The sequence below is a fragment of the Nonomuraea bangladeshensis genome (assembly GCF_039529455.1).
Lineage (GTDB): Bacteria > Actinomycetota > Actinomycetes > Streptosporangiales > Streptosporangiaceae > Nonomuraea > Nonomuraea bangladeshensis.
Genome location: NZ_BAAAMV010000006.1, coordinates 99,458 through 154,108, shown reverse-complemented (window position 1 = coordinate 154,108; position 54,651 = coordinate 99,458). Strand labels below are relative to the sequence as shown.

Genomic DNA, 54,651 nt, shown 5'->3' with positions numbered 1-54,651 from the left:
GCGGTGCTTCAGAACGTGGGCCTCCAGCGCGCGGGGCTCCGGTGCGGGAGTCCCCGATGCGCGGTGTGCCGGTTCGCGTTGTTGTTCCGGTGTGCGAGGCTCCGTGGGCCCAGGGGCCGTTCCCGGAGGAGCCGTGGCCGAGCGGGCCGCGGCCGGATGAACCAGGGGACGTGGTGGCGGCGGGGGAGGTGGGGCGCGGGGTCGGCACGTCGCCGGTCGTGGACTGCTCGGTCGTCCCGCCGCCTCGCGGACCGGCTGCGGGCTGCTCGGTCGTCGTGCCGCCCCGCGGACCGGTGGCCGGCTGCCCGGCTGTCGTGCCGCCCCGCCGGTCCCAGCCCTGGCCGTTCCAGTGGTCGTGGGAGGCCCAGCCGAACGGCCCCCGGCCGGGGTGGCCGCCGTACCCCCGGCCGGGCTCGGTGGCGGCGCCCGCCGTGGACCAGGTGGGCGGGCCCGCCGCCACCCAGCCGGGCGCGGGCTCGGGGGCGTAGCCCAGGGAAGGGGCGGTGCCGGACGTGCCCGGCGTGCCGTACGACGTGGGCGGGGCGGCCGGCGTGGCGGCCGGGTCGGGGTAGACCGGGTAGACGTGCGTGGAGTCGGGCGACGGCTGCACCGACTGCGGCACGAGCTGCGGCCGGGCCGGGCTGCCGCCGAAGTGCGTGCTCGACAGCCGGCAGTTGCGGAAGTCGCTGTAGAACATGCGCAGCCACTCGCGCCGCTGGTGCTCGCTCAGCCAGGAGAACCACGACGTGGCGTACTGGTGCTCGGCGAGCGGCCCGCCCGCCGGCGGCTCGCCGCGCAGCCAGACCATGACGATCTCCCGGTAACCCTCCGCGACGATGCCGGGGCAGGGGTCGGACAGCGCCTCGATGTACTCGTACGCCGCCTTCTCCGCGAACCCGGCCGAAAGGTCGGGAACGTGGATCGGCGCGAGACCGAGCGAGGGCCGCAGCTTCTCCCCCAGGGGCCGCTGCTCCACCCGCTTGAACGCCGCAGGCGTGCCGTCGAGCCGCATGGCGATCTGCGTGAACACCGCCCCCAGCTCGGTCAGCCCGGCCCGCATCCCCGGATGCACGCACACCGTGATCGGCCAGTCCTGGCAGGCGTAGGCGATGTCCTCGGCGGCGGCCGGCCGGGTCTGGGCCAGCACCCGCGACACGCCCATGCCCGCCGCCAGCACCGACAGCAGCGCGCACGCCAGCACCAGCGCCTGCCGCGTCACCGTGGCCGCCCAGCCGAGCAGCAGCGCCGCCGTGAGCCCGAGCAGCCAGATCGTCTGGTCGAAGAACGCGGCCCCGCTCAGCTCCTGGAACAGGTCGTACGGCTCGCCGGTGCCGGGCGCCAGCTTGTCCGCCCAGCCCCGGTCGTCGGCCAGCCACGAGAACGCCGCGTAGCAGGCCAGCCCGGCCAGCGGCGGCGTGAACGCCTTCGGCAGCACCCACCCGGCCACCCAGCCGATGACCGAGTAGAGCGCCAGCCCCGCCATGCCCATCCCCAGCCCGGGCAGGCTCAGCCGGCCCGCCTGGTCGGTGAGGACCGTCTTGACCGCCAGCACCAGCACCGTCGCCGCGAACGACCCCAGCACCACCACCACGATCGCCAGTGGCGCCTTCAACGCCCGCCAGGTGGTGAGCGACCGGCCGCGCAGCGCGCGGCGCTTGCGCAGCGCCACCCAGGCGGCGAAGGCCGCCGCCACCGGGCCGGTCAGCCGGAGCGAGCCGATGACCGCGGCCACGATGTTCTCCCAGGCGTCCACGCCCGGTATCAGGACGTTCCACGCCGCGATCAAGCCGACAGCGAGCAGCACGGCAACCGTGACGGCCGCGCTCTGCTTCAGCTCCTCCCGTGAAACGCCCGCGTGCTCACGCACCCTTTGCCCCGTTGACGTCCATCAAGCACCCCCCGTGCCCCTCGGCAAGACGGAAGAGCCAAGTCCGGGCCGGTCCCCACAGGCTGATGGACTTGGCTTCCGCGTCACCATACGTACGAGAACCATAACTGAGCGTGATGATTGACGTCCGGATTCTTGGTCAAGGAGGATCGCCTGTCGCTCCAGATCGCCCGACGAACCGGGACGAGAGGCGCGCTACGGTAGCTGCGTGTCACAGCAGAAGCCGCTCAACCTGCCGTTCGACCCCATCGACCGCGCCGCGGAGAGCTGGCGCGCCCACTTCGGGCCCTCCGCCGCCATGGCGGCCGTGACCTCCATCATGCGAGCGCACCAGATCCTGCTGTCGCAGCTCGACGGCCTGCTGAAGCCGTACGGGCTGACCTTCGCGCGTTACGAGGGGCTCGTGCTGCTGACGTTCAGCAAGACCGGCGCGCTGCCGCTGTCGAAGATCGGCGAGCGGCTGATGGTCCACCCCACCAGCGTCACGAACACGGTGGACAGGCTGGAGAAGTCCGGTTACGTCCGCCGGTTGCCCAATCCGCGCGACGGCCGCGGCGTGCTCGCCGAGATCACCGACGCCGGCCGCGACGTCGTCCGCCGCGCCACCCGCGACCTGATGGACGCCGAGTTCGGCCTGGCGATGTACGCCGAGGACGAACTCCACGGCCTGTTCGACCAGTTGCGCACGTTGCGGGTGGCGGCGGGTGACTTCGAGGGCTCGTCCATGCGGCAAGATGAAGGGCATGGCGGACTTCTCTAGGCCCGGGTCGCTCTACGGGGCGATCGATCTGGGCGCTCGCAAGCAGGCACTGGAGGCGCAGGCCCGGCGGGAGGCCGCAGGTCCTCAGGCCGCGTCGGCCTCGGTCGTCGAGGTGACCGAGGAGACGTTCACGACCGATGTCGTCGACCGCTCCATGCAGGTGCCGGTCGTCCTCGATCTCTGGTCCCCCCGCGCGCCGGCCTCCGCGCAGCTCGGGCCGGTGCTGGAGAAGGTGGTCGGCGACCTCGCCGGCCGGGCCGTGCTGGCCAGGGTCAACGTCGACGCCAGCCCGCAGATCGCGGCCGCGCTGCGCGTGCAGGCCGTGCCCACCGTGCTGGCGATCTTCCAGGGCCAGGCCGTCACGGGCTTCCAGCAGGTGCTGCCCGAGCAGGAGGTGCGCCGCTGGCTCGACGAGCTGATGGCCGCCGTCGAGCAGTTCTACCAGGCCAACCCGGCCGCCCGGCCGCCCGCGGCCGAGGGCGGCGAGGAGGCCCCGGCGGGCCCGCCCACCGACCCCGACCTCGCGGCGGCCGAGGAGGCCGTCGAGCGCGGCGACCTCGACGCCGCCGCCGAGGCCTACCAGCGGCTGCTGGCCCGCGTCCCTGGCCACGAGGACGCCAAGATGGGCCTGGCCGGCGTCACCCTCATCAAGCGCACGGAGGGCGTCGACCCCGGCGACCTCCAGCGCCGCCTGCAGGACCCCGCCGACCTCGACGCCCACCTGCTGGCCGCCGACCTCGAGATGCTGTCGGGCGCCGTCGACGAGGCGTTCAGCCGGGTCATCGCCGTGGTCAAGCGCACCTCGGGCGACGACCGCGACCGGGCGCGGCGGCACCTGCTCGGCCTGTTCGACACCTTGCCGAGCGATGACCCTTCTCTGGCGAAAGCGCGCAGAGCTTTGGCGAGCGCCCTGTTCTAGCCTGGGGGCATGCGGGTCGTCACCATCTCGGCGACATACGGCACGGCCGGCGGTGAGATAGGCCCGGCCGTGGCCGAGCGCCTGGGCCTGCCCTTCGTCGACCGCGCCATCCCGAGCGCCGTCGCCAGGCAGCTCGGCTGCACGCTGGAGGAGGCGCTGGCCCACGACGACCGCGCCGAGCGAGGGCTGGGCCGGCTGATCTTCGGGGCGATGCGGCTGCCCACCGTCGCCTTCGGCGGCGTCGACATGTACGTCCCGGGCGCGATGCCGCACGCCCCGGAGGAGTTCGTGCGCCACGCCGAGCGGGTGATGCGCGAGACCGCCCGCGAGCGGGGCGGCGTCTTCCTCGGCAGGGCCGGCGCCCTGGTCCTCGCCGGCGAGCCCGGCGCCCTGCACGTCCGGCTCGACGCCCCGCTCCCGCGCAGGGTCCGCCGGGCCGCCGTGCTCGCCGGGACGGACGAGGACGAGGCCCGGCGCGTCGTCGACGACAACGACCGCGCCCGCGCGGCCTACTGGCGGCACTTCTACCGGGCGGATCCTGCCGACCCGCGCCACTACCACCTGGTCGTCGACAGCACCACGATTCCCGTTCCCGCCTGCGTCGAGCTGATCGTCCTGGCTTCCGCGGCACTCGACTGACCGAACGCCCCCTAACATGGGAGGACTTCTTGGTCAGTCCCGAAGGAGCGATTGACGTGGCGACCGTCCCGAGTGTGTCGTACTCCATCACCGTGCGTCTCGAGGTGCCGGCCGGCGGCAAGGCCGTCAGCCAGCTCACCCACGCCGTAGAGTCGGCCGGGGGGGTGGTGACCGCACTCGACGTCACCAACGCGGGCCACGAGAAGCTCCGCATCGACGTGACCTGCGCCGCCCGCGACACCGACCACGCCCAGGCGATCGTCGACCAGCTCGAGGCCGTCGAGAGCGTCGTCATCCACAAGGTGTCCGACCGTACGTTCCTCATGCACCTCGGCGGCAAGATCGAGATGCAGTCGAAGGTGCCGCTGCGCAACCGCGACGAGCTGTCGATGGCCTACACGCCGGGCGTGGCGCGGGTGTCGATGGCGATCGCGCGCAACAAGGAGGACGCGCGCCGCCTGACCATCAAGCGCAACACCGTGGCCGTCGTCACCGACGGCTCGGCCGTGCTGGGGCTCGGCAACATCGGCCCCGAGGCGGCGCTGCCGGTCATGGAGGGCAAGGCGGCGCTGTTCAAGCGCTTCGCCGGCATCGACGCCTGGCCGATCTGCCTCGACACCCAGGACGTCGACGAGATCGTGCGCACCGTCCAGGTCATCGCGCCCGGCTTCGGCGGCATCAACCTGGAGGACATCGGCGCGCCGCGCTGCTTCGAGGTGGAGCGGCGGCTGCGCGAGCTGCTCGACATCCCGGTCTTCCACGACGACCAGCACGGCACCGCGATCTGCGTGCTGGCGGCGCTCCAGAACGCGCTGCGGGTCGTCGACAAGAGCCTGGAGAACGTCAAGATCACGATGGCGGGCGCGGGCGCGGCCGGCAACGCCGTGCTGCGGCTGCTGCTCGCCGCCGGGGCGCGCAACGTCGTCGTCTGCGACTACCTCGGAGCCGTGCACAACGGCCGCGACGACCTCGACGAGTCGCTGCGCTGGATCGCCGACCACACCAACGCCGAGGGCTACGCAGGAGACCTGCGCGGCGCGCTCAAGGACGCCGACGTCTTCGTGGGCGTGTCCGCGCCGGGCATCCTCACCGGCGACGACATCGCGACCATGGCCAAGGACGCCGTGGTGTTCGCGCTGGCCAACCCCGAGCCCGAGGTGTCGCCCGACGACGCCCGCGAGCACGCGACCGTGGTGGCCACCGGCCGCTCCGACTACCCCAACCAGATCAACAACGTGCTGGCCTTCCCCGGCGTGTTCCGCGGGCTGCTCGACGCGCAGGCGGCGGGGGTGACGCAGGAGATGCTGCTGGCGGCGGCCAACGCGCTGGCCGCCGTGGTCACGCCCGAGGAGCTGGGCCCCAACTACATCATCCCGAGCGTGTTCCACCCGGACGTGGCGGGTGCGGTGGCGGCGGCGGTCCGCGAGTCCGCCGGCGGCCGCGCCCGCGGCTTCACCGAGGCCTGACGGTTCGCCGAGGTCTGACGGTTCGCCAAGATCTGGCGCTTCGCCAAGGCACGACCGGGGTGTCCTCCGGCGCCCTCAGTGCCGGTCGGCGGACTCGGGGCGGGTGAGGGCGGGCATCAGACGGTAGGACTCCTGGAAGACCAGGTTGTGGGCGTCGCCGGCGGCGATGACGCGCAGCGTGTCGGCCTGCGCCTCGGCGTCGGCGGCGTCGAAGACGTTCATCGGCCAGTCGCCCACCGTGTTCCCGCGCAGGTGCGGGTGGTGGAAGCCGGCGCCGTAGTGGGCGACGACGGCGATGGGCTGCTCCTGGGCGGCCCGCTGCTCCGGCCAGGTCAGCGACCACATCGCGTTCAGCCCGCCCTCCTTGGAGCGGGTGAGGCCGCTGGCCACCACCTCGCCCGTCCCGAGCAGCAGGTCGGCGTCGAGCTCCGCCAGCACCCGCCGCGCCACGGGGTCGAGCAGCTCGACCGCCGTGGCGAACAGACGCTCCTTGTCCTCCCGGGAGACGGCCTGGCCGTGTACGCCGTCCCGCAGGTCGCGGAAGTGGCGGAGCAGGGCTTCGTTGATGGGAGTGCGCATGCCTGCCCCCTTCCCCGCCAGCGGCTCCAGCCACCTCCCGCCGGGCTCAGCCCAGGAGCTCGGCGATCCTGGCGCGCACCTCGGGCGTGTCGAGCCCGCGTACGGTCAGCGTGGTGCGGCGGCGGACGACGTCGTCCACGGTCGCCGCCCACTCGCGGTCGCGCGCGTAGACGGCCTGCGCCCAGATGTCCGGCCCCTCCGGGTGGATGCGCTCGCCGAGCGCCGGGTCGTCCCTGATCAGCCGGGCCAGGTCGAACGCGATCGACCCGTAGTGCGTCGCCAGGTGCCGGGCCACCAGCGGGTCCATGCGGGCGCCGCGCTCGCGGTCGGTCCACAGGCGCAGGGCCACCGCGTCGGGGCTGGCCAGGCCGGGCAGCGGCACGGCGGGCAGGATGTCGGCCAGGTCGTCGCCGAGCGGCCGGCCGGGCAGGTGGGCGAGGGTGTCGAGGACGGTGCGGCCGATGTGCCGGTAGGTCGTCCACTTGCCGCCCGCCACCGACAGCATGCCGCCCGCGCCGCGCGTCACCACGGTCTCCCGCTTGGCCGCCGTCACCTCGCCGGGCCCGCCGGGCAGCACGCGCAGCCCGGCGAAGGCGTAGGTGATGTCCTCGCGCCGGAGCTGCGCGTCGCGCACCGCGTGACCGGCCTCGTCGAGGATCTGCGCGATGTCGGCCTCGGTGGGCCGCACGTCGGCGGGATCGCCCTCGTACGCCTCGTCCGTCGTGCCGAGCAGCAGGTGGTCCTCCCACGGGATGGCGAACGACACCCGGTACTTGTCGATCGGCGTGGTCAGCGCCGCCTTCCACGGCTCGTGCCGGCGCAGCACCAGGTGGGCGCCCTTGGACAGGCGGATGCTGGGGGCCGCGCCCGGGTCCTCCATGCGCCGCAGGTGGTCCACCCACGGGCCGGTGGCGTTGAGCACGAGGCGGGCGCTCACCCCGAACTCGGCGCCCTCCAGCCGGTCGCGCAGCTCGGCGCCGGTCACCGTGCCGCCGCTCTTGCGCAGCCCGACGACCTCGGCGTGGTTGAGCACGGTCGCGCCGGCGTCCACGGCCGCCCGTACGGTCATGACCGCGACGCGGCTGTCGTTCATCTGGTGGTCGCCGTAGACGGCGGCGGCGCGCAGCCCCTCGGCGCGCAGCGCGGGCACCTTGGCGAGGGCCTGGTGCGGCGTGACGACCCGGCCCATGCCGTCGCCGAACACCGACAGCGCCGAGTACAGGAACACCCCCGCACCCAGCTTGGCCGCCCCGTGCGGGCCGCCCTTGTAGATCGGCACCAGGAACGTCAGCGGCTTGACCAGGTGAGGGGCGATGTCGGCGGCGAGCGCGCGGCGCTCCCTGTGGTTCTCGGCGACCAACCGGACGTTGCCGGTCTGCAGGTAGCGCAGGCCGCCGTGGACCAGCTTGGACGAGGCGCTGGAAGTGGCGCCGGCGAAGTCGCCCGCGTCCACCATCGCCACCCGCAGGCCGGCCTGGGCGGCCATCCAGGTCACGGACGTGCCGAGGATGCCGCCGCCGATGACCAGCAGGTCGTAGGCGGTGGTGGACAACTCCTCCCTGGTCTCCGCGCGCTCGGTCCCCGTACTGATCATCATTGCTGGAACTCCTGATCGTCGACCCAGTCGAGGGTGCGGGCCACGGCCTTCCTCCAGTTGCGGTATTCGCGCTCGCGGGCCGCCTCGTCGATCTCCGGCCGCCACTCGGCCGCCTTGTGCCAGTTGGCGCGCAGGCTGTCGAGGTCCGGCCAGTAGCCGGTGGCGAGGCCGGCCGCGTACGCCGCCCCGAGCGCCGTGGTCTCGGCCACCATCGGCCGGATCACCGGCACCGCGAGCACGTCGGCGAGGGTCTGCATGAGCAGGTTGTCGGCGGTCATGCCGCCGTCGGCGCGCAGCGTGGTGAGCCCGAGCCCGGCGTCGGCGTTCATCGCGTCGACGACCTCGCGGGTCTGCCACGCGGTGGCCTCCAGGACGGCCCGCGCGAGGTGCCCCTTCGTGACGAACCCGGTCAGCCCCGCGATCACGCCGCGCGCGTCGGAGCGCCAGTGCGGCGCGAACAGGCCGGAGAACGCCGGCACGAAGTAGCAGCCGCCGTTGTCGGGGACCGTCTTCGCCAGCGTCTCGATCTCGGCGGCGCTGGAGATCAGGCCGAGGTTGTCGCGCAGCCACTGCACCAGCGAGCCGGTGACCGCGATCGCGCCCTCCAGCGCGTACGTGGCCGGCGTGTCGCCGAGCTGGTAGCCGACCGTGGTGAGCAGGCCGTGCTTGGAGACGACCGGCCGGTCACCGGTGTTCATGAGCAGGAAGCTGCCCGAGCCGTAGGTGCTCTTGGTCTCGCCGGGGTCGAAGCAGGTCTGGCCGAACAGCGCCGCCTGCTGGTCGCCGAGCGCGGCCGCCACCGGCACGCCGCCCGCGGTGCGGCCGTAGACCTCGGCGGACGGGCGGATCTCCGGCAGCATCGCGCGCGGCACGCCGAGCGCGGCCAGCAGGTCGTCGTCCCAGGCCAGGGTGTGGATGTTCATGAGCATCGTACGGCTGGCGTTGGTGACGTCGGTGACGTGCCGGCCGGTCAGGTTCCACAGCAGCCAGCTGTCCATGGTGCCGAACAGCACCTCGCCGCGCTCGGCCCGCTCGCGCAGCCCCGGGTGCTCGTCCAGCAGCCAGCGGATCTTCGGCCCGGAGAAGTAGGTGGCGAGCGGCAGCCCCGCCCGCGCCTTGAACAGCGCCTCGTGCTCGGCCAGCGCGTGCGTCAGCGGAGCCGTGCGGGTGTCCTGCCAGACGATCGCCGGGCAGACGGGCCGGCCGGTGTCGCGCTCCCACAGCACCGTGGTCTCGCGCTGGTTGGTGATGCCGAGCGCGGCGATGTCGCCGTCCACGCCGCCGACGGCCTCGGCGAGGACGAGCTGGACCGACTCCCAGATCTCCTCCGCGTCGTGCTCGACCCAGCCGGGCCTGGGGAAGATCTGGCGGTGCTCGCGCTGGGCGACGGAGATGATATTGCCGGTCCGGTCGAAGACGATGCACCGGCTGGACGTGGTGCCCTGGTCGATGGCGGCGATGTAGGTCGGTCGAGGCACTGGCGGATCCTCGCTAGCTCGGGGTTCGACAATGTCGAACGACATGAGGAATGGTATTCGGTTCCGCGGGAGGCGTTCAACTGGTCGGGCAACTGGTCGGGGTCAGCGGGCCAGGTCGCGGGTGATCGCGCGGGCCGCGTCCCTCACGTACGAGACGAACTCCATGCGCGGCCCGCCCTCCGTCGCCAGGCGCTCCATCGCGCCCCTGATGCCGATGGCGCCGACCACGATGCCACGCGAGTCCTTGATCGGCGCGGCGTAGGCCACCTCGCCCTCGGTCAGCTCCTCCATCTCGGCGGCCCAGCCGCGGGCGCGGACCAGCTCCAGCTCCGCCCCCAGCCGCCCTGGGTCAGTGATCGTCGCGCCGGTGTACGGGGGCAGCGGCGCGGCCGGCTCGCCGTACGGGTCGTGCGCGAGCAGCACCTTGCCGAGCGCGCTGGCGTGCACCGGCAGATAGGTGCCGACCTGGAGCGTCTGCATGCTGTCGTCGGGGCGGAAGACGTGGTGGATCACCAGGACGTGGCCCTCGTGCAGCGTGCCGATCCAGGCGCTCTCCCTGCTCCGCCCGGCCAGCGCGTCGGCCCAGTTGATGGCCCTCGCGCGCAGCTCGTTGACGTCGAGGTAGCTGCTGCCGAGGTGGAGCAGCGTGGCGCCGAGGCGGTACTTGCCCGTGGCCGGGTCCTGCTCGACGAAGCCGACCCGCACCAGCGTGCGCAGGATGCCGTGCAGCGTGCCCTTCGGCAGGCCGAGGCCCCGGGCCAGCTCGGCCACCCCGAGCTGGCGGGGGCCGGAGGCCAGCAGCCGCAGGATCGCGGCCGCCCGCTCGACGGACTGGATGGTCTCTCCCACGATCGGCACTGTAGCGCAGGGTCGTTCGATATCGCCGAACGGCGATCGCCCTGCCGACGCCCGCCCCGTGCGGCTCTACAATTTGCGCAAGCGGTAAGCAATCTCGCAGCGGACGCTCAGCGGGCCTGCAGGCGCCGCCACCCTTCGCACGCACCGGGACACCCCGTCCCGGCGACCGTGCGTGCCCCGAGGGACGAGGAGACAGATGGACTCACCCGCCCGCGTCGCGGGAACCGTGCGGCCGGGCGGCCGCACCGCCCGGGTCCGCGCGGCCGTGCTCCAGGCCGCCCAGGACGAGCTGGTCGAGCACGGCTTCCACGGCCTGACCATGGACCAGGTGGCGATCCGGGCCGGCGTGGGCAAGACCACGCTCTACCGGCGCTGGGGCAGCCCAGCGGGCCTGGTCACCGATCTCATGGTCGAGCTGGCCGAGCAGTCCTCCCCGCACGCCGACACCGGCTCGATCGAGGGCGACCTGCGCGCCAACGCCCTGGCCGTGGTCGAGGCGGTCAACGACGGGCGGCTCGGGGCCACGTTCCAGGCGATGATCGCCGCCGCGACCTGCGACGAGCAGGCGGCCGCCGCGCTGCGCGCGTTCTACCTGCGGCGCATCGAGGAATGGGCGGGCGTGGTGGAGCTCGCGGTCGGGCGCGGCGAGCTGCCGCAGGGCACGGACGCCACGGAGGTGATCCGGGCGGTCTCGGCCCCGCTCTACTACCTGCTCGTCGTCACCCGCGAGCCGGTGACCGCGGAGGCCGCCGAGCGGTCCGTACGCCGCGCGCTCGCCGCCGCGAAGGCGGGCGCCTTCATTTCGTAGCCTTCATTTCGTAGGCGAGGTCGGGCACCCCTTGGGCAGGTCGGGCCGGCGGGGCCAGACGGAGCCGTACCACCAGAAGATCCCGCCCATCACGACCAGCCCGCCCGCGGTCGCCAGCTTGGCCATGAGGTCGGCGGGCGGCCCGGTGAAGGGGAGCTGCCCGGTGCGGTGACCCCAGGGGCAGTCGTTCTCCACCCGGGTGGAGTCGATGAGGGTCTCCGGCTGGTGCTCGACGACCTGGTACGCCTCGATCTCCGCGCGGCTGCCCTTGTGGACCGGCACCTGCCGCACGACGCTCTTGCGGGCCGCGATCGAGCCGCTGGCCACGCTGACCGCGTCGGACTTCAGGTCGAAGCGGACCGCCTGCCGGGTCTGGTTGCGCAGCGTCACCTTCGCCCGCCCCGAGCGGCAGCTGACGTCGTCCACGGTCATCGTGAACGCGTCCCCGGGATCGGAGGCCCCCGGCCAGGCCGACGCGGATGCCGGGCCGGAGGCCGCGGCGCCCACCGCCAGGGCGGCCAGGGCCAGACGGGTACCGATGCGCATGAGCTCCCCCAAGGTCCACACGTCGTGATCTTTGCTACCCGAAGTGTCTTTGTGAACACGAAAAGTAACATGAGCGCTCTGGGGCAGCGCGCACCCCCCTGCACCCTTCATGATGGAGGTATGGCGGAAGCGATCTACGTCGGCGGTTTGTTGGTGGCGACGCCGCTTCTCGACGACCCCAACTTCCGGCGTAGCGTGGTGCTGATCCTCGAACACGACCGCGACGGGGGCACCCTCGGCGTCGTGCTCAACCGGCCCAGCGACATCTCGGTGACCCAGGTGCTCCCGGTCTGGGACCCGCTGGTCACCGGGCCTTCGGTGCTCTTCGAGGGCGGGCCGGTGCAGACCGACAGCGCGCTGGCGCTGGCGGCGGTGCCGAGCGGGCAGGAGCCGCTCGGCTGGCGCAGGCTGCACGCGGGGACGCCCGCGGTGTCCCGGCTCGGCACGGTCGACCTCGACGCCCCGCCCGAGATCCTGCAGGGCGAGATCGCCCAGATGCGGATCTTCGCCGGTTACGCCGGCTGGTCCTCCGGCCAGCTGGAGAGCGAGATCGCCGAAGGCGCCTGGTACGTCGTGGACTCCGAGGTGGGCGACACCTTCCACGCCGACCCCGGGTCGCTGTGGCGGCACGTGCTGCGGCGCCAGCCGGGCGAGCTGGCCTTCGTCGCCACCTGCCCGGACGACCCTTCGATGAACTGACCCCTCAGACGTCCCAGCCGGGGCGCAGGGAACGCTCGGCCAGCTCGATGCTCTCCGCCATCCGGCCGGTGATCTCGGGCAGGCTCCCGTCGCTGCGCGGGCACTCGAAGCCCACCCGCATGGTTGACATCGCGAAGGCCACGATCAGGTGGGAGAGCTGGTCCTCGTCGGCCTTGACGCCGCGCCGCGCGGCCACCACCTCGGCGAGGCGGCGCTCGGTCTCCGTGCCCCGCGCCACCGACTGGCCGACCAGGCGCGGGTTCTCGTCCAGGATGCGGCGCAGCTTGAGGAAACGCTCGTGCTCCTGCGGCGTCGAGTCCTCGATGTCGGCCAGCATGGCGCGCAGGGCGTGCATGAGCGCGGTGAACGGCGGCTCGTCCGGCGGCCTGGCCGCCATCGTCTCCAGCAGGATCTCCTCGCCCTGGTCGTGGAACCACAGCACCAGATGGTCCTTGCCGGTGAAGTAGCGGAAGAACGTGCGGGGGGACACCTCGACGGCCCCCGCGATCTGCTCGACGGTGGTCGACTCGTATCCTTGTTCGAGGAACAGGTCGAGCGCCGCGTCGAGGATCGCCAGGCGCGTCTTCTCCTTCTTGCGTTCGCGGAGACCCACTGCCGTCACTCCCTCGAAACCTTGCTGTCACAGTGTGACAGAAGTCATCCGCTGCCTTTTAAAAGTCGTTTGTCAGACGTCATCGCCTGTCATAGATTACCGGAGGCTTAAGAGACTTCCGCCCTGGTGTGGGGCGTATGTGAACTAGGGGGCTTCATGGCGAACGCGAAGGCGGTGGACGCGCCGTCCTCGCCCGAGGTGGCGAAGACGGGGGCCGGGGGGAATCCGTGGCTCGTGCTGCTGGCGGTCAGCCTTGGTGTGATCATGGTGATGCTGGACGGCACCGTCGTCGGCATCGCCAACCCGGTGATCCAGGTCGACCTCAAGGCGTCGCTGTCCGACCTGCAGTGGGTGACCAGCGGCTATCTGCTGGCCCTGGCGGTGTTCCTGATCACCGCGGGCAAGCTCGGTGACCTGTTCGGGCACAAGAGGGTCTTCCTGATCGGTGTGGCCGGATTCGCCGTCACGTCGGTCGGCATCGGACTCAGCGCCGAGCTGGCCGACATCATTCCCGGCATCACGCCGGTCGGCGCGCTGATCGGCCTGCGGGTGCTCCAGGGTCTGTTCGGCGCGCTGCTCCAGCCCGCCGCGCTGGCGCTGCTGCGCAGCGCGTTCCCGGGGGAGAAGCTCAACCAGGCCATGGGCGCGTGGGGCGCGATCATCGGCCTGTCCAGCGCAGCCGGACCGATCGTCGGCGGCGTGCTGGTCGAGAAGGTGAGCTGGGAGTCGGTCTTCTTCATCAACGCGCCCGTCGGCGTCATCGCGTTGATCCTGGGCGTCATCCTGATCAAGGACAGCCGGGCCAAGACGTTCGCGCGCATCGACTGGCTGGGCGTGCTGCTGCTGTCCGGCGCGATGTTCGCGCTGGTGTGGACCATCATCAAGGCCCCCGAGTGGGGCTGGGGCGACAGCACCACGCTGGGCTTCCTCGGCGGCTTCGCGGTGCTGATCGGGGCGTTCGTCCTCTGGCAGCACCTGCTCAAGAAGCGCGGCGGCCAGCCGCTGGTGCCGCTGTCGCTGTTCGCCAACCCGTCCATCTCCATCGGCACGTTCCTGATGATGATGGTGGCCTTCGCCATGTTCGGCGCCATGTTCTTCCTGGGCTTCTTCTTCCAGGGCGTGCACGGGCTGACGCCGCTGGAGGCCGGTCTGCGCATGCTGCCGATGAGCGCCGGCATGATCTTCGCCTCGCCGCTCGCCGGCATGGCGATCGGGAAGCTGGGGCCGAAGATCACGATGGCCGGCGGCCTGCTCATCACCGCCTGCGCCATGTTCCTCATGTCCCGGCTCGGCATCGACGCCTCGTTCGTCGACACCGCGATCCCGTTCGTGCTGCTGGCCTTCGGCCTGTCGCCGGTGTTCGTGGGCGCCACCGAGATCATCGTGGGCAACGCCCCGCTCGACCTGAGCGGCGTCGCGGGCGGCCTGCAGCAGTCGGCGATGCAGGTCGGCGGCGCGCTCGGCACCGCGATCCTCGGCGCCGTCATGGCCGGTGAGATCTCCGACCGGCTGCCCGGCTACCTCGGCCCGGCGGCTCAGGCGCTGCCGCCGGAGCAGATGGCCGGGCTGGAGGCGGCCGCCGCGTTCGGCGTCGCGCCGCCCGGGCTGCCCGAGGTGGTCACGAACGCCGTCCACAACTCGTTCATGGACGGCATGCACCTCGCCTTCGTGGTGAGCACCTGCGTCGCGGTCCTGACCGCGGCCCTCACGATGTTCGTGAAGGCCGGCCGCAAGACCGAGGGCGCGCCCGTGCACGTGGGCTGACCCCCTGTTTCCTGAACGGCCCCCGCCAGGCGGCGGGGGCCGTTCTCGCTGTCCTGGGGAGGCGCGGGCCGCGGGCGGGCGGGCATAAACTCGATGGGGTGAGCACGAAGATCCTTCCGAAGCAGGAAACCACGCCACAGACGTCGCACGGCGACGGCGATCACGAGCGGTTCGCCCACTACGCGGACAAGCACAAGATCACTGAGAGCATGGTCACCGGCACGCCCATCCGCGCCCTGTGCGGGAAAATCTGGGTGCCCAGCCGCGACCCGAAGAAATACCCGGTGTGCCCGGAGTGCAAGGAGATCTACGAGGGCCTGCCGGCGGGCGGCGGCGACGACAAGGGCGGCGACAAGCAGTGAGCGCGGCCGAGCGGTAATCGCGTGCCGCACAGCTGCCCCGGCACGCGACCGCCGTCTCGTCGGCATGCGCACCAGCACACCCCGGCACCGTCAAAGGTGCGACAAATTACGATGTGCAGGTGACAGCACCAAAAGCACTCGACGCCCCCCACCAACCCCCTCGGCTCTTCGGCGCCGACTACCGCATCGCCACCTTCGGCATCCTGCTCGTCGTCACCCTCGTCGCCTTCGAGGGCATGTCGGTCGGGGTCGTCATGCCGGACGTCGCCCGCGACCTGGACGCCCTCGACCTCTACGGGCTGAGCTTCTCCGCCTTCCTGGTCTCCAGCCTGTTCGCGAACGTGGTGGCCGGGCTCTTCGCGGACCGGCGGGGGTTCGCGGTGCCGTTCGTGGTGGGGCTGGCGCTGTTCGTGACCGGCATGGCGCTGGCCGGCGCGGCGAACACGTCGGTGCTGTTCCTGTCGGCGCGGGCCGTGCAGGGGCTCGGGGCCGGAGCCTCGTTCGTGGCGCTGCTGGTGATGATCGCCCGGGTCTACCCGGTCGACATGCGGCCCAAGGCGTTCGCGGCGGTCTCGGCCGCCTGGGTCGTGCCGTCCATGGTCGGCCCCGCCATCGCCGGCTCCGTGGCCGGGCAGTGGGGCTGGCGGTACGTCTTCTACGGCATCATCCCGCTGGTCGTGCCCGCGCTGCTCATGCTGCTCCCGTCGCTGAAGCGCTCGGCCGCCGCCGAGCAGCTGCCCGACGGGCCGCGTTCGCGCCCGCTCGCCATGACGCTGGCCGCGGCCGCCGCCGCGTGCGGGGCCGGCGTGCTGCTGCACGGCGTCGACCGGCTGCACCAGGCGCCCGTCATGGGCGTCGCCGAGACCGTCGTGGGGCTCGCCTTCCTGCTGTACGGCCTCTACCGGCTGCTGCCCCCCGGCGCGTTGCGCTTCGCCCGCGGGCTGCCCACGACCGTGCTCATGCGTGGCTTCCTGTCGGCCACCTTCTTCGGGGTCAACTCCTTCATCCCGCTGGCGCTCCAGGAAGTGAAGGGGTTCGGCGTCAGGGAGGCGGGGATCGCGCTCACCACGGGGGCGCTCGGCTGGTCGGCGGGGTCGTACCTGCAGAGCCGCCAGGCCGGGGAGCCGCACCTGCGGATCAGGTTCGCGGCGTCCTGCGTCACCGTGGGCGTGCTGCTGGCGCTGCTCGCCGTCCTGCCCGGGGTGACGGGATGGGTCGCGGTGCCGGCCTGGATCGTGGCCGGGCTCGGCATGGGGGTCGGCATGGCCACCGTCAGCGTCACCACGCTCAAGCAGTCGCCGGAGAACGAGCAGGGCGCCAACTCGGCGGCGCTCAACGTCACGGACATGCTGGGCTCGGCGCTCGCCATCGGGGCCGGGGGCGCGCTGGTCAACCTGATCGGGCACGCGCCGTCCCAGATCGCCACCGGGTTCCTGGTCATCTGCCTCCTCATGGCGGTGGTCGGGGGGAGCGGGGCGGTGCTGGCCGGTCGCATGAGGTGAATTCCGTCCCTCCCGTCCCAGCGATCACGGATCGCCTGATCTCCGTCGCAAGGAGTGATAGGACAGCGGGCGAGGAGGTGTTCATGGAGGATGATCACCGGGTCTGGCCGCCTCTCCCGCCGGGGGCCAGGCACCGCCGCAGTCCTCCGACGGACGGCGACGAGCGGGAGGCCGCGCCCCCGGAGGAGCTCGTGGGCCGCCGGCGCGGGCATCCGCTGGACCTGGAGCCGGGGGAGACCGTGGAGCTCGACGAGCCCTGGAACCCGCGCATCCGGCGCACCACTCCCCGCGCCGCCCATCCGCGGTCGGGCCGGAGCCCGTACCCGGACGCGACGACCACCCGCAGGGACGCCGGTGGGGATGTCGACGATGACGTGGACGGGCAGACCGGCTGGGGCACGTCCGGGGACGACAGGGACGTCGGCTGGGGCGCCGTAGAGGACGACAATGGCAGGGACGCCGGCTGGGGCGCTTTGAAGCCCGGCGGCGGAGACGCCGGCTGGGGTGCGTCCAGGGACGACGACAGGAACGCCGGCTGGGGCGGCGTGGAGGACGATGACGGAGACGTCGGCTGGGGCGCTTTGAAGGACGGCGGCAGGGACGCCGACACGGGCAGTCTCAAGAGCGGTGGCAGTCCGTCCATCGCCACCGACGACGACCCGGACGCCGAGTTCTGGGGCGAGTCGTCGTCGGACCCTGAGCCGGTCTCCTGGCGGTCGCCGTTCCGGTTGATCCCGTCCCCCGCGTCCAGGGAGAGCTCCACGGAGGCCCTGCCGCCCTCCGCCCGCCTCTACGGCACCCCCGCCGCCCCCGGCACGCGTACGGCCCCCGCAGGGATGCCGCGCCGCCTGGCGTTCGCGCTGGCGGCGCTCCTGACCGGCGCGGCGCTCGTGGCGGTGGCGATCAACCTGGCGCCGCGCCTCGTCGCGCCTCAGCCCGGGCCGGAGGCCGGGACGGGCAGGCTGATCGACGGCCTGGCCGGGGTGGCCGCGACCCTGCCGGACGGCTGGTACGTCGCGCCCGTGCCCCCCGTGTCCGGCTTCACCTCGGTGGCCAGGGACGGAGCCGGCGGCCTGGTGATGGCCCGCCCTCTCCCCGAACCCGTCGCGGACGCCAAGGAGGCCACGGCCGAGGCCGCCGAGCTGTACTCCCGGCTGCTGCTCAAGGGCGACCGCGTCAAGGTCGTCGAGGACCGGCAGATCCCCGGCGGGCACACGCGGGCGCTGCGCGCGGAGTACCGTGACGTGGTCAACCGGCCCGCGTACCTGAGAGTGATGCTCCTCACGCGGGGCGAGCGGAGCGTGCTCCTGCTCGGCCTGCTGCAACCCGAGCAAACCCCAAGCAGACAGGCTCTCGACACGGTGCTGACGAGCCTCCGATAAGCCGCATAGCACGTGAGGACGACCTTGGCCAGAATCCACGGCTCACGGCACGTCTTGTCAGTGGGCCCGATTACTCTTGGGTCACTGTGAGAGAGCGAAGCACACGAACCCCAGAGGTGATGCGGTGAGCACCTTCGCCGCGTCCCACCTGTCTCCTTCCTATCCCGACCGGGCCGCGTGGGGCACCGCTCCCAAGCTGCGCGCCTGGCAGCAGGAGGCGTTCGACCTCTACTTCCGGCGCGAGCCGCGTGACTTCCTCACCGTGGCGACGCCGGGCGCGGGCAAGACGACCTACGCCCTGCGCATCGCCAGCGAGCTCCTGTCCCGCGGGGTGATCAGGGCCGTCACCATCGTCACCCCGACCGAGCACCTCAAGCGTCAGTGGGCCGACGCCGCGGCGCGGGTCGGCATCGGCATCGACCCCGAGTTCAAGAACAGCCAGGGCACCACCTCGCGCGACTACACCGGCGTCGCGGTGACCTACGCGCAGGTCGCGATGCACCCGGCGCTGCACAGGGCGCGCACCGAGGCGCGCAAGACGCTGGTCATCTTCGACGAGATCCACCACGCGGGCGACGCCAAGTCGTGGGGCGACGGCGTGCGCGAGGCGTTCGAGCCGGCCGCCCGACGCCTCCAGCTCACCGGCACCCCGTTCCGTTCCGACGACAACCCGATCCCCTTCGTCGCGTACGAAGAGGACGCCGAGGGCCTCAAGCGCAGCGTCGCCGACTACTCCTACGGCTACGGCCCCGCGCTCGACGACGGCGTCGTCCGCCCGGTGATCTTCCTCGCCTACAGCGGCGAGATGAAGTGGCGCACGCGGGCCGGCGACGAGCTGGCCGCCACCCTCGGCACCCCGCTCACGAAGGACCAGCTCTCCCAGGCGTGGCGGGCCGCGCTCGACCCCAAGGGCGACTGGATCCGCCAGGTCATGCAGGCCGCCGACCGGCGGCTGACCGAGGTGCGCCGGGGCGTCACCGACGCGGGCGGCCTGGTCATCGCCACCGATCACGAGACCGCCCGCGCCTACGCCAGGCACCTGCGCAACATCACCGGCGAGGGCGCCACCGTGGTCCTGTCCGACGATCCCGGCGCCTCGAAGAAGATCAAGCAGTTCGCGGCGTCGCAGGATCGGTGGCTGGTCGCCGTCCGGATGGTCTCGGAAGGCGTCGACATCCCGCGTCTGTGCGTCGGCGTCTACGCCACCTCCACCTCCACGCCGCTCTTCTTCGCGCAGGCGGTGGGGCGGTTCGTCCGCGCCCGCAAGCGCGGCGAGACGGCCTCGGTCTTCCTCCCCTCGGTGCCCATGCTCATGGGGCTGGCCAACGAGATGGAGGTCGAGCGCGACCACGTGCTCAACAAGCGGCCGCCGGAGGACGGGCTCGACGACTCGCTGCTGGAGCAGGCCAACCGCAAGCAGGACAATCCCGACGTCCTTGGCGACGAGCTGCCGTTCGAGACGATGGAGACCTCGGCCACGTTCGACCGGGTGCTCTTCGACGGCGGCGAGTTCGGCACCGGGGCCGCGATCGGCTCCGCCGAGGAGGAGGACTTCCTCGGCCTGCCCGGCCTGCTGGAGCCCGACCAGGTGGCCACCCTGCTGCGCAAGCGTCAGTCGGACCAGCAGGCGGCCAGGCGCAAGCAGGAATCGGCCGAGCCGGCCGCCCCGGCCCTGGCCCCGCACGAGCAGGTCGCCGAGCTGCGCCGCGAGCTCAACGGCCTCGTCGGCGCCTGGAACCACCGCACCGGGCAGCCGCACGGCGTCATCCACGCCGAGCTGCGCCGCGTCTGCGGCGGCCCGCCGATCGCGCAGGCGACGTCGGAGCAGATCCAGGAACGCATCGACATGATCCGCCGCTGGGCCACCCAACGCCGTTGACCTCCCGCAGGCCCTCGGTCAGCGGTAGCGGTTGTGGCCGAGGTGGCGGATCATGATGCGGCAGACCTCGGGGCGGCGTTCGCGGGTCCCGTCGGCGTGATAGACGACCTCCGTCGTGGCGACCGGCCCGTGGGGCCATTCGGCGTAGCCGCGGCGGCGGTACAACCGCTGCGCGTCGAGATTGTCCAGGTCCACGCCGAGGGCGACGCGGTCGTGGCCCTCGGCGTGCAGCCGCTCCTCGGCCGCCCACAGCAACTCGGTCCCGATGCCCTGGTTGCGGCGTGGCGCGGCCACCTCCAGGTGGGTGAGCAGCGCCACGCCGGGTAAGTGCGCGCGCAACTCGGGTTCCTCGGCGGGCGCCAGCCACACGTACACGTCGCCGACCGCCACCTCCCGCTCCCAGGCCACGAGGAGGAAGCCGTGCCCGGCGTCCTGCAGGGCCAGCCGGTCGTGGAAGTAGTGCTCCTGCCCAAGCGAGCGGACGAGGGGACTCAGGTCCGCACGGACGGCTTGGCGGATGTCGGGGGCGCCCACGGAAGCACACGTTCCCGGAGGGCGGTGCCACGAATCTTGCCGAAACCGGTCAACCCGCCACGGAACCGTACCAATGCAGTCCGCGCTCGCCGTCCTTCACCAGCCACTTGACCGCGTCCGCGGCGGCGAACTCCAGGTGCGGGAGCTCGTCGAGGTGCGCCGCCCAGCGCTCGCGGTCGACGGCCCACGCCTTCAGGTAGCCTGCGCACAGCTCCGGCTCGATGCGGCGCAGCCGGCCGAGCGCGGCGAGCAGGGAGTTCTCCATCGCGTGCCGGTTGTGCCGGGGCCCCGGGGGCAGGCGGCGTACCCGGCTCAGCACGTCCTCGACGAAGCGCTGCCGCCTGGCGAGGAAGTCCCTCCAGTACGCGGCGTCGGCCGCCGCGCCCCATTCGGCCGTCGGATCCCCGTCCAGCAGCCAGTAGACGCCTTCGGCCAGCACATCGCCGAACTCCTGGTCGCGCGCCCGCACCGGCCGGTCGAACGGGTCGTACGGCCGCTGCCTGACCTGCCCGGCCACCGCGAGGCGGCGCAGTCTCCGCTCGCCCAGCAGGTAGAACCAGTCCTCGTTGTAGACGTTGGGGAAGAAGGAGGGCGTGCGCCCCGGATCGACGGCGACGGCCAGCGCGCCCCCGCCCACGAACGACTCCTGGTGCCCGCCGGTGAGGCGATGCGCGTGGCACACCACCGAGTTGTCCGGATAGCCGCCGATGTGCATGCCGACGACGTCGTACGTGTCGAGCAGCGCCGCGGCCCGTTCGACGTCCGCCTGGCGGCCCACCTCGATGTCGTCGTCCAGGAAGACGATCCGCCGCCAGCCGAGCAGCCGGGCCAGCAGCAGCCCGGTGTTCCGCTTGGCGCTGAGGTCGGTCGTCCGCGCGAACGGGGTGTCCCGCAGCACGGCCGTGGTCTCGAAGTCGGGCAGCCGCAGCCGGTCCACGTGGTCGACGTCGGCGCTGATGTAGCGCAGGCCGTCCGGCATGGCCTGGGCCGCCTCCCTGGCCCGGCTCCAGTTGCGGCTGTGCAGCGACACCAGGTGGCAGCCGAGGTCGAGGGCGAGCCGGGTCGCGTACGTCAGCCAGCGCGGATGCCGGATCGTCGGGACGATGATCGCGTCGATGGCGCCCCGGCCGTGCGCCGGCTCCTCGCCGGCTTCGAAAATGTCGATGAGGTGCCGGTGCGAGCCGTGGTGGTGCTCGGTGCCGCCGCGCGGCCTGTCATGCCTCACGGGCGTCCGGCCACTCGTGCAGCCGGTACGACTCCTGGGTCCAGTCGGGTGTGACCACGGCCCGGCCCTCGATCCTGACGCGCATGAGGATGCTGTAGGACTGCGCGTCGCCGAAGCGGTCGCGCAGGTAGGCGGCGTTGCGGTCGCGGAAGCGCGCGTCGGTGAGCGCGCGGACCGCGCCGTAGACGCCTCTGGCGTACATGCCGTTGCAGATGGTCAAGGTGCGCTCGTGGTTGTCCGGGTTGACGCCGCGGTAGAAGAAGGCGACGTCTTCGAGCAGTCGTACACTATCGCCGTTGCGCACGGTCACGGGGTGGTGCCTGCGCGTGTCGCCCCCTTCGCCGACCTCGAAGTACGGCCCCCGCTCGCCGTCCCAGTCGGACACCTGCCGCACCGGCAGGTCGGACATGCGGGCCAGCGTGGAAGCGGTGACCTCGTTGTAGTCGACGCCGCCGAGCAGCGCGACGTGCGTGGTCAGGTCGTCGGAGCGCAGATCCTCGGTGGCGCGCAGGGTCACCTGGCTGTGCGGGTTGGCGGCCCGCAGATGCCCCCATAACTCAAACAAGGAGTCGAGGTCGGAGTATTTGTAGAGCTCGATGTAGTCGCCCTGGGTCGGGACGGCGAACGGGATCCTGGCCCGCTCCTCCTCCGGGACCTGCGAGCAGATGATCGTGATCGGCTCGCCCTCCGGGAAGTGCCAGGGGCCGGCCAGCAGGGCGTCGCCGGTCCCGCCCGCACCGCCGCCCTCCGCCGCGACCTGGTGGCGAAGGGCCGCCTGGCGCAGCCGGGTCAGCTCGGCCAGCAGCTTCTTGTGCTCGTCCAGCTCGTCGGAGGTCAGCTCGGACAGCGACGGCACGCGGGCGACGCCGCCCGCGAGCGAGCGCCGGGTCGCGAAGAAGGCGGCGTACTTCTCCAGGCGGTGCAGGGGAGGGATCTTGGCCGTGGTGGCGGACTCCCAGGAGGAGATCAGCGGGACGCTGACCCCGAACGCCTCCCGCAGCTGCGCCTGGGTGACCCGCAGGTCCGGCCAGTGGCTGTCGCGGAGCTCACGCAGACGCCGGGCCAGCGCGGTCCGCGCGGAATCGTCGCCGCTCATGCCTGCCTCATTCAACTTCAGCAATTTCTAGTGAACATACACCTCACCGCGAAATCTGCAGAGAACTCGCAGCTAGGCCCAAACACGTGAGCTACGCAGGGAAACGTCGCGCACGAAAGACAACAGTCTAGCCAGACATCTCTCACCGATGGGAAGGAATGCCCGGCTTCAGCCAGGGAATCATTCAAGCAATAAGTTCGCGGTTAATAAACTGAAGTTAACTGAATGGAGGTGAGATGGTTCAGGCCGCGAGCTGACGACTCCTCCCACACCCCACCCCGGAGCGGCCCCCTCACCCAGTTTCTCGTCTCCGTACAGGGATCACCTCATGATGTTCTCGGCTTCCTCCCTTGTCCTGACCGCTCTCCAGACCGCCGGCAGCAGAGGCGTCTCCCTGCTGCTCCTGACCATGCTGATCACCTCCGTGGTGGCCGCCATCCGCTGGACGGCCCGGCGGACCCGGGTGCTGGTGGTGATCAGCGGCACCGCCGTCCTGCTCGTGTTCCTCGTCGTGCTGGTCCTCGCCTACCTCGTCGTCAGCGGGCTGACGTAAGAGGTGTCATTCGGCCGCCTCGCACCCGCCGGGTCTGAACCATACGCATTTGGCCACAGAGCAGTGACCTTCCGTTAGAGACCCGGCAGAAGCGGCAACAACTCTCTTGGCTCGCGTTGATGCGCAGAAGGACTCCCGCCCATGTCATATGAGGCCAACCGAAAATCGACGCTCAACGTCTCTTCCGGCCTCTCGCGCAACGCCGTGATCCTTCGGCTCGAAGGCGAGCTCGACGTCAACGCGGTGCCTCTGCTGCGGGAGCACCTGGAGCTCGTCTGGGAGCTGCCGCCGCCGCCGTTTCTCATCCTCGATCTCGCCGAGGTGCAGTTCTGCGACTCGATGGGCATGAACGAGCTCGTCGGCGTCATGCAGCGCTGCGAGGCCCGGGGCACCCGGCTGCTGCTCGGCGGGGTGCAGGGCGTGATGGCGCGGGTGTTGTCGATCACGGGGCTGCGGCACGCGTTCGAGGTGTTCGCGCAGTTCGACGACGCGCTGCGGCTCGCGGTCGCGGCTCCCTGACGTCGCTCAGCCGCGCGGCGGCGGGATGCGACGGCCGTTGCGGCCGTCGACCGGGACGCGGGCGGCGTCCTTCGGCAGCGGCACCGTGACCGCCGCGGTGCGGCCCTTGACGTGCACCGGCAGGGTGTAGGCGAGCCGCCCGCCGCCGGTCGGGGCAGCGTGGCCGGTGTGCAGCCAGACCAGCAGCCGCCGGCCCTGCGAGCGCATCGCGACCTCCGCCGTGTCGCACTCGTGGCGGCGGGCCGCCCAGGTCAGCACGAGGCTCGTGCCCAGCCGGGCCGAGCGCGGGGTGGGGGCGCGCCCCGCGCAGGACGCCTCCGCCGGCGGGACGTCGTGGGCCACGACCGTGTGGTCGGGGGTCGCCTGCGGCGCGGCGAGCCGGCCCATGACGATCGTGCCGGCCTCCAGCAGCAGCAGGGTCACGATCGCGCCCGCTCGCTCCAGCGGACGGCCTCGGAACAGGAGCCAGAGGCTCAGCGGAGCGAGGAGCAGCCAGGCCGCCCCGAGTGAGAGGGCCAGCATGGGAAACCTTCGAGATAGAGGATCATGTGTCACTCTCCGTACTACTGCGGCTCCGGAGAGGGTTCATCCTCTTGATTATCACATGACCGCTGCGTTGCGAAGCGCGTACGCAACGTGAACGGCGGTTGCGGTCAGCCCGTAACGGGAGCCCCCGTCAGCGTGGCGCCCGCCCGCTCCAGCTCCGCCCTCGTGGCCTCGGTCGTCTCCGGCGACACCCCCGCCGTGAGGTCGAGCAGCACCCGCACGGTGAGCCCGTGCTTCATGGCGTCGAGTGCGGTGGCGCGCACGCAGTGGTCGGTGGCGATGCCGACGACGTCCACCTCGTCCACCCCGCGCTCGCGCAGCCAGTCGATCAGCGTGACGCCGTCGCCGCTCTCGCCCTCGAAGCCGCTGTAGGCCGCGGTGTACGCGCCCTTGCTGAAGACCTCCTCCACCGCCGAGACGTCGAACGACGGGTGGAAGTCGGCGCCCGGCGTGCCCGCCACGCAATGGGCGGGCCAGGAGGAGACGTAGTCGGGGGACTCGGCGAAGTGCTCGCCGGGGGAGACGTGGTAGTCGCGGGTGGCCACCACGTGGTCGTAGCCGTGCTCGCTCACGTGGCGGGTGATCGCCGCCGCCACGGCCGAGCCGCCGGCCACGGGGAGACTGCCACCCTCGCAGAAGTCGTTCTGCACATCGACGATGATCAGCGCGGTGCCCATAAGAGCACGATACGTCACGCGAACTCGGTCGGGATGGCCGCGTACCCCCTGCCCAGGTGCAGGGCCTCCAGGGGGAGGGTGGAGACCGCGCGCCGGTGGCGCTCGCGGGCCTCGTCCAGGGACTCCCTGCCGATCACCTTGCCGTCGCGCACCAGGTCGCGCAGCAGGGGTATGCCGCCCGCGGGAGCAGGGCCGCCGGTGGTGATGAGCTCGGTCTCGATGTGTCCGGAGTCGTCGAGCAGCCGGTACGCGTCCTTGCGCCCGCCCCGCGACGGCTTGCCCACCGAGCGCTTGGCCACGGCCTCCAGCTCGCCGCTCGCGGTCTCGCGCGCCACCAGCTTGTACACCAGCGCCGCCGTCGGCACCCCGGAGCCGGTCACCAGCGAGGTGCCGACGCCGTAACCGTCCACGGGGGCGGCGGCGAGGGCGGCGATGGCGTACTCGTCCAGGTCGGAGGTGACGAGGATGCGGGTGTCGAAGGCGCCGAGCGCGTCGAGCTGCCGGCGTACCTCCTGGGCCGCGGCGGCGAGGTCGCCGGAGTCGATGCGGACCGCGCCCAGCTCGGGCCCGGCCAGCTCGACCGCCGTGCGCACCGCCTCGGCCACGTCGTAGGTGTCCACCAGCAGGGTGGTGGCGGCGCCGAGCGAGGCGATCTGCGCCTCGAAGGCCGCCCGCTCGCTGTCGTGCAGCAGCGTGAAGGCGTGGGCGGCGGTGCCCGCGGTGGGGATGCCGTACCGGTGGCCGGCCATGAGGTTGGAGGTCGAGGCGAAGCCCGCGATGTAGGCCGCGCGGGCCGCCGCCACGGCCGCGTCCTCGTGCGTACGCCGCGAGCCCATCTCGATGAGGGGCCGCTCGCCGGCCGCGTTCGCCATGCGGGAGGCCGCCGAGGCGATCGCGCAGTCGTGGTTGAGTATCGACAGGATCAGCGTCTCCAGCAGCACGGCCTCGGCGAAGGTCCCCTCGACGACGAGGATGGGGGAGGCGGGGAAGTAGAGGTCGCCCTCCTGGTAGCCGCAGATGTTGCCGGTGAACCGGTAGTCGGCCAGGAACGCCAGGGTGGCCTCGTCGACGACCCGGTGATCGCGCAGGAAGGTGAGTTCCTCGTCACCGAAACGGAAGCGTTCGAGCTCGTCGAGGACACGCCCGGTGCCCGCGACGACTCCGTACCTGCGGCCGCCCGGCAGGTGGCGGGCGAACACCTCGAAGACCGCGCGCCGGTGCGCCGCGCCGCTGCGCAGGGCCGCCTGCAGCATCGTCAGCTCATAGTGATCTGTGAGCAACGCAGTGCTCATGGTCATTGTCACGACTCGAAGACTACGACTCAGATAGGGCAGACTTGCGGATGTGGGTACCACCGCTCCAATCGCCGTCGAGCGTCCGTCATCGGACGTCCGGCCCGATCTGCCCTGGGTAACCATCGTGTGGAACGACCCTGTCAACCTGATGTCCTACGTGACCTACGTCTTCCAGACGGTCTTCGGCTACACCAGGGAGAAGGCCGAAAAACTCATGCTGGACGTGCACCACAAGGGCAAGGCCGTGGTGTCCAGCGGCACGCGCGAAGAGATGGAGCGCGATGTGCAGATTCTCCACTCCTACGGCTTGTGGGCGACGCTCCAGCCGGATTCGGTCAAGTAGGGCGTATGACGCTCTCGACGCGCGTGAAGAGGTGCGGGTGAGTTCGGGGTTCTCGCCGGGGGAGGGCGGGCGGGTGGTCGCGCGGTTCGAGACCGCGGAGATCTCCCTGCTGCGCTCGCTGGTGTCGATGATGCTCGGCCTCGTGCCGCCGGGGGAGACCAGCGACGATCCGCTGGAGCGGGCGCTCGGCATCGGCGGGGGCGAGGCGCCGTCGGACCCGGTGCTGGCGCGGCTGTTCCCCTCGGCGTACGAGGACGAGAAGGACGCCTCCGAGTTCCGCCGCTACACCGAGGCGACGCTGCGCGAGGGCAAGCGGGCCGACGCCCAGACCGTCCACGACACCGCCGCTCCCGGCCGCTTCGAGCTGACCCCGGAGCAGGCGCAGGCGTGGCTGCGCGCGCTCAACGACGTCCGCCTCACGCTCGGCACCAAGCTGGAGGTGACCGAGGAGGTGCACGACGAGATCGCGATGATGTCCGAGGACGACCCCCGCTACCCGGCGTACGTGACCTACGACTGGCTGACCTACCTCCAGGACAGCCTGGTCCGGGCCCTCTGGTAACTTCCGGGCCATGCTGTCGATCGCGCAGGAACTCGCTGACAAGATCGTCGCCCATGCCCGGGCCGACCATCCCGACGAGGCGTGCGGGGTGATCGCCGGCCGCAATGGTGTGCCCGAGCGGTTCATCCCGATGGAGAACGCCGAGCGTTCGCCGACCTTCTACCGCTTCGACTCCAAGGAACAGTTCCGCGTCTGGCGCGAGATGGACGACCGCGACGAGACGCCCGTCGTGATCTACCACTCGCACACGGCCACCGAGGCCTACCCGTCGCGCACCGACATCGCCTACGCCTCCGAGCCCGACACCCACTACGTGCTGGTCTCGACGCGCGAGGAGGGCGAGACGGAGTTCCGCTCCTTCCGCATCCTCGATGGGGTGGTAACGGAGGAAGAGGTAGAGTTCCTCCCATGATGGTCCGGCCTGTGCAGAGCTTCCTCTTCGCGCACACTCCGGCCGTCGTCGTCTACGACTGTCGCTGAGCGTGGAACACCTGCCACACCCTGGGCGTTGACGCCCGTTGGACGACGACAGACCACTCATGAGGAGACTGACCGCGATGGCCATCGAGGTTCGCATTCCGACGATCCTTCGCAACTACACCGACGGCGCGAAGGCCGTGAACGCCGAGGGCGCGACCCTGGACGAGCTGATCACCAACCTGGAGACCAACCACCCGGGCATCAAGAACCGCCTGGTGGACGAGGCCGGCGGCCTGCGCCGCTTCGTCAACGTCTACCTCAACGACGAGGACGTGCGCTTCCTCGGCGGGCTCGGCACCCCGGTGTCCGACGGTGACACGGTGACCGTCCTCCCCGCCGTCGCCGGCGGATGACATGCGTTTCGAATCGCTGATCGACTCGGTGGGCCGCACGCCGCTCGTCGGCCTGCCGAGGTTGTCGCCGTCCGATGACGTACGGATCTGGGCCAAGCTGGAGGACCGCAACCCGACCGGCTCCATCAAGGACCGGCCCGCGCTCTGGATGGTCGAGCAGGCCGAGAAGGACGGCCTGCTCACGCCCGGCTGCACGATCCTGGAGCCCACGAGCGGCAACACCGGCATCTCGCTCGCCATGTCGGCCAAGCTCAAGGGCTACAAGCTGATCTGCGTCATGCCGGAGAACACCTCGGAGGAGCGCCGCCAGCTCCTGCGCATGTGGGGCGCGGAGATCATCTCCTCGCCCGCCGCCGGCGGCTCCAACGAGGCGGTCCGGGTCGCCAAGCAGCTCGCCGCGGACAACCCGTCGTGGGTCATGCTCTACCAGTACGGCAACCCGGCCAACTGGCGCTCCCACTACGAGACCACGGGCCCCGAGATCCTCGCCGACCTGCCCACCGTCACGCACTTCGTGGCCGGGCTCGGCACCACGGGCACGCTCATGGGCGTCGGCCGCTTCCTGCGCGAGCGGGTGCCCGACGTGCGGATCGTGGCCGCCGAGCCGCGGTACGGCGAGCTGGTCTACGGCCTGCGCAACGTGGACGAGGGCTTCATCCCCGAGCTCTACGACGAGTCGGTGCTGACCACGCGCTTCTCGGTCGGCTCGGCCGACGCGCTGCGGCGCACCCGCGAGCTGCTGGCCGCCGAGGGCATCTTCGCCGGCGTCTCGACCGGGGCCGCGCTGCACGCCGCGCTCGGCGTGGCGAAGAAGGCGGTCCAGGCCGGCGAGCGGGCCGACGTCGTCTTCGTGGTGGCCGACGGCGGCTGGAAATACCTGTCCACGGGCGCCTACGAAGGCACCCTGGACGAGGCCGAGGAACGCCTCGAAGGCCAGCTCTGGGCCTGAGCGCACGAGAAAGGGCGGCCCCGAAGGGCCGCCCTTCATCACGCGAGGGTCAGTTGAACAGCACCCGGAGCGAGAACGTCGCCTCCGAGTCGGTCATCTTGCCGCTCAGCCCCACGGCCCGCAGCACCTGCAGGTTGGCCTTGTCGTCGCCGTCCATGGACTCCAGGTAGAGGCTCTCGACCTTGTCGAGGTCCACGAAGAGCGCGTAGTTGGCCTCGTCGCCGTCCGCGACCGCGGTCTTGTACGTCTCAGAGTCGCCGAGCGTGCCCTCCTCCGACAGCGACTTGGCGTAGGCGTCGCTGGTCGCCACCGTGAAGACGCCGTCGCCGGTGACCTTGGCGATCTTCGGGGCGGGCTGGCCGCTCGCCGTCATCGCCTGCTGCACCTTCTCGAAGACGGCCTGCGCCTTGGCCGGGTCGGTGGCGATGCGCACGCCCGCCTTGAGCTGGTCGCCGCTCAGGCCCTCGGAGTCGACCGCGACCGTGAGGTTCTTGCCGAGCAGCGTGGCGAGGTCGCCGGGCAGGCTGAGGCCGTACTTGGTCTTGGCCTGCTGGAGGAGCTGCGTGATCTCGGCCGAGCCGGTCGCCGTGGCCTGCTTCTCGATCTCCGCCCACTGCTTGGTGACCACCTGGTCGAGGCCGGAGATCGACAGGGCGCCCGCGGTGGAGGCGGGCAACGTGCCGAGGTTCGCCTGCGGCAGGTCGCCCTCCGGCGTCATGCCCTTGGCCCCGCGCACGGTGCCGGCCAGCTCGACGTAGGAGCTGTCGAAGCGGAGCGCGCCGGCGAAGCGGGCGTCCTTGGCCTGCTCGACCGCCGCGCGCTGGTCGGCGGGGATCTCCTTGCCGGCCAGGTCGATGAGGCCCCCCATGTCGGTCCAGAACGACAGCACGCCCTGCTCGCCGACGGCGCCCATGTCGTCGCTGAACTCGGCGTTGTCGGCCAGGCTGCCGTCGGCGCGCGCGTACTTGTCGGCCAGCGCCTGGGTCGGGGTGAGCAGGGCGTAGTCGTCGCGGAAGGCGATGCCGTACTTGTCGCCCTCCATCAGCTTGGCGATGCCGGCCTTGGCCTGCTCCTGGTCCTTGACCTGGACGGCCACCGCGAAGTCGGGCTCGGCCTTGCCCGAGGGCACGGCGGCGAAGCCGACCCTGCTGCCCAGCCACGGGTCGACGTCCTTCGCGAAGTCGAGCTTGCCGTCCGAGTCCTTGTTCAGGGTGTCGAACAGCGCCTTGCGCGGGTCCTCGCCGGAGAAGGCGTCCTTGGTGACCGTGAACTTCCTGGCGAGCTGAAACAGCGCCAGCTTCTGGTTGGCGGCGGGGTCCAGGTCGAGGCGGGCGTAGGCGATCGCGTTGGCGGGCAGGACGTCGGCCGGCTGCGTGCCGCCGCCGCCGAGCGCGCCCACGGCCCAGACCGCGCCGCCGCCGAGCACCACCACGGCGAGGGCCGCGGCGCCCGCGACGAGCCAGCTCTTGCGGCCCTTCTTCGGGGGTTGCGCGGGCGGCTGCTGTTGCTGCTGCCAGCCCTGCTGCTGGCCGTAGAGGTCCTGCTGGGCGTAGGCGCCCTGCTGGGCGTACTGGGGCTGGGTGTACTGGCCCGGCTGGCCGTACTGGGGCTGCTGCCCGTACTGCTGCTGCCCGTACTGCTGCTGGCCGGACTGGCCCTGCTGCCCGTACTGCTGCTGACCGTGTTGGGGGCCGTACTGGCCCTGTTGGATCTGCTCCTGCTGCCAGCCGCCCTGAGGAAGCTGCTGCTGGGGCGACGGCTGGCCCTGCTGTGGCGGATAGGGCTGGCCCTGGTTCCAGTTGTATGCCTGGGTGCGGTCGGGATCCTGCCCAGCACCGTAAGGGGGGTTATTCGCAGACATCACTTCACTCACAATGTGGACTTCTGGCCACATCGGAACATAGTGCCTGCTGCTTATCAGGCGCTTGCAGAACGCTGGATCCCGCCCTTACACGCGGTCAAGCTCGCCCTTCAAGACGCTGATGTGCACCTCGCCCCCGCCGTAGTCCTCCACGTGCGCCCAGGGGACGAACGCGCATCCGGCGTACAGCACCCGCGCGAGCGCCTTCGACACCCAGGGCGAACGCCCCTCGCGCTCGCGGGTGAGCCCGAGCAGGAGCGGGGCGCGGACCTGGGAGACCACGAGCCCGTAGACCGTGTGACTCTGCTGGAGCTCGCCCTTGTGCCGGACCACCCGGATGTCGACCACGTGCCCGACCCACACCCCGTTGGCGTCCCAGACGGCCTGGCCGATGAGATGGGTAACAGTTGCCATGATCAAACTGTCTCAGTCCGATCACGTTTCCCCAGGTAGGCGCGCGGATGTGGGGATGCCGTAGAGTATGGGGCGACTAGAACATAGTTCCAGACTTCACGGGTGAGGCGGATGACGAAGTTCGACGAGGCAACGCAGGCGATCAAGATCGACGACACCACGTACGACGTGTGCCTCGACACCGGCTACTCGATCGGCGGCCCGCTCAACGGCGGCTACCTCATGGCCGTGATCCTGCGCGCGGCGGTCGACGCCTCGCCGTTCGAGCACCCCGTGAGCACCACCGCGCAGTTCCTCAAGGCGCCCGTCCCCGGGCCCGCGCAGGTGCGGGTGGAGCCGCTGAAGGCGGGCCGGACGGCCGCGTTCGCCCGTGTCACGCTCGTCCAGGACGGCACGGCCAAGATCGAGGGACTGATCACCACCGCCACGCTCAGCGGCGCGACCCCCGACTACCAGGACGACGAGGTCCACCCCATGCCGCCCGTCGAGGACTGCCTCAGGCTCCCCGACCCCAAGCCCGAGTCCGGCATGACGCTGAACGCCCAGATGGACCTGCGCTTCGACCCGCCCACGATCGGCTGGCTCAAGGGCGAGCCGACCGGCCGCCCCGAGTCGCGCGCCTACTTCCGCATGGCCGAGCCGCAGGACCCGGACCCGTACGTGCTGGCGCTCGCCGTGGACGCCCTGCCCCCCGTGGTCTTCTCGGCCGGGGCGCGCGGCTGGGCGCCGACCGTGGACCTCACCTGGCACCTGCGCGCCCTGCCCGCCCCCGGCTGGCTCACGCTCATCGGCGGCGGCCGGATGATCTCCGACGGCTGGTTCGACGAGGAGGTCGAGGTGCGTGACTCCACCGGCCGCCTGGTCGCGCAGTCCCGCCAGCTCGCCCGGGTGGGCAGGGGCTGACCGGCGGCGAAGGGTACGGATGTGACCAAGGCGACATCGCATCCTGCTCACGAGTCGCACATGTGAGCATTCTTACGCAGTGTTGATCGCCCAGGTCGCCTACCCTCTGAAGCGTGCCGGACACGAGCATCGGGATATTCGACAGCGGGGTCGGCGGCCTGACGGTCGCCCGCGCGATCATCGACCAGCTTCCCCACGAGTCCATCACCTACGTGGCCGACACGGCCCGGCAGCCGTACGGGCCGAAGAGCATCCCCGAGGTCCGCGCCTGCGCGCTGGAGGTGATGGACCACCTCGTCGAGCTCGACGTCAAAATGCTGGTGATCGCGTGCAACAGCGCCAGCGCCGCCGTGCTCCGCGACGCCCGCGAGCGCTATGACGTGCCCGTCGTCGAGGTGATCCACCCCGCCACCAGGCGCGCCGTGCGGGCGACCCGCAACGGCAGGGTCGGCGTGATCGCCACCAGGGCCACCATCGAGTCCATGGCCTATCACGACGCCTTCACCGCGGCTCCCGACGTGCAGCTCACCGGCGTGGCCGCCCCACGCCTGGTGGAGTACGTCGAACGAGGCGAGACGATGAGCGGCGAGCTCATCGAGGTCGTACGCGACTACCTGGAGCCCGTCAGGGCCGCCGGGTGCGACACTCTCATCCTCGGCTGCACCCACTATCCGCTGCTCGCCGGCGCGATCTCGTACGTCGCCGGCGAGGAGGTCACGCTGGTCTCCAGCGCCGACGAGACGGCCAAGGACGTCTACCGGATCCTGCACGACCGCGGCCTGGCGTCAGGAGGCGGGACCACCCCCCGGCACCGCTTCCTCGCCACCGGCGACCCCCGGCTCTTCGCCCGCCTCGGGCGGCGGTTCCTGGGGCCCGAGATCGACGCGGTCGAAGTCGCACCCGTGGGGGGTACCACCGTGAACGGCCGCCCGGCCCGTCCGGCGCCCGCGCCGCTGGCCGCTCTCGGCGGCGGCTGGGGGGTGCTGGACGCCCGAGCCGCGCGGCCGAGCCGCGACGCCGCCGAGCGTCGCAACGAGAAGGAGCCCACATGAAGGTGACCGTCGTCGGCTGCTCCGGAAGCTACCCGGGCCCCGACAGCCCCGCGTCCTGCTACCTGCTCGAAGCCGACGGCTTCCGGCTGCTGCTCGACCTCGGCAGCGGGGCGCTCGGCGCGCTCCAGCGCCACATCGGGCTGTACGACGTGGACGCGATCTGCCTCTCCCACCTGCACGCCGACCACTGCCTGGACCTCTGCGGCTACCACGTCGCCCGCACCTACGGGCCGCGGGCGCCCTACCCGGTGCTGCCGGTGCACGCGCCGGCCGACGCGCCCGCCCGGCTGGCGGCCGCGTACGGCATGCCGGACGAGCCCGGCCTGGAGACGGCGTTCGACTTCGTGCCGCTGGAGCCGCGCAGCTTCGAGCTCGGCCCGTTCACGGTCACCGCGGGGCTGGTCAACCACCCCGTGGAGGCGTACGGCTTCCGGGTGGCCGCGAACGGGCGCGTGGTCGCGTACTCGGGCGACACCGGCGAGTGCGAGGAGCTGGTCACGCTGGCCAAGAACGCCGACCTGCTGCTGTGCGAGGCGTCGTTCGTCGAGCGGCCCGACCTGCCGGCCGGCCTGCACATGACCGGCCGCCAGGCCGCCGAGCACGCCGCCGCGGCCGGCGTCGGCCGGCTCGTCCTCACCCACCTCGTGCCGTGGAACGACCAGGCCGAGGTGCTCGCCGAGGCCGGCCGCGGCGGCTACGGCGGCCCGATCGAGCTGGCCCGCAGCGGCGCGGTCTACGACCTCGCCTGAACCTCGCCCGCCTCGTCGAACTCCCGCATCCGCGGCAGCGGCGAGAACAGCAGCGGCACGAACGCCAGCGCCCGGCCCGTCAGCAGGATCCACAGCGCCTGACGGACGCCGAGCTGCGCGGCGATGAGCCCGCCGAGCAGCGCGCCCACCGGCATCGTGCCCCACACCAGGAAGCGCACCGAGCCGTTGACCCGGCCGAGCAGGTGCTCGGGGGTCACGGTCTGCCGGTAGGTGAGCTGGCCGATGTTGCTCATCGCCGCCGCGTACGAGATCGCGAACGAGGTGACCGCGAAGAACGACGCCCGCCAGTCCGCCTGCGTCATCGGCAGCAGCAGGCAGAACGGCGGGACGATCACGGCGGCCAGCCAGGTCACCCGCGCCGCCCCCAGCCGCCGCGACAGCCGCCCCGCGCTCAGCCCGCCCACCATGCCGCCGACGCCGCCGGCGGTGAGCAGCGCGCCGAGCAGGCCGGGCTCCAGCCTGACCACGTCGGCGAGGAACAGCACCGACAGGCCGAGCACGCCGCTCACCGACAGGTTGCTGATGGCGGACGACGCCGTGAACATCCGCATCAGCCGGTCCTGCCACAGGAAGGCCAGCCCCTCGCGGATGCCCCGGAGCAGCGGCTCGCGCCCGTCCGCCCGGCGCGGCTCGTCCGGCGTCCTGATGGTGGTCAGGAACAGCATCGAGGCGAGCGAGCCGAGCGCGGTGGCCGCGATCGTGCGCGAGGCGCCGACCAGTTCCACCAGCGCGCCCCCGATCGCGGGCCCGGACAGGAACGACGCCGCGCGCACGGTCTCCAGCTTCGCGTTGCCGTCGGCGAGCTGCGGTCCTCGTACGAGTCTCGGCAGGTACGTCTGGTCGGCCACGTCGTTGAACACCTGAGCGGTGCCCGCGAGCAGCGCGACCACGCATAACATCGGCATCGTCAGCACACCCAGCTCCGCCGCCACCGGAACGCTCCCGACCAGCACGAACCTGGCCAGGTCGGACGCCATCATCACGCGCCGCCTGCGCATCCGGTCGACCCACACCCCCGCGGGCAGGCCGATCACCAGATAGGCGGTGGTCTGCAACGCCGTGAGCAGGCCGACCTCGGCCGGCCCGGCATGCAACACGAGTACGGCCACCAGTGGAAGCGCGACCCGGGAGATGTTCGCCCCGAGTTCGCTGGCCAGATGTGAGCTGAGGAACCGGAGGAAGTCAGGGTTGCGCAACACCCCCGTTGTCATTGCGTAAGGATCCATGTGGCCGACACATTTGGTCAAGAGCGTCGTGGGGCGGAGATAGGGTGATCTGCATGTCCCGACAGGATGGCCGCAACCCTGACCAGCTCCGTCCCATCACGATCACCCGCAACTGGCTGGCGCACGCCGAAGGTTCGGTGCTGGTCGAGTTCGGTGGCACGCGGGTGCTCTGCGCGGCCTCCGTCCAGGACAGCGTGCCGCGCTGGCGGCGGGGCAGCGGCCAGGGCTGGGTCACGGCCGAATACGCGATGCTGCCGCGGGCGACCAACACCCGTAACGACCGCGAATCGGTCCGCGGCAAGATCGGCGGGCGCACCCACGAGATCTCCCGCCTGATCGGCCGCTCGCTGCGCGCCTGCGTCGACTACAAGGCGCTCGGGGAGAACTCCGTGCTGCTCGACTGCGACGTGCTGCAGGCCGACGGCGGCACCCGTACGGCCGCGATCACCGGCGCCTACGTCGCGCTGGCCGACGCCGTCGCCTGGATGCGCGAGCGCCGCATGTGCCCCGGCGACCCGCTGATCGGCTCGGTCTCCGCCGTCTCCGTCGGGGTGGTCGGCTCGGTGCCGATGCTCGACCTCTGCTACACCGAGGACGTCGCCGCCGAGACCGACATGAACGTCGTCATGACCGGCGAGGGCAGCTTCGTCGAGGTGCAGGGCACCGCCGAGGGCGCCCCGTTCGACCGCGCCCTGCTCGACCGGCTGCTCGACCTCGCCGTGGCCGGGTGCGAGGAGCTGACGCTCATCCAGCAGGAGGCCCTGCAGTCATGAGGATCGTCCTCGCCACCCGCAACCCTGGCAAGATCGCCGAGCTGCGCCGCATCCTGTCGGGCTTCGACATCGTCGGGCTGGAGGAGTTCCCCGAGATCGGCGACGTCGCCGAGACCGGCGTCACCTTCGAGGACAACGCCCTGCTCAAGGCGCACGCCGTCGCCCAGGGCTCGGGCCTGCCCGCCGTCGCCGACGACTCCGGGCTCTGCGTCGACGTGCTCAACGGCATGCCGGGCGTTTTCTCCGCCCGCTGGGCCGGGCGGCACGGCGACGACCGCGCCAACCTCGACCTGCTGCTCGCCCAGGTCTCCGACGTGCCCGACGACAAGCTGAGCGCCCACTTCGCGTGCGTCGCGGCGCTGGCGCTGCCGTCCGGCGAGCAGCGCGTGGTCGAGGGCACGCTGCCGGGGCACCTGGTGAGGACGCCGCGCGGCGAGCACGGCTTCGGCTACGACCCGATCTTCGTACCCGAGGGCGAGCAGCGCACGACCGCCGAGCTGGCCCCCGAGGAGAAGGACGCCATCAGCCACCGAGGGCGGGCCTTCCGGGCGCTCGCGCCGCTGGTGCGCGACCTGCTCGCCACCTGATCGTCTCTGCGCTGATCGGCGTCGCTGCCGGCCCTGGCGTGAAGCGCGTCTGGGGTGTGAGGGGCCTCTGACCGGGCTCCTGTGGAGTCACAGGCGGATGCGGGCGGCGATCGGCAGGTGGTCGCTGCCCGTCCTCGGCAGCGAGTGGATCTCGGTCACCGTCATCGCGCGGGCCAGGATCTGGTCGATGCGCGCCAGCGGGACGCGAGCCGGCCAGCTGAAGGCGAAATCGCTCGGCGGGGCCGTCATCAGCGAGAGGACCGGACGCAACCCGCGATCCTCGACGGTGCTGTTGAGGTCGCCCAGCAGCAGGACGCGGCCGAGCGGTTCGGCGGCCAGCACCGCGCCGAGCCGGCGGGCGCTCTCGTCCCGGCGTACGGCGTCGAACCCTTCCAGGCCGATGCGTACGGAGGGCAGGTGGGCGACGTAGACCGCGATGTCGCCGTGCGGGGTGCGGGCGACGGCGCGCAGCCCGCGGTTCCAGTCCGGGCCGACGCCGGGTGGGCGGATGTCCACCGGCGCGGCTTCCGCGAGGGGGTGGCGGGACCAGAGGCCGACGGTGCCGTGCACCGTCCGATACGGATAGTCGGCGCGCAGCGCGTCCTCCCAGGCCGGCAGGGCCGCCGGCAGGAGTTCCTCCAGGCCGATCACATCCGGCCGGGCCGCGATCAGCGTGCGCGCCGTGCCGGCCGGGTCGGCGTTCTCGTCACTGACGTTGTGCTGCACGGCAACCAGGTGAGGTGGCTGCTCCCCTCGGGGCGGCAGATGCCCGCCGAACTGGGTGAGCCAGGCGGCGAGCGGCAGCAGCGCGGCCAGCGCGCCCGCCGTGGAACGCCGCCACCAGGCCAGGCCGAGCAGCACGGGAACGGCCAGCGCCAGCCACGGCAGGAACGTCTCGACCAGGCTGCCGAGGCGCCCGACCCCGTTCGGCACCCACTGAGGGAAGGCCAGGACGGCGGCGACCAGCACGGCGATGGCGACCAGGACGACACGGAAGATCGGCACGCTGCGATCTTCGCAGGCTCCCGGCACTTCCGGCATCGCCTACGACAGCGACCGGCGCACCACCGAGCGCGACGACACCGTCGTCAGGGTGCGTCCCGCATGATGACGAATGCCTCCGAGATATCGGCGATCACATGGTCGGCGTGGTGTCTGTGATCCGGCCACGTTCCCCGGTCGATCCAGATGGTGCGGAGCCCGGCGGCCTGCCCTCCTTCGACGTCGGCGACGAGGCTGTCGCCGACCATCCATCCGCCCTCGGCGAGGCCGGCCCCGCACCGCTGAGCGGCGATCTCGAACAGGCCGCGCTCCGGCTTCCGGATGCCCTCGGCTCCGGAACGGCGTAGCCGTCGACCGCATCGGCGAGGCCGGTACGGCGGAGCTTGCCGAGCTGGTTGTCCGCCATGCCGTTGGTGACGATCCCCACCAGCCAGCCGGCGCTTCGCAGGTCGGCTATGCCTGCCAGGACGCCCGGATAGCACCGCACGAGGTGTGGCATGCGTTGCCGGTAGCCGGCCCATAGCTCCTCGACCGGCTCCGCCAGCGCGAAGTGGTCGCGCACCCTGCTGAAGAAGATGTCGCGACGCGGGTGCGTTTCCCGATCCAGGGCGATCAGCCACGCCAGTCCCTCGGGGCCCAAGCGTCGTCGCTCTGCGAACTCCCTGGCCCAACTGCGGAACGCGGTGTCGAGGTCGACGAGGGTTCGGTCGAGGTCGAAGAGAGCGAGGCGCTGCACCCCGCCGATCTTATGCACGAGCGGCTCGACGACGACTTGTGGATGACTGACGGTAGTCGTATGGTGGCGGAAAGCATACGTCTAGTTGTAGGAGGACATCACATGGGCAAGCACAAGGGCGACGAGTCCAAGCTGAAGCCGTTCCAGCCGCCCGCGCCCGGCAAGAACGAAGGCGACAGTGACGGCGGCAAGGGAGGCTCGCACGGCGGCGGTCCGAAGAAGTGACACCTGACCTCGACCTGGCCATCGACGGCATGATCGACGCGATCAGCGAGACCCGCGCCCCGATCGCTGACGCGATCATCGACGCGCTGCGTGCCGTGCCGAGGCACCGGTTCGTCCCCCAGGTAGGGGTCGCTCTGACCGAGGCCGGCCCCCGGCTCATCGACCGCGACAGCGACCCTGAAGCGTGGTGGGCGACCGTGTACGGGCTGTCCGCCATCGTGACGCAGCTCGACATGGGCGCGACGGACATCCGCGACGTGGAAGGCCGCTACACCTCCTCCAACTCCTCGCCGGGCACGGTGGTCGACCTGCTCACGCAACTCCACCCCGAGCCCGGACACCGTGTACTCGAAGTCGGCACCGGCACCGGATGGACGGCCGCGCTGCTGGCCCACCTCGTCGGCGACGCGTCCCGGGTCACGTCCGTCGAAGTGGACCCGGCCGTCGCCGAGCAGGCGGCGAAGAACCTCGCGGCGGTCGGCGTGCACCCGCGCCTGATCGTGGGCGACGGCGCGGACGGCCGGCCGGAGGGCGCACCGTACGACCGCGTGCACGTGACCTGCGCGGTCCACACCGTTCCCTACGCCTGGGTCGAGCAGTGCCGCCCCGGCGCGGTCATCGTCACCCCGTACTCGCCCGGATTCGACTCCGACCACTGCCTGCGGCTGGTCACCACACCGGACGGCAGCGCCATCGGGAGATTCCCCTGCGACACCCGGTACATGATGATGCGTTCCCAAAGCGCCACCACCCCGGGCGACCCGGACGACGGCAGCGGCCGGCGGTTCACCACCGAGCTGGATCCCCGCACGATCACCTACGCGCCGGCGGGCGCTGATCTGGTGATCTCGGCCCTGACCGGGTTGTGCATGCGCCTGGACGACGACGACCGGATGTTCCTCCTCGACCCCGGCGACCCCGGACGGTGGGGTGTCGCCATCTACGAGCCCGACGGCGAGTCATGGGTGTACGAGCTCGGCGACCGCCACCTCTGGGAGGAGGTGACCCGCGCGTACTTCCAGTGGGTGAGCCTGGGGGAGCCGGGGCTGGAGCGGTTCGGCATGTCGGTCGATCGTGAGGGGCAGCGGCTCTGGCTCGACACCCCCCAGACGCCCATCGGCCCTCGCCGGAGGCCGGCCTGCCAGGGGCTGGGGATCTCGTAACCATCGCGTAAGAACCGGGTGGTGGCCCAGGGCGTAGCGTCGGCAGTGTGCAGAAGTACATCTCGGTGCCCGCCTGGGCGGGTGCGCTGGCCGGATTGACAGCCGGTGGCGTGGCCCTCGGGCTGGCGCAGCTCGTGGCGGGGCTCTTCGGGCCGCAGACCTCGCCCGTCATCGCCGTGGGTGACGGCGTTGTCGACCTGACGCCCGCGCCGGTCAAGGACTTCGCGATCACGACCTTCGGCGAGAACGACAAGACGGTGCTCGTCTGGGGTGTTCTGGTGCTGCTCGCCGTCGTGGCGGCGGTCATCGGGGTGCTGGCGCGGCGGCGGCTCGCGTACGGGATGGCGGGGTTGGCGGCGTTCGCGGTGGTGGGGCTGGTCGCTGTCGTCACCCGTCCGGGCGCCTCGGTCGTGGACATTCTGCCGACGCTCGCGGGGGCCGTCGCCGGGATGTGGACGCTCGCGTGGCTGCTTCGCCGGGCCACCGTCCCCGCCGTCTCGGAGGCCCCTTCCGGCGAGGCCGAGCGGCCTGCCGTCATGCGGGGGAGCGGTGAGCCGTCGACCTTCGATCGGCGGCGGCTGCTGACCGGGGTCGCCGGGGGAGTGGTGGTGGCCGGGGTGGGGGCCGTGGCCGGGAGCCGGCTGGCCGGGTCCCGGGCGGTGGACATCGCGCGGGTGAACGTGGCGCTGCCCGCGCCGGCCACCCCGGCCAAGCCGATCCCCGCCGGCGCGGACCTGCGCATCGGCGGGTTGTCGTCCTTCGTCACCCCGAATCGGGACTTCTACCGGGTCGACACGGCCCTCGTCGTCCCCCAGGTCGATCCCGAATCGTGGAAGCTGCGGATCCACGGCATGGTGGACCGGCCCGTCGAGATCACGTACACCGATCTGCTGCGGATGCCGCTGACCGAGGCCGATGTCACGCTCACCTGCGTTTCCAACGAGGTGGGCGGGCGGCTTGTCGGCAACGCCCGCTGGCTCGGGGTCCGGATGTCGGAGATCCTGCGCCGCGCTGGTCTGCACGCCGATGCCGACATGTTGCTGTCCACCTCCGCCGACGGCTTCACCTGCGGCACCCCGGCGGACGTCGTCATGGACGGTCGGGAGGCGCTCTTCGCGATCGCGATGAACGGCGAACCGCTGCCGGTCGAGCACGGGTTCCCGGTGCGCCAGGTGGTGCCCGGCCTGTACGGCTACGTGTCGGCCACGAAGTGGGTGGTGGACGTCAAGGTGACCAGGTTCGACCGGGACGAGGCCTACTGGACGCCGCGCGGCTGGGCGGCCAAGGGCCCGATCAAGACGCAGTCCCGCATCGACGTGCCGGGCTCGGGCGCCTCGCTCAAGCCGGGCCGTACGACGATCGCCGGCGTGGCATGGGCCCAGCACAAGGGCGTGGCGGCCGTCGAGGTGCGGGTGGACGGCGGCGCGTGGCGGGAGGCGAAGCTGGCCGACGTGCCCGGCCCGGACACCTGGCGGCAGTGGTCGCTGGACTGGGACGCGACGCCCGGCTCCCACACCCTCCAGGTACGCGCCACCGACACCACCGGCTACACCCAGACCGAGCAGGTGGCCCCGCCGGCCCCGGACGGCGCGACCGGCTGGCACACGATCACGGTCAGCGTGGCCTGACCCCTTTTGGGCTACCGGCGTACGTGCAGGCGGGCCAGCGCCGGGGTCTCGTCGTCGCTGAGCTCGCGGCGGATCCGGCCGATGACGTCCTGGTCGAGCTTGCCCGCCACCGCCCCGAGGTCCGCGGCCGCCGGGCAGGTGAGCGCGAGGCGCAGGCCGTCGGGTCCCAGCCGCACCTTGGCCTTGCTCAGCCCGTCCACGTTCTTGAGCCCGACGTACAGCATGGCGGTGCCGGTGCCGTTGTGGGCGCCGCGGCGGCCCCAGCCGAGGCAGAGCAGCAGCCAGCGCAGCGCGGTCAGCGCGAGCAGGAGCAGGACGAGGGCGAGCGCCCAGAGGGGCCAGGCGGCGTCGGTCAGGGCGCGGGCGGTGTGCGCGGGCAGGACCTTGGCGTTCGGCGGCAGGCCGAGGAAGCGGCCGTGGCCGCGGAGCCAGGCGTAGACGCCGGCCGTGGCCAGCGTGCCGCCCACGACGGCGAGGCCGATGCGGTTGCCTCTGTACTGGCGCATGTCGGCTGTCAGCCGCCCTTCCCGAGCAGCCGGACGACGACCTCGCCGGCGCCGAACGTGCCGAGCCCGGCCAGGCGGTCGCCGACGGCGGTGCCGACCTGGCGGAGCATCGCGCCCGAGCTCTCGGCCTCCGTCACGACGGTGACCTCGATGGTGCGGCGGCGCAGCCGTACGTGGGCCCGCTGCACGCCGGGCACCTGCTGGGCGGCGGCCCGCAGGGTGCGGCGCAGGCCGCTGCGGGTGATGCCGATGACGATGAGCGGGTCGGCGGTCTCCACCGGCACGAGCCGGGAGCGGCCGGGGACGGCGGCGAGCAGCAGCATCAGCGTGCCCGTCCCGGCGAGGGCCAGGGCCGTCGTGGACGTCTCGGGCCACGGGGTGCGGCCCGCCAGCTCGGCCAGTTCGTTCAGCGGAACCCAGCCGAGCGGATGCCCGAGCAGCGCCGAGACCACTTCGGCGGCGCTCGCCCCGAGCCCGCCGGCCAGCGTGAGCGACACGACGGCGCCCGGCAGGGTACGCGCCGGCCTGAGCGCCCGCCGCGCCCGGCGCAGCGTGCTCTGCCGCGGAGCGGCGGGCGCACCGGGGGAGCGTTGCCGCTGGAGCGTGGTCATCACGAGCACCAGACGTACACGGGGGCCGGGCCGGGGGCGCTCCGGCCTCGCCGCCGGTTTGCCGGATCCTTACGGGAAGCCGACCGAACACGAACAGCACTCATATTCATTTGTTCCGTATGTCGTTACGCTGCTCATATGGACGACCGCCGGCGTTACGACCATGCCACCGCTGAGCTGGAGCCTCCCTTCGCCATCCTCGACCTGGCGGCCATGCGCGCCAACGCGGCCGACCTCGTCCGGAGGGCGGCAGGCAAGCCGATCCGGGTGGCCAGCAAGTCGATCCGCAGCCGTCCCGTGCTCGAACGCGTCCTCGCCATGGACGGCTTCCGCGGCGTCATGGCGTTCACGCTGCCCGAGGCGCTGTGGCTGGCCGGGCACGGCTTCACCGACATCCTGGTCGCCTACCCGACGGCCGACCGGCACGCGCTCGCCGCCCTCGCGGCCGACGCCGAGGCCGCCCGGCGGATCACGGTGACCGTCGACTCCGTCGCCCACCTGGACTTCATCGAGCACGCCGTACAGGGGCCCAAGGCCGAGCTCCGGCTCTGCCTCGACGTCGACGCCGGGTACATCGCGCTCGGCGGCAGGTTCCGCGCGGGCGCGCTGCGCTCGCCGATCCGCCAGCCCGAGGAGGCCGCCGACCTGGCCGCCGAGATCGCCAAACGGCCGGGGCTGCGGCTGGTGGGGCTGCTGGCGTACGAGGCCCAGATCGCGGGCGTGGGCGACGCGCCGCGGGGACAGGCCGCCTACGCGCGCGCCATCCGGCTCATGCAGGCGCGCTCGGCCCGCGAGCTGATCGTCCGGCGCGGGCGCGTGGTCAACGCCGTGCGGCAGTTCGCCGAGCTGGAGTTCGTCAACGGCGGCGGCACCGGCAGCATCGAGCTGACGGTGCGGGAGAAGGCGATCACGGAGGTGGCCGCCGGGTCCGGGCTGTTCCATCCCCGGTTGTTCGACTTCTACCGCCGCTTCACCGGCCGCCCGGCCGCGCTCTTCGCGCTGCCGGTGGTGCGCCGGCCCCGGCCCGACGTGGTCACGGTGCTCGGCGGCGGCTATCCGGCCTCGGGGTCGGCGGGGCCGAGTCGGCTGCCGCAGCCGTATCTGCCCGCGGGCCTGCGCTACGCCCCCGACGAGGGAGCGGGCGAGGTGCAGACGCCGCTGCTCGGGCAGGCGGCGCAGGACCTGCGGACCGGTGACCGGGTGTGGTTCAGGCACGCGAAGGCGGGGGAGCTGTGCGAGCGGTTCGACGCGCTGCACCTCGTGGAGGGGGACAAGGTCGTGGAGACGGTGCCGACGTACCGGGGTGAGGGCCGCACCTTCCTGTGACGGCCGGCGCCCGTCAGCGGCGACGGCGGCGCCGCAGGAGCGCGATGGCCGCGCCCACGACCAGCACCGCGCCCACCCCGATGAGCACCGGCGCCAGGCTGGGGCGGTCGTCCTCCCACACCTGGGCGGGGTCGTCGGTGTACTCGACCGGCCGCGGCGCGACCCCGAGCGCGTCGCCCACGGACGCCACGAAGTGCCCGGCCCGGGTCTTGACGTCGGCGACCGTGCGCTCGGCGACCCGCTTGGGGTTCACCCGGTCGGCGATGGCGTCGACCGTCTGCGCCAGCTCCGCGCGTGCCCGCGCGATGCGTCGCTCCAGCTCGTCGGGATCGGTGTCAGCCATGGCTCTCCTCTCGACCGTGCGCCCGGTCGTGATCAGTCTGTCAGGTCCGCGTGCGGTACGGCACGCCGGCCGGGCCGGTAGGTTGGCGAGAAGAACTCGAGGAGGGCCACATGACCGAAACCAAGCTCGCGCCCGGCGACGCCGCGCCCGAGTTCACGCTACCCACCGCCGCCGGCGGCGCCGTCTCGCTGGAGGACTACCGCGGCAAGCGGGTGATCCTCTATTTCTACCCTGCCGCGATGACGCCCGGTTGCACCAAGCAGGCCTGTGATTTCCGTGACAGTCTGGGCCGGCTGACCGCCGAGGGGTTCGTGGTGCTCGGGGTGTCCAAGGACAAGCCGGCGAAGCTGGCCCAGTTCGCCGAGCGCGACGGGCTGACCTTCCCGCTGCTGTCGGACCCCGAGTTGACCGTGCACAAGGCGTACGCGGCGTACGGGCTCAAGAAGCTCTACGGCAAGGAGGTGGAGGGCGTCATCCGCTCGACGTTCGTCATCGACGGCGACGGCAAGGTCGAGCAGGCCCTCTACAACGTCAAGGCGACCGGGCACGTGGCCTCGCTGAAGAAGAAGCTCGGCCTGGCCTGACCCGTGTAAGATTGGCCGGACTGCCGGGGCGGGCAGTTCACCAGGGGTCGTAGCCCAATGGCAGAGGCGCAGTCTTTAGGTGGCTGTCAGTGTGGGTTCGAATCCCACCGGCCCCACGGTCAGCGGATTTCCCTCGGGAGATGGACGCCGGAGCGGCCATCTCCCGGTTTCAGGGCGTTCAGCTCAGCCGGGCCTGCGCGTACGCGGCCATGGCGTCCCGCATATACGCGGCCAGCCCGTCGGCGATCCGCTCGTAGTTCTCCCTGAACCGCTCGTCATCGACCTGCATCCGGCCCAGGTGGGCATACTGCTCGGCGGTCGGCGTCCAAAATCGGCTCAGCTGCCGGTAGTGGACGTCGAGCTCGGCGAGCACCGCGGGGTCGTCCACCGGGGTTCCCGCGGCCATGAGCTCGGCCATCCGGATCATCCCCGCCGTCGCCTCCTGCTGCATCCGGCCGAGCTCCTCGGGGGCCAGGCTGTCCAGGAGCTCCTGCTGCCCGGACTGCTCCCAGTGCCCGGGCCACTGCTCGCGGGCCTGCTCGCTGTAGCGGGCACTGTCGAATCCCTCGAACAGGTTCTCCGGCCTGCTGATTCTGGGCATACCGTCCTTCCCTTCGCTGTTCTCAAGCTCGGTGATGGTTCTGGCCACCATGCGCGCCACCGCGTCCAGTCGGTCGCGCTCCTGGAGCACGCGCTGGTGATGCTCGCGCAGGGCGGCCAGGGGGTCGGTGTGCCGGTCGACGATCTCCTTGATCTCGGCGAGGCCGAGGCCCATCTCCCGCAGCACGAGGATCTGCTGCAGCCGCAGCAGCTGGTCCTCCTCGTAGTGGCGGTAGCCGTTGCCGCCGATCCGGGCGGGCTCCAGCAGCCCGATCTCGTGATAGTGGCGCAGCGTCCTCGACGTCACTCCCGACATCCGCGCCACCTCGGCGATCGACCACGCCATTGCCTGCTCACCGTCCCCGTACCGTTCACCAGGCCGGATCTTCCGGCTCCCTCGTGACGCTAGATATTGACGTAACGGCAGAGTCAAGCCGGCAGAAGTCTGGGTGGACGTTCCCTCTCATCGTCCTCACAAGGAGACAGGAATGCGCAAGTCGTACAAGATGGCCTTACCTGTCGTGCTCGCCGCAGGTCTGCTCGCCGCCCCGGGCCTGCTCGCGTCGTCCTCCGCCTCGGCGGCGGCAAGCTTGACCCTGACCGGAGGCGGGTGCGAACCGCTCGCGCGGCGGTTCCTCTGCGAGGTCTCCTTCAGCGGCGGCGTCGCGCCGGTCGCCGTGCGCTGGTACGTCAACGGCTCCAACGTGCCCTCGTACAACGACAAGACCTTCGTGTCGATCGGCTGTCAGCCCACCTTCAGGTACGACATCCGCGCCGTGATCAGCGACGCGACCGGGGCGTCCGTCGAGTTCAGCAGGTCGCCCACGTGCCGCTCCGGCAACCCGTGACAGCGGTCTAGCAGCCCACCCGCCGGCTGCTCAGCGCGATGTCGTCCAGCCACACGTCGTAGCCGGCGGGGGTCGGGTTCGCCTGGTAGAGCTGCCAGCCCAGCTTGACCGTGTCGAACCGCGGGAAGACGAAGTCCACCGGGTTGCCGCCGTGCTCGCGGGTGGACACGGTGAGCTCCGGCTTGGCCACCCCGTCGAACCACAACGAGATCCGGTTGTCGGCGGCGTCCATGTGCCACTCCACGCAGGTCCACCTCCCGGCGACGGAGGGGGCGGTGGCCCGCCAGTTCGTCCAGTCCCCGGTGGGGCCGCCGTCCGCGCCGACGCCCCAGTACGCGGCTCCCCCGTGGGGCGGAGGGGCGTACTGGCCGCCGAGCGGACGGACGACCTCGGGCCCGTCGCCGGTCGCCTCGACGAGCGTGTAGTGCGCCCAGTCGGGCGCGGTCGGGAACGCGGCGGCCCGCAGCCGCACCCGGCCGTAGAAGCTGTTGCCCGGCGCGGCGAAGTCGTCCACCTTCAGGAACGCGCGGCCGTTGCCCTCGGTGTGCACGCGCAGCACCTTCTGCCCGCGCCGTCCGTCGCGCTCGACGGTGAGCGTGCCGTGCTTGGTGTCGACGCCCCAGCGGAGACTGCTCGCGCCGCCCGCCGGCACGGCCTGGAAGTCCTCACAGAACAGCAGGCTCGCCTTCGCGCACGTACGCGGGTCCGTCCCGGCCGAGGCGGCATGGGCCGTCAGCGGCACCATCAGGACGGACGCGACGACACCGGCCAGCCATGCACGCACGAGGACTCCCTTGCGCTGGGGATGTGGGTGAGCGGGAGTACGGTACGCCATCCGCTGCGGAGGGGAACACGGACGGCGACAGCCGCCGGCCAACGGCGCTGGTGGGGGAGCCGCGGCTGGGGAAACTTTCATCGTTCACCCGGGCGGCGTGGGCAGTTGCGGGCGTTCGTCGGTCCAGCCGATCTCCTGGAACGAGGAGGAGACACGAAGCTCTGCCTGCCGCCCGTCAGCGAGCTCGGTGGTGTTCGCCCTCACTTCGGAGAGAAGCAGGCCGGTGCTGGGATCGACCACGAGCCGAACCTCGGAGAACAGACCCGGCTCGATCTCCTCCTGGTAGCTGAGCAACTGCCCACGCCGGCCCAGCGGATCCGTCGTCTCCCCGACAGCCCGTATGGCGGGCAGGGACGCGAGGATCCGGTACGCGGACGCACGGGTCTCGGGCGAGGCCGGCAGGGTACTGATGATGTCCACACAGTCCCGGAGAAGGATGTGCTTCCTCGCCTCCTCCACGTCCATCCCGGATCCGGTCAGATCCAACCGGCCGATGCGCTCTTCCAGGTAGCTCCGGAGCGTCTCGGGCTCGCCCGGGACCGCGCGCAGCTCCTTCCAGGTCAACGATTCCCCGGCCAGGTCACCGACCGTCTTCCAGCGCAGCCGTTCGGCGGTTCGCTCACCCGCCGCCGCCTTCAGCGGCCCGAACGGGACGGCGAACAGGTTCTCCGTCTTCATGTCCTTGGGGTACCGCCAGCTGGTAGGCGACCCCGCGGCCCGCCACGCCACCTCGTCCTGCGGGGTCGCGGGCCTGACGCCGAGATCCTGGCCGATGCGCCAGCTCCGCAGGCCCGTTCGCCCGGCCAGCCATACCTCTCCAGATCGCGCCTCCTCGAGCACGTAGCTGCGCGTGGGATCGGTCAACATCCACCGGGTGACCCCCTTGTAACGCCAGTAATCGCCGCTCGCGGGGGCCTGCTCCGCGGCGACGGCGGCCGCGAGCAGGATCTGCCGGGCGGTCGGTTCGGCCGTCGCGGACGCCGACGTGCCGGGCTGAGGCGCGACGGAGATCGTGTTGCCGGACAGCATCGCGGGGGTGATGACCGCCACCGCGGTGGCGGCCGCGGCCAGGCCGAGCAGAGCGCGGCCTGGCCGCAGCAGAGCGCGGCCAGGAAAGCGCGGGAGCCGCCGTCGTGCCGGGTGCTCCATCGAGACGATCTCCGCCAGCAGCGCGTCCGCCCCCGTGGTGGACGCCCGGCCGGCCAGATCCTCGTCCCGCACTCGTGCCCGGTCCTTGAAAATCTGGTCGTTGTTCACCTTGACCTCTTCTCGATGAGCGGCCGTACCGCCAAGCCGGCGGCCGATGGACGGGTCTTCTCCAGGGCCTTGGCGAAGCGCTTGCGCGCCCGGTGCAGGCGGATACGGGCGGCGTTACGGGAGCAGCCCAGCACGGTGGCGATCTCGCCGGGGTCGAGCCCCTCCCAGAGAGCCAGGGCCAGCAGCTCACGATCGCTGTCGGCGAGCAGGTCCATGGCATCGTCCACGCCGTGCGGCTCACCGTTGGGAAAGGGGACGGCGTAAAGCTTGTCGATCTCGTCGGTGAGTTCGGTGTGCCGGGTGAGCCTGCGCCGCTCGCTCCGGCGGTGGTTGGCCAGGACCCGGCGGGCCACGCCGTACAGCCAGAGCCTGCCGGCGTCACCGTCGGGGAGCTCGGTCATCCGACGCCAGGCGATCACATAGGTCTCGGCCACGACGTCGGCGGCGTCCTCGGGCGAGGAACACCGCCGCACGGCGTAGCCGAGAATCTGCTCATAGGTCCTTCGGTACACCGCCTCGAACCGGGACCGGTCGTCTTGTTCACTCACGCGCCATCCTCGTCAGACCTTCCGAACGTTGCGGGCTTTCACTCCGTACGTGTCCGAGGGCGACGGCGGAATTTCAGGTCAGGGGCGAACGACTGAACCCAGACGATGCGGCCGGCCTCGTATGGGCGCGGTGGGCGCGGCTCGGTCGCCCGCAATTTCGGCGATCAGCAGGCGCGCGGCCACCAGGAGCGGCAGCAGGTCCGGGAAAGCCGCGAGGGGTGGACGGCTGTCATGGGGCTCCAGGTCCCAGGTGTCCCGGAGGACAATCGTCCACGGTACTCGGGCCGCCATGACCGTGACCGTGGGCGGAGGGGTCGGGCGAAAGCCGGCCGGACTTCAGACCGGGGCGCTCAACGGGGATCGGCGTGAGGGTCAGGGTCGCGCGGCGCTTCCTCATCGCCGCGCGACCCGGCATCGCGATCATGATCCGCCATCACGATCTCCCTTTACTCGCCCACTGAAGGGGCGCTCCCAGAGACAAGAGTGCCGCAAAGGGCGTAAGCCCTGTGTAAGACCTCCTCGATGTGCGACCTGGGTCGTAGGCGGACTTCCACCTCCAGGCGGACCAACCCCGGTCCGGGCCTGCATATCGTGAGGATGTGTTCGGCAGGGTACGGTCGTGGTCCCGCGGCCACGAGAAGCTGGCGAGCGCCCTGCGGGTCGCTCCCCTCGCGGCGCTGTGCGGGCTGTTCGCCGTGCCGTACGCGTCCTACACCCCGGTCGGCGCCGGCCTGATGCTCGGCGTGGCCGGTTACCTGGCGCTGTCGGCGGCGCTGCTGGCGCCGCTGCTGTGGCTGGCGCGGCCGGTCCCGTCGTACGCGCTGATCGCGCTGATCAGCTTCTGGCAGTGGCTCGCGGGCCTGGACCCGCTGCCCGCCAACCTCGCCGTGCTGGTCGCGCTCTGGGTGGTCGCCTACCGGTGCTCGTTCCGCTGGGGGCTGGCCGCGATGCTGGTGGCCGAGCTGGGGATCCTCCTGGCGCTGGTCAACTGGGAGTCGCCGTCGTTCGGGACGTTCTTCGGCGGGTCGGTGTTCGTGGTCACGATCTGGCTGTTCGGCCTGTACGCCGGCACCCGCCACCGCTACCTGGAGGGCCTGGAGGAGCGCGCGGAACGGGCCGAGCGCGAGCGGGACCAGCAGGCGCGGATGGCGGCCTCGGCCGAGCGCGCCCGCATCGCGAGGGAGCTGCACGACGTCGTCGCGCACAACGTCAGCGTCATGGTGGTCCAGGCCGACGGCGCGGGCTACGCCCTCGACCGCGATCCCGAGCAGGCCCGCCAGGCCGTACGGGCCATCTCCAAGACCGGCAGGGCCGCGCTGGCCGAGATGCGCCGGCTGGTCGGCGTGCTGCGCGACGACGAGCACCCCGACACCGACTACACCCCGCAGCCGGGCCTGGACCAGCTGGAGGAGCTGGTGCGCGGCTCGGGCGTGCCGGCCAGGCTGGTGGTGGCCGGCGCGCCCGGCGAGCTGCCCGAGGGCCAGCAGCTCGCCGTCTACCGCATCGTCCAGGAGGCGCTGACGAACGCGCTCAAGCACGGCGGCCCCGGCGCCCGCGCCCTGGTCGAGCTCGACTTCGACGGCCCCGAGCTGGTCGTGCGCGTCACCGACGACGGCAGGGGCGGGGCGGCGCCCCGCGGCGACGGCGGCCACGGCCTCATCGGGATGCGCGAGCGCGTCGGCATGTACGGCGGCGCGGTGACGGCCGGCCCCCGCCCGGGAGGCGGCTACGAGGTGCTGGCCCGGCTGCCCATGGCCAGGGCGGCGTGAGGGAGGCGGCCCCGGTGATACGGGTGATGCTGGTCGACGACCAGGAGCTGCTGCGGGCGGGCTTCCGCATGGTGCTGGGCGCGCAGCCGGACATCGAGGTGGTCGCGGAGGCCGCCGACGGCGCCGCCGCGCTGGAGCTGCTCGCCACGACCGAGGTGGACGTCGTCCTCATGGACGTGCGCATGCCCCACATGGACGGCGTCGAGGCCACCCGCCGCATCGACGGGCCGAAGGTGCTCATCCTGACCACGTTCGACCTCGACGAGTACGCCTTCGCCGCCATCAAGGCGGGCGCGGCCGGTTTCCTGCTCAAGGACGTGCCGCCGGACGACCTGCTGAGCGCCATCCGGCACGTGCACGCGGGCGACTCCGTGGTCGCGCCCACCACGCTGCGGCGCATGCTGGACCGCTTCGCCGCCCAGCTCCCGGCGCAGGAGCCGGTCACGGCGGCCGAGCTGACGCCGCGCGAGCGCGAGGTGCTGCTCTCGGTGGCGCGCGGCCTGTCCAACGCCGAGATCGCGGCCCGGCTGGAGGTCGCCGAGGCGACGGTCAAGACGCACCTCGGCCGGGTGCTGGCCAAGCTCGGGCTGCGGGACCGCGCCCAGGTCGTGGTGTACGCCTACGAGGCCGGGCTGATCGTGCCCGCCCATCGGCCGAAAGGCTGACCGGGGTCGTCCGGAGTCGCAGCCGAAGTCCCTCCTCAGGGCCCAGAGCAGGCGACATTTCCGCTTCTAGCGTTGGTCGCGTTGAAAAAGCGCGACAAGGAGCGACGAGTGACCCGCACCCAGGCCCCGCCCGCCGTGGTGGCCACGAACCTGACCAAGACCTACGGACACGGCGACGCCGCCGTGCACGCGCTGCGCGGCGTCTCCGTGGCCTTCCACACCGGGGCCTTCACCGCGATCATGGGGCCGTCCGGCTCCGGCAAGTCCACGCTCATGCACTGCCTGGCCGGGCTCGACACCGCCACCTCCGGCACCGTACACGTCGGCGAGGCCGAGCTGACCGGGCTGAGCGACCGGCGGCTCACGCTGCTGCGCCGCGAGCGCATCGGCTTCGTCTTCCAGGCGTTCAACCTGCTGCCCACGCTGACCGCCGAGCAGAACATCCGCCTGCCGCTCGACATCGCCGCCCGCCAGCCCGACCAGGCGCTGTACGACCGGGTGATCGACACCGTCGGGCTGCGAGACCGGCTCGGGCACCGCCCGTCCGAGCTGTCCGGCGGCCAGCAGCAGCGGGTGGCCGTGGCCCGGGCGCTGATCAGCAAGCCGCAGGTCATCTTCGCCGACGAGCCGACCGGCAACCTGGACTCGCGCAGCGGCGCCGAGGTGCTGTCCTTCCTGCGCACCTCCGTGCGCGAGCTGGGCCAGACCATCGTCATGGTGACGCACGACCCGGTCGCGGCCTCGTACGCCGACCGCGTGGTGTTCCTGCGCGACGGCGAGCTGGTCACCGAGGTGACCGCGCCCACGCCGCAGACCGTGCTGGACACGCTCGTGAAGCTGGAGGCGTGAGGTGCTGAGGACGGCGCTGGCCGGGCTGCGCGCGTACCGGCTGCGGTTGCTGCTGACGTCCCTGGCGATCGTGCTGGGGGTGGGGTTCATCGCGGGCACGTTGGTCCTGAACGACACCGTACAGGCGGGTTTCTCCCAGCGGGTGACCGCCGACGCCGGCAAGGTGGACGTGGCGGTGCTGGCCGGGGACGGCGTGCTCGCCGAGGACGTCCTGCGCCGGGTGCGCGCGGTCACGGGCGTCGCCGACGCGCAGGGCCTGGTGCGCGGGCCCGCGCGGCTGCTCGGCAAGGACGGCAAGGTGGTCGGCGACCTGCCCACCACGGCGATCTCCGTCGTACGCGGCCCGCTGCAGCGCACCACGATCGTCGCCGGCACCGGACCCGGCACGGACGACCGGGCCGCCGTGCTCGACGAGAACACCGCCCGCGTCAACGGCTTCCGGCTCGGCGAGGACCTCGTGGTGCTCGACCCGGAGGGGGAGCGGCACACCTTCAAGCTCGTCGGGCTCCTCGACCCCGGCGTGGACCAGGAGCTCGCCTTCACCGGCGCGGTCGGCCTCACCACCTCCGCCGCCCTGCGGATGACCGGCGCGAAGGGCTACCACGAGATCGACGTCGCGGGTGGCGCGCCCGGCCTGGAGCAGGCCGTGGCCGCCGCCGCGGGGCCGGGGGCGACGGTGAAGACCGGCGACGAGCTGGCCGCCGACCTCGCCGCCGCGGCCGGGCTGGAGATGCGGACGCTGACCGTGGGCCTGCTGCTGTTCGGGGTCGTGGCGATGATGGTGGCCGCGCTCGTCATCTACAACACCTTCACCATCCTCGTCGCGCAGCGCGGCCGCGAGCTGGCGTTGCTGCGCTGCATCGGGGCCACGCGGGGGCAGGTGTTCGGCTCGGTCCTGCTGGAGTCGGGCGTGGTCGGCCTGGTCGCCTCGGCGCTCGGCCTCGCGGCCGGGTACGGGCTCGCGGCGCTCGCGCTCGCCCTGCTGGCCGCGTTCGACGCCCCGCTGCCCACGGGCGCCTCCGTGGCGCTCACCCCCCTCACGATCGCCGTCGGGGCGGCCGTGGGCCTCGTCGTCACCGTGGGCGCGGCGCTGCTGCCCGCCCGGTCGGCCACGCGGGTGCCGCCGGTCGCGGCGCTGCGTACGCAGGCCGACGAGCAGGCGTTCCGCATGGGCGCGGCGCGCTGGGGCGCCGCCGCGCTGTTCCTGGTGGCCGGGTTCGGCGCGACCGGGTTCGGCGTGTGGAGGATGCCGCCAGGGGGCACGGCCACGCTGGTCGTGGTCATGGTCGGCGGCATGCTGACCTTCCTGGCCGTGCTGATCCTCGGGCCGGCGCTGGTCCGGCCGCTGAGCGCGGTCGTGGGGCGACTCCCCGCCCGGCTGGCCGGGGTGCCGGGACGGCTGGCGCTGGACAACACGGCGCGCAACCCGCGCAGGGCCGCGACCACGACCGTCGCCCTGACGATCGGGGTGACGCTCATGACGGTGATCTCGGTGCTCAGCGCCTCGACCCGGGCGACCGTGACGGACAAGCTGGACGAGCAGTTCCCGGTGGACTACCTGCTGTCCGCGCAGGGCGGCGAGGCCGCGGTGCCGCGTTCGGTGGGCGAGGAGCTGCGACGGGCGCCGGAGCTGGGCTCGGTGCTGCAGGTCCGCGAGACGCCGGCCAAGGTCACGGGGCGGACGGGCGGGGCTCGGACGTACGATCTGGGCGCCTTCCACGGGCCGGTCGTCCCCGAGGTGGTCGCGGGTTCGATGGCCGCCGGGCTGTCGGAGGGCCAGGTGGCGCTGCTCGACCGGGCCGCGAACGAGCTGGGCGTACGGGTCGGCGACACCGTGCAGGTCAGCGTGCGGGCCAAGGGGCGCGCGGAAAGCGTGCCGTTGCGGGTCGTCGCCGTGCTCGACGGGGACGGCTCGGCGCTGCCGACGCTCACCGTCGCCGAGAGCGCGTTCGACCGCTACGCCGGGGCGCTGCCCGACGCCCGGGTGCTGATCACCATCAAGGACGGGGTGTCCGCCGACCAGGCGAGGGCCGTGGTCAGGGAGGCCGTCGCCGCCTATCCGACCGTACGGCTCAGCAGCTCGACCGAGGTGCGCGGCGAGTTCGACGAGACGCTCGACATGCTCCTCATGATCGTCGGAGGGCTGCTCGGGCTCGCGATCCTGATCTCGCTGCTGGGCATCGCGAACACGCTGTCGCTTTCGGTGCACGAGCGCTCGCGGGAGTCGGCGCTGCTGCGGGCGCTCGGGCTGACCCGGCCGCAGCTGCGGCGGATGCTCTCGGTCGAGGCGCTGGTGCTCGGGCTGATCGGCGCGCTGGTCGGGGTGGTGCTCGGCGGGCTGTACGGCTGGGTGGCGGTGCTGGCGATGCTGGACGGGGCGGTCCTGTCGGTGCCCGTCGGACAGGTCGTGCTGTTCGTGGTGCTGTCGGGGGTGGCGGGGGTGGTGGCCTCGCTGCTGCCGGCGCGGCGGGCGGCGCGGGCGTCGATCGCCGGGGCGCTCGCTGCCGGGTGACCGTCAAGTCGGGTAAAGGGTCTTGAAATGGCATAAACCCGTCATGTGCGGATAGAGAGCGCATGCGCGCGAGGGCCGGGCGTCTCATGGGGGCGGCGCCCGGCTCTCACGCGGCTGAGAGGGGGCGGCGCGGCCCCCGGTGGGGGGTCCATCTTGGCCGGCATGCTCGCCATGGGGATCGGCATGG

The 54,651-nt window shown here is 71.9% G+C and carries 58 protein-coding genes, 1 tRNA gene and 1 pseudogene (1 of these 60 running past the window's edge); 34 read left to right on the top strand and 26 right to left on the bottom strand.

Features of this window, described 5'->3' with window-relative positions; genetic code table 11:
- Positions 1-1,867, bottom strand: partial view of a hypothetical protein gene (locus tag ABD292_RS20285; RefSeq protein WP_344209405.1) — the 5' portion only. It extends 266 nt beyond the left edge of the window; 1,867 of the gene's 2,133 nt are visible here — the first part of the coding sequence; the start codon lies at positions 1,865-1,867; its stop codon lies off the left edge, out of view.
- A 229-nt stretch (positions 1,868-2,096) separates the two neighbouring features.
- On the opposite strand from ABD292_RS20285, the gene ABD292_RS20280 reads away from it, so the two are divergent.
- From ABD292_RS20280 to ABD292_RS20265, 4 genes are read left to right on the top strand one after another with little or no spacing between them, the layout of a single operon-like run.
- Positions 2,097-2,648: a MarR family winged helix-turn-helix transcriptional regulator gene (locus ABD292_RS20280; protein WP_344209403.1), complete on the top strand. Its 552-nt coding sequence runs from the start codon at positions 2,097-2,099 to the stop codon at positions 2,646-2,648.
- Positions 2,632-3,567 (top strand): tetratricopeptide repeat protein, encoded by a 936-nt coding sequence (locus ABD292_RS20275; protein ID WP_344209401.1) that lies wholly within the window; start codon positions 2,632-2,634, stop codon positions 3,565-3,567. Before ABD292_RS20280 ends, ABD292_RS20275 begins: the two co-directional genes overlap by 17 nt.
- A 9-nt stretch (positions 3,568-3,576) precedes the next feature.
- Entirely contained in the window at positions 3,577-4,206 is a 630-nt protein-coding gene (locus ABD292_RS20270) for a cytidylate kinase-like family protein (protein ID WP_344209398.1), read from the top strand.
- A gap of 56 nt (positions 4,207-4,262) precedes the next feature.
- Complete coding sequence (locus tag ABD292_RS20265) at positions 4,263-5,672, top strand: NAD-dependent malic enzyme (protein ID WP_344209396.1); 1,410 nt, start codon at positions 4,263-4,265, stop codon at positions 5,670-5,672.
- A 75-nt stretch (positions 5,673-5,747) separates the two neighbouring features.
- Here the strand turns inward: ABD292_RS20265 and ABD292_RS20260 are convergent, their stop codons facing one another.
- Genes ABD292_RS20260 through ABD292_RS20245 form a run of 4 tightly spaced genes read right to left on the bottom strand, consistent with a single transcriptional unit; the run spans position 5,748 to position 10,184 of the window.
- Positions 5,748-6,251 carry a hypothetical protein gene (locus ABD292_RS20260; RefSeq protein WP_344209394.1) on the bottom strand — a complete coding sequence of 168 codons (504 nt, stop codon included), beginning with the start codon at positions 6,249-6,251 and terminating at the stop codon, positions 5,748-5,750.
- Between the two features lie 46 nt (positions 6,252-6,297).
- Positions 6,298-7,848, bottom strand: a complete 1,551-nt coding sequence (locus tag ABD292_RS20255; protein ID WP_344209392.1) for a glycerol-3-phosphate dehydrogenase/oxidase — start codon at positions 7,846-7,848, stop codon at positions 6,298-6,300.
- Positions 7,845-9,371: a glycerol kinase GlpK gene (gene glpK, locus ABD292_RS20250; protein WP_344209390.1), complete on the bottom strand. Its 1,527-nt coding sequence runs from the start codon at positions 9,369-9,371 to the stop codon at positions 7,845-7,847. Before glpK ends, ABD292_RS20255 begins: the two co-directional genes overlap by 4 nt.
- A gap of 57 nt (positions 9,372-9,428) precedes the next feature.
- Positions 9,429-10,184 (bottom strand): IclR family transcriptional regulator, encoded by a 756-nt coding sequence (locus tag ABD292_RS20245; protein ID WP_425565133.1) that lies wholly within the window; start codon positions 10,182-10,184, stop codon positions 9,429-9,431.
- Positions 10,185-10,380: 196 nt separating this feature from the next.
- Here ABD292_RS20245 and ABD292_RS20240 point away from each other — a divergent pair, with 196 nt between their 5' ends.
- Positions 10,381-10,992, top strand: a complete 612-nt coding sequence (locus ABD292_RS20240) for a TetR/AcrR family transcriptional regulator (protein WP_344209386.1) — start codon at positions 10,381-10,383, stop codon at positions 10,990-10,992.
- A 3-nt stretch (positions 10,993-10,995) separates the two neighbouring features.
- Here ABD292_RS20240 and ABD292_RS20235 read toward each other — a convergent pair whose 3' ends face one another.
- Positions 10,996-11,538: a hypothetical protein gene (locus tag ABD292_RS20235; protein ID WP_344209384.1), complete on the bottom strand. Its 543-nt coding sequence runs from the start codon at positions 11,536-11,538 to the stop codon at positions 10,996-10,998.
- Positions 11,539-11,658: 120 nt separating this feature from the next.
- Between ABD292_RS20235 and ABD292_RS20230 the strand changes: the two genes are divergently transcribed.
- A complete protein-coding gene (locus ABD292_RS20230) occupies positions 11,659-12,237 on the top strand; it encodes a YqgE/AlgH family protein (protein ID WP_020546648.1) in 579 nt (192 codons plus the stop codon).
- Positions 12,238-12,241: 4 nt separating this feature from the next.
- On the opposite strand, the gene ABD292_RS20225 is transcribed toward ABD292_RS20230, so the two are convergent.
- Positions 12,242-12,859 carry a TetR/AcrR family transcriptional regulator gene (locus ABD292_RS20225; protein WP_344209380.1) on the bottom strand — a complete coding sequence of 206 codons (618 nt, stop codon included), beginning with the start codon at positions 12,857-12,859 and terminating at the stop codon, positions 12,242-12,244.
- Positions 12,860-13,006: 147 nt separating this feature from the next.
- Between ABD292_RS20225 and ABD292_RS20220 the strand changes: the two genes are divergently transcribed.
- The 5 genes from ABD292_RS20220 (at position 13,007) to ABD292_RS20200 (ending at position 19,739) form a co-directional block, all read left to right on the top strand.
- Positions 13,007-14,614, top strand: a complete 1,608-nt coding sequence (locus tag ABD292_RS20220; RefSeq protein ID WP_344209378.1) for an MFS transporter — start codon at positions 13,007-13,009, stop codon at positions 14,612-14,614.
- 98 nt (positions 14,615-14,712) lie between these two features.
- Positions 14,713-14,976 (top strand): DUF3039 domain-containing protein, encoded by a 264-nt coding sequence (locus ABD292_RS20215; protein ID WP_344209376.1) that lies wholly within the window; start codon positions 14,713-14,715, stop codon positions 14,974-14,976.
- Between the two features lie 119 nt (positions 14,977-15,095).
- Positions 15,096-16,478, top strand: coding sequence for an MFS transporter (locus tag ABD292_RS20210; protein WP_344209374.1), 1,383 nt, complete (start codon positions 15,096-15,098; stop codon positions 16,476-16,478).
- Between the two features lie 83 nt (positions 16,479-16,561).
- A complete protein-coding gene (locus tag ABD292_RS20205) occupies positions 16,562-17,860 on the top strand; it encodes a hypothetical protein (protein WP_344209372.1) in 1,299 nt (432 codons plus the stop codon).
- 124 nt (positions 17,861-17,984) lie between these two features.
- The gene (locus ABD292_RS20200; protein ID WP_344209370.1) at positions 17,985-19,739 is read left to right on the top strand and encodes a DEAD/DEAH box helicase; all 1,755 of its coding nucleotides are present in this window, start codon (positions 17,985-17,987) and stop codon (positions 19,737-19,739) included.
- 18 nt (positions 19,740-19,757) lie between these two features.
- On the opposite strand, the gene ABD292_RS20195 is transcribed toward ABD292_RS20200, so the two are convergent.
- The 3 genes from ABD292_RS20195 to ABD292_RS20185 are packed head-to-tail and all read right to left on the bottom strand — an operon-like array spanning position 19,758 to position 22,594.
- On the bottom strand, positions 19,758-20,273 hold the full coding sequence (locus tag ABD292_RS20195; RefSeq protein WP_344209368.1) for a GNAT family N-acetyltransferase: 516 nt from the start codon (positions 20,271-20,273) through the stop codon (positions 19,758-19,760).
- 49 nt (positions 20,274-20,322) lie between these two features.
- Positions 20,323-21,498: a hypothetical protein gene (locus ABD292_RS20190; RefSeq protein ID WP_344209366.1), complete on the bottom strand. Its 1,176-nt coding sequence runs from the start codon at positions 21,496-21,498 to the stop codon at positions 20,323-20,325.
- A complete protein-coding gene (locus ABD292_RS20185) occupies positions 21,488-22,594 on the bottom strand; it encodes a helix-turn-helix domain-containing protein (protein ID WP_344209364.1) in 1,107 nt (368 codons plus the stop codon). The genes ABD292_RS20190 and ABD292_RS20185 overlap by 11 nt, the downstream gene beginning before the upstream one ends.
- Before the next feature lie 328 nt (positions 22,595-22,922).
- Between ABD292_RS20185 and ABD292_RS20180 the strand changes: the two genes are divergently transcribed.
- Both ABD292_RS20180 and ABD292_RS20175 read left to right on the top strand, forming a co-directional pair.
- Positions 22,923-23,147, top strand: a complete 225-nt coding sequence (locus ABD292_RS20180) for a hypothetical protein (RefSeq protein ID WP_344209362.1) — start codon at positions 22,923-22,925, stop codon at positions 23,145-23,147.
- Between the two features lie 141 nt (positions 23,148-23,288).
- Positions 23,289-23,666, top strand: coding sequence for an STAS domain-containing protein (locus ABD292_RS20175; RefSeq protein ID WP_344209360.1), 378 nt, complete (start codon positions 23,289-23,291; stop codon positions 23,664-23,666).
- Positions 23,667-23,672: 6 nt separating this feature from the next.
- On the opposite strand, the gene ABD292_RS20170 is transcribed toward ABD292_RS20175, so the two are convergent.
- The 3 genes from ABD292_RS20170 to ABD292_RS20160 form a co-directional block, all read right to left on the bottom strand.
- Complete coding sequence (locus ABD292_RS20170; RefSeq protein WP_344209358.1) at positions 23,673-24,188, bottom strand: hypothetical protein; 516 nt, start codon at positions 24,186-24,188, stop codon at positions 23,673-23,675.
- A gap of 131 nt (positions 24,189-24,319) precedes the next feature.
- A complete protein-coding gene (locus tag ABD292_RS20165; RefSeq protein WP_344209356.1) occupies positions 24,320-24,889 on the bottom strand; it encodes an isochorismatase family protein in 570 nt (189 codons plus the stop codon).
- A gap of 14 nt (positions 24,890-24,903) precedes the next feature.
- Positions 24,904-26,187 carry a nicotinate phosphoribosyltransferase gene (locus ABD292_RS20160; protein WP_425565130.1) on the bottom strand — a complete coding sequence of 428 codons (1,284 nt, stop codon included), beginning with the start codon at positions 26,185-26,187 and terminating at the stop codon, positions 24,904-24,906.
- Positions 26,188-26,233: 46 nt separating this feature from the next.
- Between ABD292_RS20160 and clpS the strand changes: the two genes are divergently transcribed.
- The 5 genes from clpS (at position 26,234) to ABD292_RS20135 (ending at position 28,871) form a co-directional block, all read left to right on the top strand.
- Positions 26,234-26,527: an ATP-dependent Clp protease adapter ClpS gene (clpS, locus tag ABD292_RS20155; protein ID WP_026215058.1), complete on the top strand. Its 294-nt coding sequence runs from the start codon at positions 26,234-26,236 to the stop codon at positions 26,525-26,527.
- Positions 26,528-26,564: 37 nt separating this feature from the next.
- Positions 26,565-27,089 carry a DUF2017 domain-containing protein gene (locus ABD292_RS20150; RefSeq protein ID WP_344209351.1) on the top strand — a complete coding sequence of 175 codons (525 nt, stop codon included), beginning with the start codon at positions 26,565-26,567 and terminating at the stop codon, positions 27,087-27,089.
- Positions 27,090-27,099: 10 nt separating this feature from the next.
- Positions 27,100-27,501: a M67 family metallopeptidase gene (locus tag ABD292_RS20145; RefSeq protein WP_344209349.1), complete on the top strand. Its 402-nt coding sequence runs from the start codon at positions 27,100-27,102 to the stop codon at positions 27,499-27,501.
- A gap of 145 nt (positions 27,502-27,646) precedes the next feature.
- Positions 27,647-27,922 carry a MoaD/ThiS family protein gene (locus tag ABD292_RS20140; RefSeq protein ID WP_020546633.1) on the top strand — a complete coding sequence of 92 codons (276 nt, stop codon included), beginning with the start codon at positions 27,647-27,649 and terminating at the stop codon, positions 27,920-27,922.
- 1 nt (position 27,923) lies between these two features.
- A complete protein-coding gene (locus tag ABD292_RS20135; protein WP_344209346.1) occupies positions 27,924-28,871 on the top strand; it encodes a PLP-dependent cysteine synthase family protein in 948 nt (315 codons plus the stop codon).
- 49 nt (positions 28,872-28,920) lie between these two features.
- On the opposite strand, the gene ABD292_RS20130 is transcribed toward ABD292_RS20135, so the two are convergent.
- Both ABD292_RS20130 and ABD292_RS20125 read right to left on the bottom strand, forming a co-directional pair.
- Positions 28,921-30,732: a DUF3352 domain-containing protein gene (locus ABD292_RS20130; RefSeq protein WP_344209344.1), complete on the bottom strand. Its 1,812-nt coding sequence runs from the start codon at positions 30,730-30,732 to the stop codon at positions 28,921-28,923.
- 87 nt (positions 30,733-30,819) lie between these two features.
- Positions 30,820-31,146, bottom strand: coding sequence for a hypothetical protein (locus ABD292_RS20125; RefSeq protein WP_344209342.1), 327 nt, complete (start codon positions 31,144-31,146; stop codon positions 30,820-30,822).
- A 111-nt stretch (positions 31,147-31,257) separates the two neighbouring features.
- Between ABD292_RS20125 and ABD292_RS20120 the strand changes: the two genes are divergently transcribed.
- From ABD292_RS20120 to ABD292_RS20110, 3 genes are all read left to right on the top strand, one after another.
- Complete coding sequence (locus ABD292_RS20120; RefSeq protein ID WP_344209340.1) at positions 31,258-32,049, top strand: thioesterase family protein; 792 nt, start codon at positions 31,258-31,260, stop codon at positions 32,047-32,049.
- A 113-nt stretch (positions 32,050-32,162) separates the two neighbouring features.
- Positions 32,163-33,101, top strand: a complete 939-nt coding sequence (gene murI / locus ABD292_RS20115; protein ID WP_344209338.1) for a glutamate racemase — start codon at positions 32,163-32,165, stop codon at positions 33,099-33,101.
- Entirely contained in the window at positions 33,098-33,850 is a 753-nt protein-coding gene (locus ABD292_RS20110) for an MBL fold metallo-hydrolase (protein ID WP_329583981.1), read from the top strand. Before murI ends, ABD292_RS20110 begins: the two co-directional genes overlap by 4 nt.
- Here ABD292_RS20110 and ABD292_RS20105 read toward each other — a convergent pair.
- Entirely contained in the window at positions 33,835-35,082 is a 1,248-nt protein-coding gene (locus tag ABD292_RS20105; RefSeq protein ID WP_344209334.1) for an MFS transporter, read from the bottom strand. The genes ABD292_RS20110 and ABD292_RS20105 overlap by 16 nt on opposite strands.
- Before the next feature lie 68 nt (positions 35,083-35,150).
- Between ABD292_RS20105 and rph the strand changes: the two genes are divergently transcribed.
- Positions 35,151-35,870 carry a ribonuclease PH gene (gene rph / locus ABD292_RS20100; protein ID WP_344209332.1) on the top strand — a complete coding sequence of 240 codons (720 nt, stop codon included), beginning with the start codon at positions 35,151-35,153 and terminating at the stop codon, positions 35,868-35,870.
- Entirely contained in the window at positions 35,867-36,457 is a 591-nt protein-coding gene (rdgB, locus tag ABD292_RS20095; RefSeq protein WP_344209330.1) for an RdgB/HAM1 family non-canonical purine NTP pyrophosphatase, read from the top strand. The genes rph and rdgB overlap by 4 nt, the downstream gene beginning before the upstream one ends.
- A gap of 87 nt (positions 36,458-36,544) precedes the next feature.
- On the opposite strand, the gene ABD292_RS20090 is transcribed toward rdgB, so the two are convergent.
- The 3 genes and pseudogenes from ABD292_RS20090 to ABD292_RS20080 all read right to left on the bottom strand — a co-directional run.
- Entirely contained in the window at positions 36,545-37,462 is a 918-nt protein-coding gene (locus ABD292_RS20090) for an endonuclease/exonuclease/phosphatase family protein (RefSeq protein ID WP_344209328.1), read from the bottom strand.
- Positions 37,463-37,545: 83 nt separating this feature from the next.
- Positions 37,546-37,980: an HAD family hydrolase gene (locus tag ABD292_RS20085; RefSeq protein ID WP_344210456.1), complete on the bottom strand. Its 435-nt coding sequence runs from the start codon at positions 37,978-37,980 to the stop codon at positions 37,546-37,548.
- Positions 37,872-38,195 (bottom strand): annotated as a pseudogene (locus ABD292_RS20080) (HAD family hydrolase); the annotation flags it as partial. The pseudogene ABD292_RS20080 and the gene ABD292_RS20085, both read right to left, overlap by 109 nt.
- A 102-nt stretch (positions 38,196-38,297) precedes the next feature.
- Here ABD292_RS20080 and ABD292_RS20075 point away from each other — a divergent pair.
- From ABD292_RS20075 to ABD292_RS20065, 3 genes are read left to right on the top strand one after another with little or no spacing between them, the layout of a single operon-like run.
- Complete coding sequence (locus ABD292_RS20075) at positions 38,298-38,420, top strand: hypothetical protein (protein ID WP_344209326.1); 123 nt, start codon at positions 38,298-38,300, stop codon at positions 38,418-38,420.
- Entirely contained in the window at positions 38,417-39,583 is a 1,167-nt protein-coding gene (locus ABD292_RS20070; RefSeq protein WP_344209324.1) for a methyltransferase domain-containing protein, read from the top strand. Before ABD292_RS20075 ends, ABD292_RS20070 begins: the two co-directional genes overlap by 4 nt.
- A 47-nt stretch (positions 39,584-39,630) precedes the next feature.
- A complete protein-coding gene (locus tag ABD292_RS20065; protein ID WP_344209322.1) occupies positions 39,631-41,211 on the top strand; it encodes a molybdopterin-dependent oxidoreductase in 1,581 nt (526 codons plus the stop codon).
- 11 nt (positions 41,212-41,222) lie between these two features.
- Here the strand turns inward: ABD292_RS20065 and ABD292_RS20060 are convergent, their stop codons facing one another.
- Both ABD292_RS20060 and ABD292_RS20055 read right to left on the bottom strand, forming a co-directional pair.
- Positions 41,223-41,717: a hypothetical protein gene (locus tag ABD292_RS20060; RefSeq protein ID WP_344209320.1), complete on the bottom strand. Its 495-nt coding sequence runs from the start codon at positions 41,715-41,717 to the stop codon at positions 41,223-41,225.
- An 8-nt stretch (positions 41,718-41,725) separates the two neighbouring features.
- Positions 41,726-42,328, bottom strand: a complete 603-nt coding sequence (locus ABD292_RS20055) for a DUF6286 domain-containing protein (RefSeq protein WP_344209318.1) — start codon at positions 42,326-42,328, stop codon at positions 41,726-41,728.
- Between the two features lie 138 nt (positions 42,329-42,466).
- Between ABD292_RS20055 and ABD292_RS20050 the strand changes: the two genes are divergently transcribed.
- Complete coding sequence (locus ABD292_RS20050; protein ID WP_344209316.1) at positions 42,467-43,654, top strand: amino acid deaminase/aldolase; 1,188 nt, start codon at positions 42,467-42,469, stop codon at positions 43,652-43,654.
- A gap of 13 nt (positions 43,655-43,667) precedes the next feature.
- Here ABD292_RS20050 and ABD292_RS20045 read toward each other — a convergent pair whose 3' ends face one another.
- Positions 43,668-43,997, bottom strand: a complete 330-nt coding sequence (locus ABD292_RS20045; RefSeq protein WP_344209314.1) for a DUF3618 domain-containing protein — start codon at positions 43,995-43,997, stop codon at positions 43,668-43,670.
- A 110-nt stretch (positions 43,998-44,107) separates the two neighbouring features.
- On the opposite strand from ABD292_RS20045, the gene bcp reads away from it, so the two are divergent.
- Positions 44,108-44,581, top strand: a complete 474-nt coding sequence (bcp, locus tag ABD292_RS20040; protein WP_344209312.1) for a thioredoxin-dependent thiol peroxidase — start codon at positions 44,108-44,110, stop codon at positions 44,579-44,581.
- A gap of 43 nt (positions 44,582-44,624) precedes the next feature.
- Positions 44,625-44,697: transfer RNA gene (locus ABD292_RS20035), tRNA-Leu, on the top strand.
- A gap of 62 nt (positions 44,698-44,759) precedes the next feature.
- On the opposite strand, the gene ABD292_RS20030 is transcribed toward ABD292_RS20035, so the two are convergent.
- Complete coding sequence (locus tag ABD292_RS20030; protein ID WP_344209310.1) at positions 44,760-45,527, bottom strand: MerR family transcriptional regulator; 768 nt, start codon at positions 45,525-45,527, stop codon at positions 44,760-44,762.
- A 142-nt stretch (positions 45,528-45,669) separates the two neighbouring features.
- Here ABD292_RS20030 and ABD292_RS20025 point away from each other — a divergent pair, with 142 nt between their 5' ends.
- Positions 45,670-46,029: a hypothetical protein gene (locus ABD292_RS20025; protein ID WP_344209308.1), complete on the top strand. Its 360-nt coding sequence runs from the start codon at positions 45,670-45,672 to the stop codon at positions 46,027-46,029.
- 7 nt (positions 46,030-46,036) lie between these two features.
- On the opposite strand, the gene ABD292_RS20020 is transcribed toward ABD292_RS20025, so the two are convergent.
- The 3 genes from ABD292_RS20020 to ABD292_RS20010 form a co-directional block, all read right to left on the bottom strand.
- Positions 46,037-46,813, bottom strand: a complete 777-nt coding sequence (locus tag ABD292_RS20020) for a hypothetical protein (protein ID WP_344209306.1) — start codon at positions 46,811-46,813, stop codon at positions 46,037-46,039.
- A 135-nt stretch (positions 46,814-46,948) separates the two neighbouring features.
- Positions 46,949-48,121 carry a CU044_5270 family protein gene (locus ABD292_RS20015; RefSeq protein ID WP_344209304.1) on the bottom strand — a complete coding sequence of 391 codons (1,173 nt, stop codon included), beginning with the start codon at positions 48,119-48,121 and terminating at the stop codon, positions 46,949-46,951.
- Positions 48,118-48,669: an RNA polymerase sigma factor gene (locus tag ABD292_RS20010; RefSeq protein WP_344209302.1), complete on the bottom strand. Its 552-nt coding sequence runs from the start codon at positions 48,667-48,669 to the stop codon at positions 48,118-48,120. The genes ABD292_RS20015 and ABD292_RS20010 overlap by 4 nt, the downstream gene beginning before the upstream one ends.
- Positions 48,670-49,268: 599 nt before the next feature.
- On the opposite strand from ABD292_RS20010, the gene ABD292_RS20005 reads away from it, so the two are divergent.
- The 4 genes from ABD292_RS20005 (at position 49,269) to ABD292_RS19990 (ending at position 54,464) form a co-directional block, all read left to right on the top strand.
- Positions 49,269-50,438 carry a sensor histidine kinase gene (locus ABD292_RS20005; RefSeq protein WP_344209300.1) on the top strand — a complete coding sequence of 390 codons (1,170 nt, stop codon included), beginning with the start codon at positions 49,269-49,271 and terminating at the stop codon, positions 50,436-50,438.
- 14 nt (positions 50,439-50,452) lie between these two features.
- Positions 50,453-51,103 carry a response regulator gene (locus ABD292_RS20000; RefSeq protein ID WP_344209298.1) on the top strand — a complete coding sequence of 217 codons (651 nt, stop codon included), beginning with the start codon at positions 50,453-50,455 and terminating at the stop codon, positions 51,101-51,103.
- Positions 51,104-51,211: 108 nt separating this feature from the next.
- Complete coding sequence (locus ABD292_RS19995; RefSeq protein WP_344209296.1) at positions 51,212-51,952, top strand: ABC transporter ATP-binding protein; 741 nt, start codon at positions 51,212-51,214, stop codon at positions 51,950-51,952.
- A gap of 1 nt (position 51,953) precedes the next feature.
- Positions 51,954-54,464, top strand: coding sequence for an ABC transporter permease (locus ABD292_RS19990; protein ID WP_344209294.1), 2,511 nt, complete (start codon positions 51,954-51,956; stop codon positions 54,462-54,464).
- Positions 54,465-54,651: the final 187 nt, after the last annotated feature.

Coding starts and splice junctions, on each gene's coding strand:
- ABD292_RS20275 (WP_344209401.1), top strand. CDS start 2,632: ATGGCGGACTTCTCTAGGCCCGGGTCGCTCTACGGGGCGATCGATCTG.
- ABD292_RS20270 (WP_344209398.1), top strand. CDS start 3,577: ATGCGGGTCGTCACCATCTCGGCGACATACGGCACGGCCGGCGGTGAG.
- ABD292_RS20260 (WP_344209394.1), bottom strand. CDS start 6,251: ATGCGCACTCCCATCAACGAAGCCCTGCTCCGCCACTTCCGCGACCTG.
- ABD292_RS20255 (WP_344209392.1), bottom strand. CDS start 7,848: ATGATGATCAGTACGGGGACCGAGCGCGCGGAGACCAGGGAGGAGTTG.
- glpK (WP_344209390.1), bottom strand. CDS start 9,371: ATGTCGTTCGACATTGTCGAACCCCGAGCTAGCGAGGATCCGCCAGTG.
- ABD292_RS20240 (WP_344209386.1), top strand. CDS start 10,381: ATGGACTCACCCGCCCGCGTCGCGGGAACCGTGCGGCCGGGCGGCCGC.
- ABD292_RS20235 (WP_344209384.1), bottom strand. CDS start 11,538: ATGCGCATCGGTACCCGTCTGGCCCTGGCCGCCCTGGCGGTGGGCGCC.
- ABD292_RS20230 (WP_020546648.1), top strand. CDS start 11,659: ATGGCGGAAGCGATCTACGTCGGCGGTTTGTTGGTGGCGACGCCGCTT.
- ABD292_RS20220 (WP_344209378.1), top strand. CDS start 13,007: ATGGCGAACGCGAAGGCGGTGGACGCGCCGTCCTCGCCCGAGGTGGCG.
- ABD292_RS20205 (WP_344209372.1), top strand. CDS start 16,562: ATGGAGGATGATCACCGGGTCTGGCCGCCTCTCCCGCCGGGGGCCAGG.
- ABD292_RS20185 (WP_344209364.1), bottom strand. CDS start 22,594: ATGAGCGGCGACGATTCCGCGCGGACCGCGCTGGCCCGGCGTCTGCGT.
- ABD292_RS20180 (WP_344209362.1), top strand. CDS start 22,923: ATGATGTTCTCGGCTTCCTCCCTTGTCCTGACCGCTCTCCAGACCGCC.
- ABD292_RS20175 (WP_344209360.1), top strand. CDS start 23,289: ATGTCATATGAGGCCAACCGAAAATCGACGCTCAACGTCTCTTCCGGC.
- ABD292_RS20170 (WP_344209358.1), bottom strand. CDS start 24,188: ATGCTGGCCCTCTCACTCGGGGCGGCCTGGCTGCTCCTCGCTCCGCTG.
- ABD292_RS20165 (WP_344209356.1), bottom strand. CDS start 24,889: ATGGGCACCGCGCTGATCATCGTCGATGTGCAGAACGACTTCTGCGAG.
- ABD292_RS20160 (WP_425565130.1), bottom strand. CDS start 26,187: ATGACCATGAGCACTGCGTTGCTCACAGATCACTATGAGCTGACGATG.
- ABD292_RS20145 (WP_344209349.1), top strand. CDS start 27,100: ATGCTGTCGATCGCGCAGGAACTCGCTGACAAGATCGTCGCCCATGCC.
- ABD292_RS20140 (WP_020546633.1), top strand. CDS start 27,647: ATGGCCATCGAGGTTCGCATTCCGACGATCCTTCGCAACTACACCGAC.
- ABD292_RS20135 (WP_344209346.1), top strand. CDS start 27,924: ATGCGTTTCGAATCGCTGATCGACTCGGTGGGCCGCACGCCGCTCGTC.
- ABD292_RS20130 (WP_344209344.1), bottom strand. CDS start 30,732: ATGTCTGCGAATAACCCCCCTTACGGTGCTGGGCAGGATCCCGACCGC.
- ABD292_RS20125 (WP_344209342.1), bottom strand. CDS start 31,146: ATGGCAACTGTTACCCATCTCATCGGCCAGGCCGTCTGGGACGCCAAC.
- ABD292_RS20120 (WP_344209340.1), top strand. CDS start 31,258: ATGACGAAGTTCGACGAGGCAACGCAGGCGATCAAGATCGACGACACC.
- ABD292_RS20110 (WP_329583981.1), top strand. CDS start 33,098: ATGAAGGTGACCGTCGTCGGCTGCTCCGGAAGCTACCCGGGCCCCGAC.
- ABD292_RS20105 (WP_344209334.1), bottom strand. CDS start 35,082: ATGACAACGGGGGTGTTGCGCAACCCTGACTTCCTCCGGTTCCTCAGC.
- rph (WP_344209332.1), top strand. CDS start 35,151: ATGTCCCGACAGGATGGCCGCAACCCTGACCAGCTCCGTCCCATCACG.
- rdgB (WP_344209330.1), top strand. CDS start 35,867: ATGAGGATCGTCCTCGCCACCCGCAACCCTGGCAAGATCGCCGAGCTG.
- ABD292_RS20085 (WP_344210456.1), bottom strand. CDS start 37,980: ATGGGCCGGCTACCGGCAACGCATGCCACACCTCGTGCGGTGCTATCC.
- ABD292_RS20075 (WP_344209326.1), top strand. CDS start 38,298: ATGGGCAAGCACAAGGGCGACGAGTCCAAGCTGAAGCCGTTCCAGCCG.
- ABD292_RS20060 (WP_344209320.1), bottom strand. CDS start 41,717: ATGCGCCAGTACAGAGGCAACCGCATCGGCCTCGCCGTCGTGGGCGGC.
- ABD292_RS20055 (WP_344209318.1), bottom strand. CDS start 42,328: ATGACCACGCTCCAGCGGCAACGCTCCCCCGGTGCGCCCGCCGCTCCG.
- ABD292_RS20050 (WP_344209316.1), top strand. CDS start 42,467: ATGGACGACCGCCGGCGTTACGACCATGCCACCGCTGAGCTGGAGCCT.
- ABD292_RS20045 (WP_344209314.1), bottom strand. CDS start 43,997: ATGGCTGACACCGATCCCGACGAGCTGGAGCGACGCATCGCGCGGGCA.
- bcp (WP_344209312.1), top strand. CDS start 44,108: ATGACCGAAACCAAGCTCGCGCCCGGCGACGCCGCGCCCGAGTTCACG.
- ABD292_RS20030 (WP_344209310.1), bottom strand. CDS start 45,527: ATGGCGTGGTCGATCGCCGAGGTGGCGCGGATGTCGGGAGTGACGTCG.
- ABD292_RS20025 (WP_344209308.1), top strand. CDS start 45,670: ATGCGCAAGTCGTACAAGATGGCCTTACCTGTCGTGCTCGCCGCAGGT.